This is a genomic window from Wenyingzhuangia sp. IMCC45574 (assembly GCF_054182685.1).
In genome coordinates, this window is record NZ_CM135169.1 from 3,512,360 (window position 1) to 3,570,030 (window position 57,671).

At 32.8% G+C, this 57,671-nt stretch carries 43 protein-coding genes (1 of these 43 cut by a window edge); 14 read left to right on the forward strand and 29 right to left on the reverse strand.

The annotated features are described in order from the left end of the window. Window positions 1–112: 112 nt before the first annotated feature. Window positions 113–3,799 carry a metallophosphoesterase gene (locus ACXHHC_RS15080; protein WP_458227195.1) on the reverse strand — a complete coding sequence of 1,229 codons (3,687 nt, stop codon included), beginning with the start codon at window positions 3,797–3,799 and terminating at the stop codon, window positions 113–115. Window positions 3,800–3,859: 60 nt separating this feature from the next. Between ACXHHC_RS15080 and ACXHHC_RS15085 the strand changes: the two genes are divergently transcribed. Beyond that, window positions 3,860–5,080 (forward strand): Pycsar system effector family protein, encoded by a 1,221-nt coding sequence (locus ACXHHC_RS15085; protein ID WP_458227196.1) that lies wholly within the window; start codon window positions 3,860–3,862, stop codon window positions 5,078–5,080. Between the two features lies 1 nt (window position 5,081). Here ACXHHC_RS15085 and ACXHHC_RS15090 read toward each other — a convergent pair whose 3' ends face one another. From ACXHHC_RS15090 to ACXHHC_RS15140, 11 genes are all read right to left on the reverse strand, one after another. Continuing rightward, window positions 5,082–7,448: a GAF domain-containing protein gene (locus ACXHHC_RS15090; protein WP_458227197.1), complete on the reverse strand. Its 2,367-nt coding sequence runs from the start codon at window positions 7,446–7,448 to the stop codon at window positions 5,082–5,084. A 78-nt stretch (window positions 7,449–7,526) separates the two neighbouring features. Then, window positions 7,527–8,843, reverse strand: coding sequence for a ribosome biogenesis GTPase Der (gene der, locus ACXHHC_RS15095; protein ID WP_458227198.1), 1,317 nt, complete (start codon window positions 8,841–8,843; stop codon window positions 7,527–7,529). 56 nt (window positions 8,844–8,899) lie between these two features. Continuing rightward, window positions 8,900–9,487: a Crp/Fnr family transcriptional regulator gene (locus tag ACXHHC_RS15100; RefSeq protein ID WP_458227199.1), complete on the reverse strand. Its 588-nt coding sequence runs from the start codon at window positions 9,485–9,487 to the stop codon at window positions 8,900–8,902. A 98-nt stretch (window positions 9,488–9,585) separates the two neighbouring features. Then, the gene (locus ACXHHC_RS15105) at window positions 9,586–10,170 is read right to left on the reverse strand and encodes a Crp/Fnr family transcriptional regulator (protein WP_458227200.1); all 585 of its coding nucleotides are present in this window, start codon (window positions 10,168–10,170) and stop codon (window positions 9,586–9,588) included. 107 nt (window positions 10,171–10,277) lie between these two features. Beyond that, complete coding sequence (locus ACXHHC_RS15110) at window positions 10,278–11,540, reverse strand: glutamate-5-semialdehyde dehydrogenase (RefSeq protein ID WP_458227201.1); 1,263 nt, start codon at window positions 11,538–11,540, stop codon at window positions 10,278–10,280. A 5-nt stretch (window positions 11,541–11,545) separates the two neighbouring features. Next, window positions 11,546–12,619 (reverse strand): glutamate 5-kinase, encoded by a 1,074-nt coding sequence (gene proB / locus ACXHHC_RS15115; protein ID WP_458227202.1) that lies wholly within the window; start codon window positions 12,617–12,619, stop codon window positions 11,546–11,548. A 254-nt stretch (window positions 12,620–12,873) separates the two neighbouring features. Continuing rightward, on the reverse strand, window positions 12,874–14,574 hold the full coding sequence (locus tag ACXHHC_RS15120) for an ATP-binding protein (RefSeq protein WP_458227203.1): 1,701 nt from the start codon (window positions 14,572–14,574) through the stop codon (window positions 12,874–12,876). 134 nt (window positions 14,575–14,708) lie between these two features. Then, window positions 14,709–15,551 (reverse strand): metallophosphoesterase, encoded by an 843-nt coding sequence (locus ACXHHC_RS15125; protein ID WP_458227204.1) that lies wholly within the window; start codon window positions 15,549–15,551, stop codon window positions 14,709–14,711. A gap of 82 nt (window positions 15,552–15,633) precedes the next feature. Beyond that, complete coding sequence (locus tag ACXHHC_RS15130) at window positions 15,634–16,500, reverse strand: nuclear transport factor 2 family protein (protein ID WP_458227205.1); 867 nt, start codon at window positions 16,498–16,500, stop codon at window positions 15,634–15,636. A 106-nt stretch (window positions 16,501–16,606) separates the two neighbouring features. Continuing rightward, window positions 16,607–17,485: a helix-turn-helix domain-containing protein gene (locus ACXHHC_RS15135; RefSeq protein WP_458227206.1), complete on the reverse strand. Its 879-nt coding sequence runs from the start codon at window positions 17,483–17,485 to the stop codon at window positions 16,607–16,609. Window positions 17,486–17,499: 14 nt separating this feature from the next. Next, window positions 17,500–18,378, reverse strand: coding sequence for an AraC family transcriptional regulator (locus ACXHHC_RS15140; protein WP_458227207.1), 879 nt, complete (start codon window positions 18,376–18,378; stop codon window positions 17,500–17,502). A gap of 144 nt (window positions 18,379–18,522) precedes the next feature. On the opposite strand from ACXHHC_RS15140, the gene ACXHHC_RS15145 reads away from it, so the two are divergent. The 6 genes from ACXHHC_RS15145 to ACXHHC_RS15170 all read left to right on the forward strand — a co-directional run bounded on the left by ACXHHC_RS15145 (window position 18,523) and on the right by ACXHHC_RS15170 (window position 26,039). Beyond that, a complete protein-coding gene (locus ACXHHC_RS15145; protein ID WP_458227208.1) occupies window positions 18,523–19,530 on the forward strand; it encodes a zinc-binding alcohol dehydrogenase family protein in 1,008 nt (335 codons plus the stop codon). A gap of 29 nt (window positions 19,531–19,559) precedes the next feature. Continuing rightward, window positions 19,560–20,360, forward strand: coding sequence for an SDR family NAD(P)-dependent oxidoreductase (locus tag ACXHHC_RS15150; RefSeq protein WP_458227209.1), 801 nt, complete (start codon window positions 19,560–19,562; stop codon window positions 20,358–20,360). Between the two features lie 208 nt (window positions 20,361–20,568). Further along, a complete protein-coding gene (locus ACXHHC_RS15155) occupies window positions 20,569–21,231 on the forward strand; it encodes a hypothetical protein (protein WP_458227210.1) in 663 nt (220 codons plus the stop codon). 23 nt (window positions 21,232–21,254) lie between these two features. Next, a complete protein-coding gene (locus ACXHHC_RS15160) occupies window positions 21,255–22,424 on the forward strand; it encodes a hypothetical protein (RefSeq protein WP_458227211.1) in 1,170 nt (389 codons plus the stop codon). Window positions 22,425–22,633: 209 nt separating this feature from the next. After that, on the forward strand, window positions 22,634–24,088 hold the full coding sequence (locus ACXHHC_RS15165; protein WP_458226392.1) for an IS1182 family transposase: 1,455 nt from the start codon (window positions 22,634–22,636) through the stop codon (window positions 24,086–24,088). 250 nt (window positions 24,089–24,338) lie between these two features. Further along, window positions 24,339–26,039: a hypothetical protein gene (locus tag ACXHHC_RS15170; RefSeq protein ID WP_458227212.1), complete on the forward strand. Its 1,701-nt coding sequence runs from the start codon at window positions 24,339–24,341 to the stop codon at window positions 26,037–26,039. A 321-nt stretch (window positions 26,040–26,360) separates the two neighbouring features. Here ACXHHC_RS15170 and yidC read toward each other — a convergent pair whose 3' ends face one another. Further along, the gene (yidC, locus tag ACXHHC_RS15175) at window positions 26,361–28,235 is read right to left on the reverse strand and encodes a membrane protein insertase YidC (protein ID WP_458227213.1); all 1,875 of its coding nucleotides are present in this window, start codon (window positions 28,233–28,235) and stop codon (window positions 26,361–26,363) included. Between the two features lie 66 nt (window positions 28,236–28,301). Next, entirely contained in the window at window positions 28,302–29,918 is a 1,617-nt protein-coding gene (locus tag ACXHHC_RS15180) for a CTP synthase (protein ID WP_458227214.1), read from the reverse strand. Window positions 29,919–30,209: 291 nt separating this feature from the next. Here ACXHHC_RS15180 and rpmH point away from each other — a divergent pair, with 291 nt between their 5' ends. Together rpmH and carB are read left to right on the forward strand one after the other, a co-directional pair. Continuing rightward, window positions 30,210–30,368 (forward strand): 50S ribosomal protein L34, encoded by a 159-nt coding sequence (rpmH, locus tag ACXHHC_RS15185; RefSeq protein WP_458227215.1) that lies wholly within the window; start codon window positions 30,210–30,212, stop codon window positions 30,366–30,368. 126 nt (window positions 30,369–30,494) lie between these two features. Further along, window positions 30,495–33,350, forward strand: a complete 2,856-nt coding sequence (gene carB, locus ACXHHC_RS15190) for a carbamoyl-phosphate synthase large subunit (protein WP_458227216.1) — start codon at window positions 30,495–30,497, stop codon at window positions 33,348–33,350. Between the two features lie 136 nt (window positions 33,351–33,486). Here carB and ACXHHC_RS15195 read toward each other — a convergent pair whose 3' ends face one another. The 5 genes from ACXHHC_RS15195 to clpB form a co-directional block, all read right to left on the reverse strand. Next, window positions 33,487–34,959, reverse strand: a complete 1,473-nt coding sequence (locus ACXHHC_RS15195) for a vWA domain-containing protein (RefSeq protein WP_458227217.1) — start codon at window positions 34,957–34,959, stop codon at window positions 33,487–33,489. Window positions 34,960–36,000: 1,041 nt separating this feature from the next. Further along, a complete protein-coding gene (locus tag ACXHHC_RS15200) occupies window positions 36,001–38,250 on the reverse strand; it encodes an FdhF/YdeP family oxidoreductase (RefSeq protein WP_458227218.1) in 2,250 nt (749 codons plus the stop codon). 173 nt (window positions 38,251–38,423) lie between these two features. Next, window positions 38,424–38,813 (reverse strand): VOC family protein, encoded by a 390-nt coding sequence (locus tag ACXHHC_RS15205; RefSeq protein ID WP_458227219.1) that lies wholly within the window; start codon window positions 38,811–38,813, stop codon window positions 38,424–38,426. Window positions 38,814–38,904: 91 nt separating this feature from the next. Then, entirely contained in the window at window positions 38,905–39,543 is a 639-nt protein-coding gene (locus ACXHHC_RS15210) for a peroxiredoxin (protein WP_458227220.1), read from the reverse strand. A gap of 76 nt (window positions 39,544–39,619) precedes the next feature. After that, a complete protein-coding gene (clpB, locus tag ACXHHC_RS15215; protein ID WP_458227221.1) occupies window positions 39,620–42,208 on the reverse strand; it encodes an ATP-dependent chaperone ClpB in 2,589 nt (862 codons plus the stop codon). 224 nt (window positions 42,209–42,432) lie between these two features. On the opposite strand from clpB, the gene ytxJ reads away from it, so the two are divergent. Beyond that, the gene (gene ytxJ / locus ACXHHC_RS15220) at window positions 42,433–42,807 is read left to right on the forward strand and encodes a bacillithiol system redox-active protein YtxJ (RefSeq protein WP_458227222.1); all 375 of its coding nucleotides are present in this window, start codon (window positions 42,433–42,435) and stop codon (window positions 42,805–42,807) included. A 64-nt stretch (window positions 42,808–42,871) separates the two neighbouring features. On the opposite strand, the gene ACXHHC_RS15225 is transcribed toward ytxJ, so the two are convergent. From ACXHHC_RS15225 to ACXHHC_RS15250, 6 genes are all read right to left on the reverse strand, one after another. Continuing rightward, window positions 42,872–44,299: a hypothetical protein gene (locus tag ACXHHC_RS15225; RefSeq protein ID WP_458227223.1), complete on the reverse strand. Its 1,428-nt coding sequence runs from the start codon at window positions 44,297–44,299 to the stop codon at window positions 42,872–42,874. A gap of 4 nt (window positions 44,300–44,303) precedes the next feature. Then, the gene (locus ACXHHC_RS15230) at window positions 44,304–44,723 is read right to left on the reverse strand and encodes a hypothetical protein (RefSeq protein WP_458227224.1); all 420 of its coding nucleotides are present in this window, start codon (window positions 44,721–44,723) and stop codon (window positions 44,304–44,306) included. 5 nt (window positions 44,724–44,728) lie between these two features. Beyond that, window positions 44,729–46,366 (reverse strand): hypothetical protein, encoded by a 1,638-nt coding sequence (locus ACXHHC_RS15235; RefSeq protein WP_458227225.1) that lies wholly within the window; start codon window positions 46,364–46,366, stop codon window positions 44,729–44,731. 84 nt (window positions 46,367–46,450) lie between these two features. Beyond that, window positions 46,451–46,984 (reverse strand): hypothetical protein, encoded by a 534-nt coding sequence (locus ACXHHC_RS15240; RefSeq protein ID WP_458227226.1) that lies wholly within the window; start codon window positions 46,982–46,984, stop codon window positions 46,451–46,453. 3 nt (window positions 46,985–46,987) lie between these two features. Beyond that, on the reverse strand, window positions 46,988–47,656 hold the full coding sequence (locus tag ACXHHC_RS15245; RefSeq protein ID WP_458227227.1) for an Ig-like domain-containing protein: 669 nt from the start codon (window positions 47,654–47,656) through the stop codon (window positions 46,988–46,990). A 37-nt stretch (window positions 47,657–47,693) separates the two neighbouring features. After that, window positions 47,694–48,845: an MFS transporter gene (locus ACXHHC_RS15250; protein ID WP_458227228.1), complete on the reverse strand. Its 1,152-nt coding sequence runs from the start codon at window positions 48,843–48,845 to the stop codon at window positions 47,694–47,696. A gap of 149 nt (window positions 48,846–48,994) precedes the next feature. On the opposite strand from ACXHHC_RS15250, the gene ACXHHC_RS15255 reads away from it, so the two are divergent. Further along, a complete protein-coding gene (locus tag ACXHHC_RS15255) occupies window positions 48,995–51,313 on the forward strand; it encodes a DNA topoisomerase 3 (RefSeq protein ID WP_458227229.1) in 2,319 nt (772 codons plus the stop codon). Window positions 51,314–51,323: 10 nt separating this feature from the next. Here the strand turns inward: ACXHHC_RS15255 and ACXHHC_RS15260 are convergent, their stop codons facing one another. From ACXHHC_RS15260 to ACXHHC_RS15270, 3 genes are read right to left on the reverse strand one after another with little or no spacing between them, the layout of a single operon-like run. Beyond that, window positions 51,324–52,097 (reverse strand): hypothetical protein, encoded by a 774-nt coding sequence (locus tag ACXHHC_RS15260; protein WP_458227230.1) that lies wholly within the window; start codon window positions 52,095–52,097, stop codon window positions 51,324–51,326. A 37-nt stretch (window positions 52,098–52,134) separates the two neighbouring features. Further along, complete coding sequence (locus ACXHHC_RS15265; RefSeq protein WP_458227231.1) at window positions 52,135–52,644, reverse strand: hypothetical protein; 510 nt, start codon at window positions 52,642–52,644, stop codon at window positions 52,135–52,137. After that, window positions 52,631–53,737, reverse strand: a complete 1,107-nt coding sequence (locus tag ACXHHC_RS15270) for a DNA alkylation repair protein (RefSeq protein WP_458227232.1) — start codon at window positions 53,735–53,737, stop codon at window positions 52,631–52,633. The genes ACXHHC_RS15265 and ACXHHC_RS15270 overlap by 14 nt, the downstream gene beginning before the upstream one ends. 62 nt (window positions 53,738–53,799) lie before the next feature. On the opposite strand from ACXHHC_RS15270, the gene ACXHHC_RS15275 reads away from it, so the two are divergent. Continuing rightward, complete coding sequence (locus ACXHHC_RS15275; RefSeq protein WP_458227233.1) at window positions 53,800–55,020, forward strand: glycosyltransferase family 4 protein; 1,221 nt, start codon at window positions 53,800–53,802, stop codon at window positions 55,018–55,020. Here ACXHHC_RS15275 and ACXHHC_RS15280 read toward each other — a convergent pair. After that, window positions 55,017–55,973 carry a lipid A-modifier LpxR family protein gene (locus ACXHHC_RS15280; RefSeq protein WP_458227234.1) on the reverse strand — a complete coding sequence of 319 codons (957 nt, stop codon included), beginning with the start codon at window positions 55,971–55,973 and terminating at the stop codon, window positions 55,017–55,019. The genes ACXHHC_RS15275 and ACXHHC_RS15280 overlap by 4 nt on opposite strands. 107 nt (window positions 55,974–56,080) lie before the next feature. Between ACXHHC_RS15280 and ppk2 (ACXHHC_RS15285) the strand changes: the two genes are divergently transcribed. Together ppk2 (ACXHHC_RS15285) and ppk2 (ACXHHC_RS15290) are read left to right on the forward strand one after the other, a co-directional pair. Further along, window positions 56,081–56,938: a polyphosphate kinase 2 gene (gene ppk2 / locus ACXHHC_RS15285; protein WP_458227235.1), complete on the forward strand. Its 858-nt coding sequence runs from the start codon at window positions 56,081–56,083 to the stop codon at window positions 56,936–56,938. A gap of 1 nt (window position 56,939) precedes the next feature. Further along, window positions 56,940–57,671, forward strand: the 5' portion of a protein-coding gene (gene ppk2 / locus ACXHHC_RS15290) for a polyphosphate kinase 2 (protein WP_458227236.1). 51 nt of this gene lie beyond the right edge of the window; 732 of the gene's 783 nt are visible here — the first part of the coding sequence; its start codon is at window positions 56,940–56,942; its stop codon lies off the right edge, out of view.

A 57,671-nucleotide genomic window follows, 5' to 3' on the forward strand; every position in this document is an offset into this window, starting at 1 on the left:
ACTGGAATAGTTGTACTTCTTTGTGGTTTATGTTCAGGTATTTAAGGTTTAATTGTTAATGCGTTTGGCTATAATTATCAACTAATCATTGAACATTAACAATTCATTAAAACTACCAATTCACCCCTACACCAAAAGTAAAACGCAAGCCTTCTCTACTGTTAAATAAATTTAGGTTCGCCTTGGTAGCTCCAGGGGCACTCATCCAAAATGTAGTTCCGTAAGCCACATGCCAACGATCCGAAGTTTCGTTAGGAATCCAAACACGACCGTAATCGTAACCTAAAGAAAAACCGTAGGTTAGCGGTAAAATAGGCGTTTTTATTTCGTCTATAGTATATCTAATATTTGTGTTTTGTACAAAACTCTGTTTTCCAGCAAAACGTTCGTTTCTAAATCCTCTTAATCCATTGTTACCCCCAATAAAAGCTGATTGGTACGGCATAAAAGCATTACTTCCAATATTAAACTGAGTTCTAACTTTACTATTAATTACCCATTTGTCATTAGCAGAAATAGGATGTACCATTCCCATTCCTGTTTTTATAAATACCAAAGAGGTTTCTTCAGAAATATTATAATCCCAACCCGAGTTTAGTTCAAAATGAAAACCAAGAGTAGGTAGTGCATTGCTATTGTGTTTTTTATAGTCTATTTTGGTGTTAATTCCCGTAAAGAACTGTGAGTCAAAGCGAATGTTTTGTGTGTCTATGTAACGACTGTTTGTAGGTTCTATTTCATAAACTTTTAAAGGTGCGCTTACTGCTATAGAAGCTCCTTTGTGGTTGTTCCATTTCATTCCCAATTCTAAATGCTTAATCTCGGTTTTTACACGGTTGTAGTTTAGCCCTTTAGTATTGTCTATATTGGTAGTGTTATTTCCAAAACCAAAGAAGTTTTGACTAAAGTTAGAACTTGTTAATCTTGTTTTTATAAAACCATTCCAATCGCTTAAATAAGTCGCTATTTCACTGTTATGAGAAAAGTCAAACCCATTTGTAGCGGTGTAATATTTAGCACTAAAATTATGTTTGTTGGTAAAAGGTTGTCTGTTGTAACCAAAATTGGTTCTGTTTAGTGCAACTCCCAGTGCAAAACCATCATCGGGGTTAAAACCAAGTAGCGGAATTACTGTTTGGTTGTGGTCTTTTACTTTTCTGTATTGATAAATGTTGTTGTTGTATTTGTCGGACAGGTGTTGCTTTAAGCGACCTTTGTAGTTGTTTTTCTTACTGATAAAATCGTGTACTCGGACTCTTTTTGCAGATTTTTCTACATGATAAGTGTCTTTGTTTTGTCCTCCAATTAATCTAATTTTAGGACTTTTAGAGTGGGTGTTTACAACATAAAAATAATCGTCATCGTCTAGTCCGTAAATCCAAATTTCTTTGGTATTCTTATTGTTGAATTCACGTGTAAAGTATATGTCTTCTTTTTGCCCTTTTTTAATATTATATACTTTTACAGTGGTTTTATCTTTGGTTGCAGAAATTAAGAAATAATCATCTTTGTCTGTTCCTTTTACAATGGCAAATTTTTCTAATTCTTTTCTGTATTCATTCGCAATATCACTTGCATGGTCTCTTCTGTGTTTCAATACCGTTTTAATGCGTTCTAATTTTTCATCTTGCAGAGTCGATTGCAATTTCCCAAAAGCTTTTTCAATAACCTCATCTGTTAATTTTTCTTTTATAAAAGTAGCCTGCTCGTTCCACAAGTCATAATTTTTTTCTTGTAATAAAGACACGTCAATAGGGTAGGGCTCATCATTAAATTTAAACAAGTTACGAGGTTCTTTGTCGTAGGTTTGCATTAATTTAATGGGGTCAATCATGGTGGTTAAAGACTTTAAGATAAATCCATCGTAGTTAGAAAAAGCCTGATCTCTGTCTCTAGGGATTGGTTTAAAAGTTTTACGCTTTCCATCTTTAAAAACAGCCCATCTCCACTGGTCTACATGTCTATCCCAGTCTCCCAAAATCATATCAAACAGACGAGCAGTAACGTAATTTCTTTCGTCCAGTTTGTTTTTTTTGCTTTCTCGTAATGCTGCAAATAAATCGTCTGTGCTTATAATATCATCAGGAGATCCAAAAGAAACCACATCGGTATGGTGTTTTTCTGGTCGCTCTTCTATCATGTACAAAGCATCTCCAAATTCATCATCAAAAGGAATCAAGGTATTTTGCTTTGGTACATAAAATAACCTTGGATTGGTGTGTAAAACTCCCACAGGGTCTGACAAATCAGCCACAACAAAAGGAGTGTACGGGTGTGCAGAAGTATAGAAATCGTACAATAGGTTTTCTGTGTATGTTCCTTTTAGTTTTTTAGTAATATAATCCTTTTTAAAAGCTACGGTTTGTAAAAAACGAATGGCACTTTTCTTTAAGGCTCTCATTACATATTGTTTTCCGTTTTTATCTTTTAAACGCAACGATTTGGATTGATGTCCACCTCCCTTTTTTACCAATGTTAAACCTCCGTACAAGGTGTCCAACAAGACAGTTGGTGCTAAAATTTCTTTGCTGTAAATTTCTCTGTAGTGTTCTCCCCATAAAGTTTTGTAGAACTTGTTTTTCTGGGTTAAACTCTTAGGATATATCTGAGATGTTACGACAGACGGAATATTGCTTGTAGCGTATTTATTCGTGTTTTTTTCCTTTAACGGAGCAAAAACAGTTGTTTTAAAAATTGTTTTGTTGTTGCTTTTAAAATTGGCAACCACCCCTTTGTTTTTATGGATTGTTAATTTTACATAGCCATTACCACCGTAAGTAAATCCATCTTCGTTACCTAAATAAGTAGGCGATGTTTTAGAACCAGCACCACTAACAATTTGCGGAATTCCGTTTTTTGATAGGTATTGAAGGTTGTGATCGTGACCAGAAACAAAAATTAAATGTGAATGCTCTTTGGCTAAAGTACTTACGCGTTGCACCAACTCATTGTAATGACTAGCTTGTGTGTCTTGTGTGTTTAATCCGCTAGTTTTTCGTAGTAGATGAAAAAAAGTACCCAACCCTGGCAAAGGAACTTTACTAGAAAAAGGGAATAAATGGTGTTTAACAGAGGCTGCACCACCATGGGTTCCTTTGGTAATTACCGGGTGATGCATTGCAATTAGCGTTACTTTGTCTTGACTCTTGTTGATCAACCCTTCTAATTCTACAAAGAATTTTTCTCTTGTTTTGATTTCATCACATTTGTCGTTCATTTTTGGATGTTTGTCCCAGTCTGTAATAAACCATTCAGAATCAATTACAATTACTTCTATTTTATCTGTAAGATGTACCACCTCTAAAGGGCAACCATTTTCTGGCAAAAAGGTGTTTTTACCTAGAGCTTTCTCAACTAGTTTTTCTTGTTTTTTTAATCCATCCAAACCATAGTACCAATCGTGGTTTCCCGGAATAAAAATAGTTTGCCCTTTAAATCCTTTTACTGCATTTAATTGGGCATTAAGTTTAAGAATCCCGTCTTGCTGCTTTTTCCCTTTTTTAGGATGTATACCTTTTGGGTATACATTGTCTCCTAAAAATAAAACGGTTGCGTTTTTATCTTCTTTTAGGAGTTCTTCTTGTAGATTTTGTAAGGTTGTATTTCCTTTAGGACTATTACCAGCATCACCTATTAAGTAAATAGCGTGTGTTTTTTTAGTTGTAATGTCTTGTTTTTCTTGCCAATTCTTGTAATTTTTAGAGAACTGTTGCTTGTAAGTAGCACAGCCTACCAAGAATAAAAAAGGTATAAAGAAAAACGATTTTTTTTTATAAATTAACTTCATTGTAATTTTCATAAAATAGACAATTAAAAATAAGTTTATTATTTAATAAATTTGATCAAATCACCAAAAAATATGAAATCTCCCATTGTTGAGTCTGCAGAGTTGTATGTTGTAAATTATTTAAAACATAATCTGCCAACTGGTACCCTTTACCATGGAATATCTCATACACAAGATGTCGTAGATGCAGCCAAAACCTTAATTAAAGAAGAGAAAATTTCAGAGGAAGAAGCAGAATGTGTCATACTTGCTGCTTGGTTTCACGATATAGGTTATACACAGGGAGGAAAAGGACACGAGGAGGTGAGTGTACAAGAGGCGATTAGTTTTTTAAAAGATTATGGTTATGCACAAGAAAAAATAGAGTGTGTAGTAGGTTGTATTAGAGCAACAGAAATGCCACAAGATCCTCAGAACAAGATGGAGAAAATTATGTGCGATGCCGATTTGTTTCATGTAGCCACTACTTCCTTTGAACCGAGTAGTAAGTTATTACGAGCAGAGTGGGAGTTGTTAGAGGGAAAAACATTAACAGATGTAGAATGGTACCAATGCAATTCTGAATTTTTAAGGGCTCATAAATTTTTTACAGATTTTGCATTTAGACACTGGAGCGGAATGAAAGCATCTAACTTGGCTTCTAATGAAAAGAAATTAAAGAATGCAATACAGAAAGAAGACGAAGCTTTGCTAAAAAGGCAAAAGAAAAGTAGTAAAAAGCCTAAGGAAGCCACTAAAAAAGAAGATTCGGGTAAAACGATAGAGACCATGTATCGCGTTACCTTAAAGAATCATATAAAGTTAAGTGATATTGCAGATACCAAGGCTAATATTTTGTTGAGTGTAAATGCAATTATTTTGTCTTTGGCACTGTCTAACTTATTTCCAAAATTAGACAAGGCAGATAATTATTATTTAATTCTGCCAACTATTATCTTTTTAATTACAGCCGTAGTATCCATTATTTTTGCGGTGTTATCTACAAGGCCCAAAGTAACCTCGGGAACATTTACACAGCAAGATATAGACGATAAAAAAGTAAATTTATTATTCTTTGGAAACTTTCATAAAATGCCGCTAGAGGCTTTTGATAAAGGGATGTTTACTTTAATGGAAGACAAAGAATATTTGTACAAATCTTTAAACAAAGACTTGTACTTCTTAGGGTTGGTATTGGCAAAAAAGTACAAGTTGCTTAGATTAACCTATACTGTGTTTATGATAGGTATTATTATCTCTGTGGTGTCTTTTGGATTGGCTTTTTACAACATGAGTTTAACATTAGGAATGTAAACTAGTCCATTAACTTTGTAAGTTCTAATAGCTTTTGAAAAGATAGATCGTCTTTATTTTTCTTATCAAAGTTGATGTTTACCCTTAAAGCTTTTAGTCCGGATACTCCTTGTAAATCTTCTATGTCTACATGCTCAATTTCGCCTACAAAATAGTTTAGTTTTGTTAGGTAGTCTATGTAGGTTAAATACTCTTGCAAATCGTGTTCGTGCGTATATACGATGGCTATTTTACCTGCCTGAGTTAAACGTTCTTGCGTTCCTTTTAAATAAGACTTGTCAATTCTTTTTTTGATGATTTCGTAACGCATATTATACGCACCATCCACATCAAATTTTTTCTCGTCCATTCTAAATTTAATATCCAAAGGAAGCGAGTGCACTAAAATTAACGACGTTACTTGCAGGCTTATTTCAGGATGGTCTACATCTATATTTCTGGCAATGTATTCCATTTCGCACTGTTGTTGCAATTGCCACAAACGTAAATTCTGAATGTATAGAGAGTGGTATTTTTTAGCATTGGTAATACTTTCTCCTATGTACATATTGTAGTCTAAACCATCTGTTTTAAAACGTTCGTAATAGTGAGGGTAAAAGCGTTGTACTTCGTTTTGAGCCTCGTCTAAATGCTTTGCCAAACTAGAATTAAGATGCGTAATAAAATCTTCATAGGCTTTACGCTTTTGATATACAATACCCAATCTATCGTCTATTTCACTTTCGTAAGCCTTAATCTTTTCTCTAAGCGATGGTTGGGTTAATTTTAGATGATTTAATATAGGATATACTTCTTCTTTTAAGATATCGGTTATTTGTAGCTCATCTGTGGTTTTAATTCCGTCCTTAATAGAGTCTAACTTTTCTTGTAAACAGTATATCAATTGCAAATAAATAGCAATATTCTCTTTGGCGTAAATGGTTTCGAATAAAGATATTGTTTGACTTAATTGATAGCTTAAATCTTCTTGTATGGCATTGTTTCTGGCGGTAGACGATCCTTTAACGTCGCACTGTCCATAAATAGGATAAACGTTTTTAAAACGAATGTCCTTTAGTTTTTTAAGATCGTTCTCGTTAGATATATAGTCGTCTGCAGCATTGTAGAACTTCCATTTTACACTTGGGTGAATGGTAGTGTAGTTTTCTTGAATGATGGTCTCTAGTAAGTTGTGACGTTCGTCTATAGATCTTTCGACAGTAATGGCTAAAACAGGAATAATGTCTTTTAATTTATTCGCGTTGATAGAGTTTAGTTGGTAAGCGTTAGGCGATCCAACTTCTAAGATGGCTGTAAAATCATCATTTAAACTAATAGGAACCAGTATAATGCTTTTAATACCGTTGTTAATAATGGTATTGTAAAAGTCGTTTTTACCAGCTCTTTCTCCATAATTTTCAATATCTGTAATAGCGGTAATCATAGAAGAACTAAAAACACGTTCTACAATTCCGTCACAAAAATGATCTCCTGGACAGGAACAAAAACCAGAAGAAATTAAGCTCATGTCATTAAAATTAAGAGGACTATTCTTATTTTCTTCATTTTTAGAGTAAACAGAAATTCCCAGTTTTAAATCTTTTATGTTGTATAGCTGTTGAATAAGCATTTCTAGCTGTACAAAGCTATCCATGTCTCTTTTGATGAAAGTATTCTTTATTTTAGAAATTGTTTCATCTTGAGTTACATCAAAAAGATTCATCATACCAAAGCCTTTAAAAGTGTAAGAGTTAGGCGGGAATTTTTCTTTCCAAACCTCTACATTTTCAAAATTATTCATTAACAAATGAATGTCTTCTTCGGTAATTTCAGGAGCTATTTCTGTTTTGGTAATATTTGCAAAATCTGCATTAAACATTGCTCTGTAACTTTTTAGTACTCCGTGTTGATCAGGAATATCAAAAAAGAAAGGACGTTTAAAATCTATGTATGTGTTGTAATATATAGCCAATACGTACACACAAGATAGTATGTACATATTGTTGCTTTCAAAGTTTCTTAAATCAAATAGATAGTCTTCCCCAGCATCTTCTATAATTTTTTTAAACCTTTTAGACAACATAAAAGTAGTCATGTCAAAAGGAATAGAGGCTGCTTTTATTTCGTTGGTTTGTAATAAATCTGGAAAAAGAAGGCTCAATAGTTTTTTAATAGGAACGTTATAAGTTTCTAATAAACTAAAGTCATCAAACCCTTCCCTAAGCGCTGGGTACTGATTAAGTTCTTGGAGTAGTGTAACAGCACTAGCGTGTAAAACACTGCTTTTATCAGCAACTTGTTCTTCTAAATAATCGTATACCTTGTCAAAACTAATATGAATTTTGATAGGCAATTCTTTATGCTCAATGGTGCTTTTTAAAATCTGCATACGGCCAATGTATATCCATTATTGAATATACTAATTTTTGTCGTAATAAGAGATGTAAACTAACAGTGTTTTACAAGTTTACTTTTGTCTAAAATAAATTGTAATTGGCACTCCTTTGAAATCGAAAATTTCACGCATTTTGTTTTCAATAAAACGCTTGTATGGATCTCTTATGTACTGTGGTAAATTCGCGAAAAACGCAAACTGTGGTGTTGGTGTAGGAAGCTGCATACAGTATTTAATTTTAACATATTTACCTTTTACTGCTGGTGGAGGGTAATTTTCTATTACCTGTAGCATGGCTTCGTTTAACTTACTTGTAGCAATTCTATTGCTTCTACTTTTATGAACTTCTACAGCCGTTTCTAACGCTTTTAACAAACGTTGCTTGGTAATTGTAGAAGTAAATACGATAGGAACATCTGTAAAAGGAGCAATTTCCTTTCGTATCATTTCCTCGCATTTTTTCATGGTATTGGTCTCCTTGTCAATTAAATCCCACTTATTGACAAGAATAACAATTCCTTTTCTGTTTTTCTGAGCCAACCAAAATATATTCTGATCTTGTCCTTCAAACCCACGAGAGGCATCTATCATTAGAACAGCAACATCACAATGTTCTATAGCTCTAACCGCTCTCATTACCGAGTAAAACTCAATATCTTCTTTAACTTTTGACTTTTTTCTAATACCTGCAGTATCTACTAATTTAAAGTCAAAACCAAATTTGTTGTAAACAGTATCTATGGTGTCTCTGGTTGTTCCAGCCTGATCGGTAACAATATTTCTATCTTTACCAATTAACGCATTTATAAAAGAAGATTTTCCTGCATTTGGTCTTCCTACAATTGCAAACTTAGGCAGTTCATCTTTAGCTTCTTCTATTTCTTCTTCTTTTGTGTCTGGCATTTCTTTGGTAAGAGCATCTAATAGCTCACCAGTTCCACTACCGTTAATAGAAGATATGCTGTAATAATCGCCAAGCCCTAGGTTGTAGAATTCGTATGCATCAGCTTCTCGCATTGCATTGTCAACTTTATTAATTGTTAAAAAGACAGGCTTTTTACTTTTTCTTAATAAGTTGGCTACACTTTCGTCTAATGGAGATATTCCCGAAGTAACATCTACTACAAATACAATAATATCACACTCGTCTAAAGCTAATATTACTTGCTTTCTAATTTCTTCTTCAAAAACATCATCAGAACCTTCAACATATCCTCCGGTGTCAATTAAAGAGAATTCTTTACCGTTCCAATCACTTTTTCCGTAGTGACGGTCTCTTGTAACACCACTCATATCATCAACAATAGCTTCTCTTCGTTGAATTAATCTATTGAATAATGTTGATTTTCCTACATTTGGTCTCCCTACAATGGCTACAATACTGTTCATGAAACGTAAATTTTGTGCAAAGATACGTAAAATGAATGTTTATATAGCTGAAACGATTAAACAGTAGCCTCTTTAAATTTTTTCTTAACTCTACTTAAAGATTCTGGCTTAACACCAAGATAGCTTGCAATGTGGTATAATGGTATTCTTTCTATAACTTCTGGGTGCTTCTCTATTAAATTAGCATACAGTTCTTCTATAGTAAGTGTCTTTTTTACCTCTTCTCTTTCTAGAAGATTTGCATAACTGCTTAAATATAGGTTTAAAGTGGCCTTTGTAAACACAGGGCACTCTCTAAAGATTGTTTCGTAAGACTCTTTAGTAATCTCAATTATTTGTGTTGGCTCTATAGCTTGTAAGCTAGTTTTAGAAGGTAAACTGTTTAGTATTTGGTGAAATTCACCTATCCACCAATCCTCAAAAGCAAAAAAACGATTGTATTCAACATTTTTACTATCCTCAATAAACACTCTAACACATCCTTTTAAGATATATCCTCCAGGGGTATTTGTGTCTCCTTTTTTGTATAAGAATTCTCTTTTGTTTAAGGTTTTTAGTGAGATGTTGTTTGATATAATATCAATTTCGTCTTGTGGAAGGTTTACATTTCTTTTTTTATAATAATCAATAATTTTATCAAGCATTACCTTTAGTTTTAGGGGTTATTTGTAATACTTTTTCATAGAAAACGGTGCAAATCTAGTAAATGTCACCGAATAATTTTTTGAGTTTTAAAAACTTTTTATTTTTTCGATTGATTTAGCTGTTTTCTAATTCTACTTAAAGACTCTGGTTTGATGTTTAAATAAGAGGCAATTTGAAATAAGGGGATTTCCTTGTCAATTCCTGGAAACGAGTTAAGTAATGACAGGTAATTCTCCACTGCTGATAAACTTCTTTTTTGTTTTTCTTTCTTAGCGATAGAGTATTTATCGGCTGCAGAAATTTCTAGAATAACACTGGTTGTTATGGGACATTTTTCTAAGAGGATGTCGCAATTTTTTTTCGTGAAGATTAAAAGTTCAGTATCTTTAATTGCTTGCACACTGTACAAAGCAGGCTTTTCGTGTATTAGCTCATATAAATCAACCACCCACCAATCTTTAAAAGCAAAACGTCTAATGTAGTCTGATGCTTTAGAGTCTGTGTAGTATTCTCTTAAAACGCCCGACAGTATATATGCTCCATTTTTTGGTATTTTACCTTCTTCGTATAAAAAATCTCCTTTTTTTAGAGTAAGAGGTTGTACTAGATCTGCTAAAACTTCTATTTCTTGGCTAGGTATATCTTTCGTTCTTGTAAGAAAGTCAATTATTCTATGGGGCATTTTGCTTTACGTGGTTTGGTTGAAATAAAAAAGTAGTTGCATCAAGAGATACAACTACTCAAATATAGTGTTTTTTTACGTGTTTATTTTTATAAACATATGTTTATTTAGCTACGCGTTTGTCCATTTCCTTTTACAACCCATTTATAAGATGTAATTTCTTCTAAAGCCATTGGTCCTCTTGCATGTAGCTTTTGAGTACTAATCCCAATTTCTGCACCAAGACCAAACTGAGCACCATCTGTATAGGCAGTTGATGCATTTGCGTAAACAGCAGCAGCATCTACGGTATTAAGGTATTTGGCAATTGTTTCTCCGTTTTCTGAAACAATAGCTTCACTGTGTTTAGAGCTGTATTCTGCAATATGATTTAAAGCGGTGTCCAAATTCTCTACTGTTTTTATGGCCATTTTATTAGCTAAAAATTCGGTTCCAAAATGTGAGTCGTCTGCTTTAAAAAGCAACTCTTTTGGATAGTCTGTAAGTTTGGCATATGCAGTGTTATCTGCAAAAATTACAGTCTCTTTTGCAGCTAAATCTGTTGTTAGTTGATTTAAGTTTTCTAGTTGAGATTGATGAATTAACAAACAATCTAAGGCGTTACAAACACTTACTCTTCTGGTTTTAGAGTTTGTAATAATAGCCTTTCCTTTTTCTAAATCTCCATCTTTGTCTAAATAAACATGTACAATTCCGGCACCAGTTTCAATAACAGGTACTTTGGCATTGTCTCTAACATAATTAATTAAACCTTGACTACCTCTAGGTATAATAATATCTACATAGTTTACTGCGTTTAACATTTCGGTAGTCGCACTTCTATCTGCTGGTAAAAGAGTTACTACATTTTCGTTAATTTGGTGTTTCTTTAACACTTCTTGAATAATTCCTACAATAGCAATGTTAGAGAATTCAGCATCTGATCCTCCTTTTAAAATACATGCATTCTTTGTTTTAAAACAAAGAGAGAAAACATCAAAAGAAACGTTTGGACGTGCTTCGTAAATAACTCCAATAACTCCTAAAGGAACTCTTATTTTAGAAATATCTAGTCCGTTTTCTAAGACTTTGTTTTCTATAATTTGTCCAACAGGACTTGTAAGGTTTGCTACATTTTTAATGTCTCCAGCAATGCCTTTAATTCTTTCAGCATTTAAAAGCAAACGATCGTATTTAGGATCGTTTACATCCATTCTGTCTAAATCTTTTTGATTGGCTGTTAAAATTTCGTCTGTTTTAGCTATTGCTAAATCTGCAATTTCTAGTAAAACAGTATTAATAGTTTTAATATCTAATTCTACTAAAGATCTACTAGCTTTAGTAGCGTTTTTAAATGTTTGTTCCAGTGTAAATTCCATGGTTGTTTCCAAAATTATTACTTTATAGTTAAGTAATTATAGTGCACTAATGCTTGTTGGTTTTGTTGATGTAATAGGCGTTTGGCTTTCTCTGCACTGTAAGAAGCTTTCCCGTATCCTATTTCGTTACCGTCTAAATCTAATAAAGCGATGATGTCTCCTTTTTTAAAGTCGCCCTCTATTTTCTCTATTCCTATAGGCAGCAAACTATTTGCTTTTGTGTCAGAAAGAGCATCCTGAGCTCCTTTGTTTATAAAAACTTTCCCTTTAGAAAAATCTTCAGAGTTGGTAATCCACTTTTTTACAGCAGATTTGTTTTTATCGAATTTGGCTTTAAAAAAAGTTCCTGCTTCTCTATTTAATAATTTAGCGGCAATACTGGGGACGGTTCCATTACCTATAGAAACATTTACTCCCAATTCAGATATTTTTAAAGCGGTGTTAACTTTTGTGAGCATTCCACCTCGTCCAAATTCCGATTTTTCAACACTAATTGCTTCTTCTAAATTGATTTCTTCCAAATTAAAATCTCTAATTAATTTCGCATTTGGATTGCTAGGGTGGTCTGTAAAAATACCATCTACATTGCTTAGAATCAAGAGTTCATCTGCTTGTGTCATTGTTGCCACTAAACCAGATAATTCATCGTTGTCTGTAAACATTAATTCTGTAATAGATACCACATCGTTCTCGTTAATAATTGGAGTAATGTTACACTTTAACAGCGATTCTATACAGTTATTGATGTTTAAATAATGCTCTCTTGTACCTATAATAGATTCTTTGGTTATTAATACCTGAGCACAAATTAATTGATAGTCAGCAAAAAACTGCTTGTATAAATTCATTAACGCAATTTGCCCTACAGAAGATAATACTTGCCTTTTGCTTATGACGTCTAGATTATTAGAAATTTTTACTTGAGATCTACCTGCAGCTACTGCTCCAGAAGAAACTAAGATAACCTGATGTCCTTGTTCTTTAAGTGTTGCAACTTGTGCAACAATATGCGCTATGCGTTCTTCATTAGGAGCACCTGATGAAAGTGTAAGAACATTAGAACCTATTTTTATGACAATCTTTTTAGACATCTTAATCTTTTATTTTACTCAAATTTCTTTAAAAGAAAACTAAGTGCAAAAGTCGTCTTTTTTTAAAGACTTTACAAATTACAGACAATTCAAGAAAATCAAAGATTTTAGAAAGAAATAAGCCGCCTAAAAAAGGGAATTATTTTTTTACTGTTATAAAGTAGATGTCGTTTTTAAAACAGCAATTAATTTATAACCAGCGGGTTGTTTTTACTCGGTTAGACTGTAACGGTTTTTGTTTACAGTGTAGTTGCCTAGTTGGTTTGTAATGGAATGTAGATAATTACGCTGGTTCCTGATAATTGTTTTATTTCAAAAGTTCCATTCAGTAGTAAAATTCTTTCATTTAAACCTTTAATTCCAAAAGAAGTAATAGGGATGTTTTTTTTGTTAAATCCAATACCATCATCCGAGACTGTAAGAAAAACGTTTTTATTTCTAATAATTAAATCGATATTTATAAAAGTCCCTTTAGAATATTTAATAGCGTTAGTGGTAAGTTCTGATGTGGCCTTAAATATAAGTTTAGCCATGGATTGTGGAAGTTTTGAGTTTTTATCAATAGAGCTATAGAAGTTGATTTTTATTGAACTTAGCTCATCCATTTTTGCGCAATACTCTTCAATCGCTAGCTCTATGTTATCGGGATTTATATTGGGAACGTATAGTGAGTTTAATAGGAATTTGTAATCCTTTTTAAAAGCTTCTAATATTTCGTTTATTTTCTGATGGTTTAGTTCTTTTTGAAGAAGGTTAAGTCTTAGAGCTTCTATATATCCTCCAAATGAATCATGCACATCACTCATAATTGTGTTTTGCTGATCTTCTTGTAGCTTTGATAGATTTTCTTGAAAACTATTCTTTAAAAAGGTGTTTTCTTGTTTTAAGTTAACGGATAGAAATTCTCCATCTATAGATTGTTTAGAGATGTAAAAAATAATAACAAATACATTGATGAAAATTCCTAAGTAAACAGATTGATAGATAAAGTAAACAATGTTTGGATTGTCGAAAAGATTTTTAAAGCCTCCTAGGTTTGCATATATTCCAAGGACCGGAAGTAAGAAAGCTATAAAAATGTATTTAGGAATTATCTTGTAGTATGTTAAAAGACATTGTACCAATAAAGATGTTAAAGAACAATAGTTTAGGGCTATATGTGCAAAGTGTTCAATATTAAAATTTGTGTTAAAAAGTAAGTTGGTAGCGAATAAAGAACAGCCAATTAAACAAAAGAGGGAAATACCACTGTATATGTATTTACAAAAATTTGTTTTAGAGTTGTATTTGTAATAGTTTCTAAAAAATTCAGAAAGAGACATTACAGAGATTAGTATGGCAATGTTGTCTATATTGTATTTCTGTAAAAGGGCGTTATTGATAAACCATTGTCCTAATATTCCATTGTCTATAAGGTATTCTGTAACCAAAGACATAAGGTGTATTATGTACCATATTATTACATATTCTCTCCTGTATAAAAAGATAATACATGCGGTACTAAGAAGTACTATAATTCCAATAACATAAGCTCCAATAATAAAATAGTCCTTTTCTATTTTCTTTTTAAATTCCTGAATGCTAAAGCTTGTTATTAAAAATTCAGTTCTATAGCTATTAGAATCTTTAACCTTTAAGAACAATTTACAGGGAGAATTTTCCTTAGCAATATGAATTAAAGGAAACCTGTATTCTTTTTTTCTGTGTTCTTCTTTTGTAGGTGTAGCGTACTTTTTTAGAGTGTAAATTTCAAGATTGTCAAAGAGAGGGTTTTCAATACTAATAAAGTAATCTGTATTTAATTTAGGAATGTACATTACAATCCAATTGGCCTCTTTAGCTTTAAAATCTTTATAAATTGTGTTAGAGAAATGCTGGTTGAATTTTCCTTCTTTTTCAAATTTGATAATTTCAGAAATAGACAGACTATCGCTATAAATAGGCAAGCTATACATAGGGAATTCATTTTTCACTTGACTAAAAAGAAAGGTGTTAGTGAAAAGTATTATTGTTAAAATGAATCTCATAGCAATTAGAGTCTGTTTTCTAGTGTGTTTGTCTACAAACGTTGTTAAAATAATGAAATAAATTAAGCTTTTGCCAATTCAAAAACAGTTATTTCTGGTCTTACGTTGAATCTAACTGGATAAAGGTTACCCAAGGCTCTATTTATATAAAGCGTTCTTCCGTCATTTAAATCTATTTTTCCTGCACCGTATTTTTTGTTTTTTACAGGCAGCATAGGAGCGGGGAGAAAGGGAGGTTTTACTTGTCCTCCATGTGTATGGCCAGAGAGTATCCATCCCTTATAGTCATTCCATACATCAAGATCACATACATCTGGATTGTGACAAAGAGCTAAATTGGCTTTGTTGTGATGTATTTTGCTCGTTACTTTTTTAGGAAAGAAATTAGTGCCCCAAAAATCATCTATTCCAATAACAGTTAAGCCATGGTATTCTCTTTGTTGGTTTCTTAAAACCTCTATGCCTGCTTGTTCTAAGATTTGGGTAATAGAGTTTGCAACTTTTTGCTCTTTAAAACCAGATCCATAATCATGGTTTCCTAATACTCCAACAGTTCCTAAAGTTCCTTTTACGGTGTGCTTTAAAACTTCTTTTAGTTGCTCAAATTGTTTTTCGTTTTCGTAGCTTACGTAGTCTCCTGTGTAAACAACAAAGTCTGGATTTAATTTCTGAGCTTTTTTAAAAGAGTCAATAATGTAATTCCAGTCAAATCTATTTCCTACATGGATGTCGCTTATCTGAATTAGTTTTCTTCCAATCAGTTCGTTAGGTAGGTTTTTAACAGGCATTTTAACTTTTACAAACTCCAGCCAATAAGGTTCTAATCTCCATGCATAAATTCCTGTAAGTATAGAAGCACCTATTGTTCCTAAAATTCCCTTCTTTATAAAACTCCTTCTTTTCATTCTATTAATAGCTTAATAGGGGCAAAAATAAAAAAGGTTACCCTTATATAAGAGTAACCTTAAAAAAAGAATTGATAAATGTTTAGAACTTACTGTTGTTATGAGCCATTTCTGTAGGGATCTCGGATATTACGTCCCAGTGCTCTACAATTTTTCCGTTTTCAATTCTAAATAAATCGTAGAAAGCTTGTTTTTTTCCAGACCAATCTCCTTCGCTCATGGTCAATACAAAGTTTCCTTCTCCTAAAATTTTATGCACTTTGGTGTAATGAAACATGTTGTTTTGAGAAACTAAATATTCAATAGCTTTTCCTAATCCAGCTATTCCGTCTTCAATAGCAGTATTGTGTTGATGGTATTTTTTAGTGCTTATATAGTCTGTTATTTTATTTGGTTTTTTTCCAAATAAAATATCGTCTATAAAGTTTTTTACCAATGCTTTGTTAGCTTCAGTCTTGTCTAAATCTATTACCTCTGTAGGTCCATCAAATTGAGAACGTCCACTAGCTGTTTTTGCTACTATAGGAGTAATATTGTCCCAGTGTTCGGCAATTTTTCCATGCGCTAATCTATACACATCAAAGCTTACAATTTCTTTGGCACCAAAGGCTTGTGCGTTATCGTAGGTATTGTGTGTTACTACAAAATCTCCATCTTGGAATATTCGGTGTGTTTTAGCTGTTGTTCCTGCTTGCTTTAAAGCTGGTAGAAATCCAATAACGGTTTCTCTTCCTGTAGGTACGTGTGGATTGTGTTGAATGTAGTTTTCGGTAAAGTATTCTTTAATACCTTCTGGGTTATAATCTCCAAAGAAAGCTTTTTCTCCTTTTAATACAATTTCTTTTAAATTTACGGGGTCCATTTTTTCTGATGTTTTTTTAGTGCTTGTGCAACTTCCTAATAAGACAGTTGTACCGATTAATAATGCTGTTATTTTTGAATTTTTCATAATGAAATAAATTAGGTTCGTTTTCTTGTTGCAAAGGTAGAACCCAAGTGTTTCTGAAAAGCTATAGAAAAAAGCATTAAGACTGTAAAAAACGGAAAGTAAGGGGTTAGATGGTTTGCTTTCGGAAATTCTCTGGGGTGGTCTTAGTTTGTCTTTTAAAGAATTTATAAAGATTTGTGGGCTCTTCAAAACCAGAAGTGTAGCCAATCTCTTTAACAGATAAATTGGTGTTTATTAATAATCTTTTTATTTGAGTCAGTACCACTTCGTCTATAAACTGTTTGGCAGATTTGTGAATAATTTCGTGAGTTATATTGTTGAGCGTTTTGGTGCTTACACCCAGTTTATCTGCATAGTCGTTTACTTTTTTAGTGGTAAAACATTCAGCTTCTACAAGTTTTTGAAAATCTAGAAATTTAGACAAGTACTTTTTTTGACTGGTTAGGTTGTCGTCTTTAGATTTTACTCTAAACAGTACACGGAAAACAATATGTAGAAAACTTCTAATGATACCAATAGAATGCTCATCTTTTATAGTAATAAACTCTTTTTCTATTTCTTGGGTTAAAGTGTAGATTTTTGAAAATTGAGTTTCGTCCAGTTGAATTTTGGGAGAAGTAATTAGCTCATTAAATATTTGTAAGCTTCTTGCAACTTCTTGTTTCTCAAAAAAATGAATTAAAAAATCGTTGGTAAATAAGAGAACATAGCCTTCAGTCTCCTTATTAAGTTCGTGAAATTTATGTATTTGATCTTTTCTAATACTTAAAACAGTTCCTTTTTTATAGTCGTATTCTTTAAAATCAATACTATGTGTTCCGGTTCCGCTAGTAATAAAAAGTAACAAGTAAAAGTTAATTTGATGATTGTCTAGAGGAGAGTGGTCCATATTTTTTTTACCAATCAAATTTCTCAGTTTCAATAAATCAAATTGATCTTTGCTGTTGCCACTGTTAAATGGTATTTGCTGTATGTTTTCTTTCATAGTAACCTTTTACTTTAACAGGTAGTACGTTTTAACAATTGGTATTCTCCATTCAGTTTAAATTCTTTTATAGACATACCCACATATCTTTTAAAGGTTTTAGACAAATGACTTACATCTGTAAAACCTAAATCTTCTGCTATCTCGGTTAATGTATAATCAGAATTTAGCAATCTAATTTCTACAAGTTTAAGTTTGGCTTTAATAATGTATTCTCTTAATGGAATTTGTACCTGTTTTCTAAAAAACTCACCTAAGTAGTTTGGAGATATAGAAAAGGTGTTTGCTAAATGATCAATTTTTAAAAAGTCGGGTTCATTAATATGTTCGTTTATATAGGTTAACATTTTGGTAATTCTATCATCAGAGTTTGTTTGGGCTATTTCAAAGAAATTTCCTTTTTTAATATTTCGAATTAGAATTTCTAAAATACTTGTCATTAGACTTCTAATTAAAGATGTAGCGTTTTCGCCGTTATTTTTAGATTCCTGAAAAATCATATGACTTAACATTTCTATATGCTTCCTGTCTGCATCGTTTTTAATAATATCACCAGGTAGTTGATTGTAGTTAGAGAGTATATAAGATGCTTCTTTAAACCACTCATTTCTATCTATAGATTGTTTTTGGGCACTTTTAAAAAAAGAGTCTGTAAATTTTAAAAAGACAAAGGTTGTAGCGCTGTCAATTTTAAATTGATGACATTTTAATGGAGGAAGTAAGAAAATATCTCCTTTGCCATATTCATGTTCATTGTAGTTAATGCATTGTGTTCCTTTACCTTCTTTTATCAGTACTAGTTCAAAGAAATTGTTCTTAACAGGACGTTGTTTCCATTCAGAAAGATTAATTTCTTGTATTTCAAAAGGTTTATAAGTGTCTAAAACGCGCATTTTCTATAAAATTATCCTGTAAAAATACTCAAAAAAGGGAAAAAGGATTAAAATAACCTTTAAAAGTACCAAAATGCCCGCTATAGTTACCATGCCAAAGCGTTCTTTAGCTAGTAGCTTTGTGGTAAAATAAATAATAAGATTATGAAAGCCATAGGATTTAAAGAGAGTTTTACCATAGATAAAAAAGAAGCATTACAAGATATAGAGTTAGCAGTTCCAAAGCCAATTGGAAAAGATATTTTGGTAGAAGTTAAAGCGATTTCTGTAAATCCTGTTGATTTTAAAGTGAGGCAACTAATGCCTCCAGAAAATGGAGATTGGAAAGTATTAGGCTGGGATGCAACAGGAATTGTGAAAGAAGTAGGAGACGAGGTAAGTCTTTTTAATGTAGGAGATGAAGTTTTTTATGCAGGCGATTTAACCAGACAAGGGAGTAATACAGAATATCAATTGGTTGATGAGCGAATTGTAGGAGTAAAGCCAAAGTCACTTTCTTTTGGTGATGCTGCAGCGTTACCACTAACCTCGTTAACTGCTTGGGAATTGGTGTTTGATAGAATGGAAGTAGCTAAAGAAGATCCTTCTAAAAGTGTTTTAGTGATAGGTGCTGCCGGGGGAGTGGGTTCTATTATGGTGCAATTGTTAAAGAAACTAACAAAATTGAATATTATAGGAACAGCTTCTAGGAAAGAAACTACAGAGTGGTTAAAGGAATTAGGAGCGGATTATGTAATTAATCATAGAAATAAATTAGGAGATGAGTTTAAAAAGTATAATTTGTCTGCACCTGATTATATTATAAGCTTAAATGCAACAGAGCACCATTTTGATGAGATTGTAAAAATTATCAAACCACAAGGGAAATTTGGTTTGATAGATGATCCTACTAGTTTCAATATCATGCCTTTTAAAGCCAAGTCTGTGTCTACTCATTTTGAGTTTATGTTTACTAGATCTATGTTTCAAACAGAAGATAGTATCAAACAACATGAGATTTTAAATAAAGTTGCAGCATTAATAGATGGGGGAATAATTAAAACAACAGTTGGAAATCATTTTGGGAAAATTAATGCAGAAAATTTACGAAAAGCCCACGCTTTGTTGGAATCTGGTAAAGCAAAAGGGAAAATAGTATTAGAAGAATTTTAATAGAGGAATCATTACATAAAATAGAAATCATGAAAAAAAATATATTAATAACAGGTAGCACAGACGGAATAGGGAAATTAGTTGCTTTACGATTTGCTAAAGAAGGACATACTATATATATACATGGGAGAAGCCAGTCAAAAGTTGACGGAGTAATTGCAGAACTGGTAGCATCTTCTGGAAATGATAGTGTACAAGGCTTTGTTGCTGATTTTTCAGATTTAGAATCGGTAAAAGTTATGGCAACTAAAATTTTAGCAGAAGTGCCTAAAATAGATGTTCTAATAAACAATGCAGGGGTTTTTAAAAGTCCTGTAAATTACAACAAAGATGGTATAGATATAAGGTTGGTGGTGAATTTTCTAGCACCTTACCAGTTAACCACTGCTTTACTTCCTTTGTTAAAGAATTCTGAAGCAGCTAGAATTGTGAATTTAAGTTCAGCAGCACAGGCTCCTGTTAGTTTGGAAGCCTTAAAAGGTCAGGAAGAACTCTCGGTTAGTACAGCATATGCTCAAAGTAAATTGGCGTTAACTATGTGGAGCTTTTACTTGGCAAAAAAAGAGGAATCAGTAGCGGTGGTTGCGGTTAATCCAGGTTCTTTGTTAAATACAAAAATGGCAAATGAAGCTTACGGTCAATATTGGTCCTCTGCAGATAAAGGGGCTAATATCTTATATGATTTAGCTGTAAAATGGAATACAGCAGATATAAATGGAAAGTATTTTGATAATGATAATGGCGGTTTTGGGAGAGCTTACCCAGATGCGTATGATGAAAATAAGATAAATGAATTGAACAAAGTAGCTTTGAATTTATTGAAAAATTAATAATTGGACCCTTTATTTTTCTAACTCAAATACAAAAAAACATTGGTTTATGCTATAAACAAATGTTTTTTTGTATTTTAATACTAAAGTATGGTTAGAAAAAGTTTTCTTTTTCTTAGTTTCGTTGTTGTAAATTACTTTTGTGATAAAGCAAGTAAATACTTCTTTAAAGTATTGGTATATATGAACTTAAACTAAAATGAATAATATGAAAAAAACAATTATTTTATTGATTTGTCTGTGTACGAGTCTAGGGTATTCGCAAGAGAAAGAAGAAAAAGAAAAAAAACATGCTATTGCAGTAGGTGTAGGATCTGGAATTAATGTGGATTACTCCTACAAATTTAACAACTACTTTTCTTTAACTGCTAACTACGGTTTATTGAAAACTACTGTCGAAGACTATGAATTTGAGTTAGATGGAGAAGACTTATCTATAGATGGAGAAGTAGATTTTTCTCATGTAGATTTAAAATTAAACATTGCTCCGTTTGGAAAAGCATTTAGGTTTGTAGTAGGAGCAGGGTATTTTACCAGTGGTACTGTAGATGTAGATATGTCTTTTACAAGAGAGGTAACTATAGGAGATGTGGTTTTCACTTCTGATGAAGTAGGGCAAATTAGTATTGGAGCAGAATGGGAAGGTATAATGCCTTACTTAGGAATTGGTTTTGGTAGAGCGGTACCAAAGACTGGTTTTGGTTTTGGTTTAGAATTAGGAGCATATTACGCTGCTGATGGACCAACAATGTCTTTAACTGCAACAGAAATTATTGAGCAAACAAGCAACCAACAGAGTTTATTACAAGATAGTTTTAAAGAAAATAAGTTTTTACCTCATGCTTCTTTAAGATTTGCGTACTCATTTTAAATAGAACTTAAAATTATAACATTATGAAAACAATAAAATACATAGTAATTGCAATACTACTTTTAGGTCAAGTAGGTTGTATTGATAAAAAATTTGAAGATGAGTTTAAAATAACGATTTCTCCAGATGCGGTAGTTAATAAAGTAAACGTTAAAGTGATTGATTTGTTTACATTTTTACCTGTAGATGCTACTGCAATTGTATCAGGAGATAATGCAAAATATGTGTACAGTGAAGCTGGAAAAAGAACTGAAGTAACAGGTGGATATGAATTAGAAGTTATAGAAGGTGCAGTGTCTTTTGGTGTTGAAAGAAAAGCAAACGCAAGTGAAGAGAATCCTGTTAAGGTTACATTAACCATTTCTGCTACAGGATATGCTGATAATGTAATAGAGGTTACTTTTGATGGTGCTGATGAAGCTCAATCTTACCCTGTTGCATTAATACCAAGTACATTGCCAGCTTTTTCTGGTGTGGCAAGAGCAGGTAAAACAAACGATCTTTTTGGAGCTACAGATATAGAGTGTTCAGTAGCAGATGATGTGGTTGTATTTAATTTCACAAATAATTCATTAAATGCATTATTAAACTATTATATCTACGATGAAAATGATGTGTTTTTAGGAGGTGGGGCTATAGGTGCACCTGTAGGTACTTTCTCTATTACAGCAGGAACTGTTAGAAATAATGGTTTCTATGGTGCTTTAAAGCCCTTATTAAATTCAAATCTTAAATTAAGTATAGTAAGAGTTGATTTCTCTACAAATCCTATTAGTGCAGTCTCTATTTTAGATAAACAATCCGTTTCGGTATGTACAATTGTTGGAGGTAGTGACCCTATTGGAGGAGATGTATCTTCTAATGAGGCAACTACGAATTATAATTTAAACTTAAAAATTGAATGTAATTCTGTAGATGTAGCTTTAGATGGTAACGAAGTTGAATATAGAGCTGTAGGAGATGCTAATTTCAGATATTTTCAGACAATTAAAGATGGTTATATTAATGGAAAAGGGCCTGTTTTAGAGGATAATATTATATACCAATTTAGAGTGCTTTATGATAATGCATATAGAACTACAGCTGCTTCTGGTGCTAGTGCAATTAAAGGTTCAGATGTGAATAACAAAGGGATTAATTTAGATCAAGATGGTTTGTGTGAAGAAATTAATAAAGTTTATAACGGTAATTAAGAAGACGAAAGTCTAGCGAGTATTAAGAATGATTTAATAGAAATATTAAATTCTTTTTGAATAAGAAATAATATTTAAAATGCTGAGAGTGTAAACTCTCAGCATTTTTTTATTTAGTAAGGTTATTTTGAGGCTACTGAAAAAGTATATTTATAAAAAAGAGGAATAGAATTATTAAATTCTATTCTTCTTTTTTTGTATTTTTCTTTATGCTGAATCAACAACAAACTTTAGGTCTAAGTGAATATAGTTCACTTTACGATTTGATAGTTCCCCAAGATAATTTATTAAGAAAAATCAATGACTTAATAGATTTTAGTTTTATTTATGAAGAACTTTTAGATAAATACTCCATAGATCAAGGTAGGACAGCTGAATGCCCTGTAAAACTTTTCAAGTACCTATTATTAAAAGTGATTTACACTTTATCAGATGTTGATGTGGTAGATCGTTCTCGTTATGACATGTCTTTTAAGTATTTTTTAGAAATGCTACCTGAGCAGGGAGTAATCAATCCAAGTACCTTAACAAAATTCCGTAGGCAACGTCTTAAAGACACCAATTTACTAGATTTATTAATTAACAAAACCGTAAGTATTGCTGTCGAAAAAGGAATCATCCGTTCGGGTTCTATCATTGTTGATGCTACGCATACTTTATCCAAATCTAATCCATCTTCAGCTATTGATATCTTGCGAGAAAGATCAAAACAACTTCGAAAAGCTGTTTATACCTACAAGGAAGATTGGAAACATAAAATGCCTACTAAAAACGATTGTAATGATTTAGAAAAAGAAATGACCTATAGTAAAAAGTTAGAAACTTTACTTGAAGCTTCCCCAACAATTAGCGAAGTACCTTTTGTAAAAGAAAAATTGAACCTATTAAAAGAATCTATCGATGATATAGAACAACACCAACAAGAAGTTGTATCTAAAGATATGGATGCTAAAATAGGACACAAGTCATCAGATAGTTCCTTTTTTGGATTTAAAAGTCATCTGGCCATGACACAAGAAAGAATTATCACAGGAGCCGTTGTTACTTCAGGCGAAAAAGGAGATGGACCTATTTTGCCAGAACTTATAGCGCAAAGTCAAAAAAATGGAATAGCTGTAGATACAGTTATTGGGGATGCAGCTTATTCAGGCAAGAAAAATTTAGAATTAGCCAAAGAAAAAAACATTCAAATAGTAGCAAAGTTAAATCCTGCGATTAGTCAAGGATTCAGAAAAAAAGAAAATGAATTTGATTATAATAAAGATGCAGATATGTTTGTTTGTCCTGCTGGACATCTAGCAACAAAAAAAGCAATTCAAGGCAAGAAGAATACTCAGAAAAATCAAGTAATCACCTATTATTTTAATGTCGAAAAATGTAAAAACTGCCCTTTAAGAAAAGGATGTTATAAAGAAGGAGCTAAGTCAAAAACATATTCGATATCCATAAAATCAAAAATACACCAAGAGCAAATTGATTTTGAAAAAACAGACTATTTTAAAGAAAAATCAAAGCATCGCTATAAGATAGAAGCTAAAAATGGTGAACTAAAAAATGTTCATGGTTATGGAAGAGCTACCTCGTATGGTATTGAAAATATGCAAATGCAAGGTGCTTTGACCATTTTTGCTGTAAATCTTAAAAGAATTTTGAAATTAAGCTAAGAACGAATAGTTCTAAAACTAAAGCCTATAAAAAGGCTATAAACAACCTCTTCAAACTCTTTTAAAGTCTCAAAAATTAACCCAAAAAAGTATTGAAATAAAAAAAGAGATTCAACATTTACATGTCAAATCTCTTTTTGAAAAACCTTTTTTACAAAATAAGCATACTTTGTCAGTAGCCTCGTTATTTTAGGGGGATTTTTTGTATTTTCATGTCTTAAGAATAGTATTATTTTAATTACCCCTTACTATGAAAAAAAGTATATTATTCTTTGTCTTTTTGTTGATGAATATAGTTTCTTGTATTCACAATGGAGATGACAAAGTCTACAAATTACCCATTGTTCTAAACTCAGTTTCCAATAAAGTCAATTTACTGATTTTAGACCTCAATCAACCAGAAAGTACAATTCCTGTAGCAACAATAACTTTTAAAGGCGAGTATGCTGATAAAATTTCTACAAGCGAAGGTAGGAAAGATGGTTTTACTGCTGTTGATGGAGTGTTTAGTTTTGGAATTCAATCCAGATTCGTTTCAATTGATTTAGATAATCCTACGGTTATTGAGTACACCGTTGAGGCAACAGGTTATGAAACTAGAACTCAAGAAATCACTTTAGATGGAACAAATCAATCGGGCATATATATTGTACCAATGGTAAAAAATGGAGAAGAAATACCTGGTGTAGTAGCAGAAGAAGAAAATAAAACTTTAGAAGCAGGTGCTTTGTCTGAAGAGGTTGAGGTAGTGACCAAAACAGAAAAAAATGAGACTATTTTAACCATAGAGGAGAATACCAATTTTGTTGATGATAGTGGAGAGAAAGTTACTGGAACAGAAATCCTTATCAATACACAGGCTTTTCAAAGAGAGTTTGATTACAGTGGAAAAGTATTTGAAAATCCTAACAGTACTGTCTTTAACTTCTTACCCCAAGGTAATATTAGCGAATTAGGAGTTCTTACGAATGATGAATCAGGAATTAGTAGAGTCGCTAGAGCTCCATCAGTGGTTGGAAGAAAATCTGAGGATGGGTATTTAATTCCTTTGGCTCCAATTTTCCATTTTAACTTTAAAACAAATTCTGGAGAAAAAATAGATGAGCTGACGGAAGAAGTAGTTCTAAAAACCTATTTAACAGTTACCAATGAAATAAACCCAGAAACAGGAGTACTTTTAAAAGAAGGAGACTTAGTAGATGTATACGTTAAAAAAGGCAATAAGTATCAGAAAGTTGCTAGTCCAAGTATACAATTTGATGGGAAGTATTATATTGAGTTCTTAACGAATAAGACTGGGTATTATGAATTTGGATTTACCGTTACAGGTGATAGTACATGTAGTTCATTTGAAAATATAATATTAAGAAATAACGGAAAGCCAACAACTTATGTGTTGATGGCAACTACACAAAATGGAACAATAGTTGGAGGAGTATCACAAAATTTATCAGGAGATACTAAATTAAATGGTAAATCTTTAAATAGATTTAAAGCGTTAAGATCTCTGTACAATTCAGGGTTAAAACTTGTTGTTTTGGGGTATAATAATTTAACTCAGCAATTTGAAACAGTGTACAATCAAGATATTTCTTTTTGCGATATAGAGAATCAGGTTGTGGATATTTCTACGTCAGAATGTTCTAAATATTATGACCTAGATTTAAGAATTACTTGTCCAAACATAGAAATTGTTTTAGACGATGTACCAGTCTACTATAAAAACGAGGGGAGTACTAATTATGAGTTGTTCCAATATGTTAAGGAAGGCTTTGTAAAAGGTTATGCTCCTTGTTTAGAGGATGCTACTAAGTATGTGTTTAAGATGGTATATGATGGTGAGAATAGAATTTCTCCATCAGTTTCTGGAGCAAAATTGGAAGAGTTGTCTTTGGGTTTTGATGAAGAAGAGATATGTACTACTATTGAAGAAAGATTTGGAGCTAGGTAGTAGCTGGTAAATTACATACGATATGATAAAAAGGATGCTAGTTAGATGGCATCCTTTTTTTTGTTTACTATTAGGACTGTTGCTTTCTGTGGATGTTCTATCGAAGGGGGGAATATTTGCTAAAATAGTTTAAAGTTGATTCCTACTTTTTAATTAAGTGTTTTGTTAAAAGCTGTAATTAGTAATGCTTGTTAAAATAAGTACAAATAGCTCTAGTATAAAACGTCTGTAGTAGATTTTATGGGGGAATAAAAAAACGTAGCAATTAAAGAATTACTACGTTTTTTTTAGGTGATTTTTATTGTAAATATAATACTTAAATTATTTTTTACGTTTTTGTTGCGCTTGCTGAGCTTGTGCTTGTTTCATTGCTTCATCCAAACGTTGCTTAAACTTACTTTCTTTTTTAGGCTTCTTTCTGTTTTCGTGAATTTTTGCTAAAATCTTTTTCTCATCAATCACGTAGTTTTTAATAACAAACATAATAGACAAGGTAAGTAAGTTAGAAATAAAATAGTATAAACTTAATCCAGAAGCGTAATTGTTAAAGAAGAATAACATCATTACTGGAGAAAAATACATCATCATTTTCATCATCTTTTGCATGTCTGGCATACCTTCTTGCGTTGGTTGTTGCATGTTCATTTGTTGACTTTGGTTCATTCTCATGTAAAAGAAAATAGCAACTGAAGCTAATACAGGGAATAAACTAAAGTGATTTCCGTAGAAGCTAGATAATAAAGGAATATTTGTAGACCATTCAAAAACACTATCGTAAGAAGCTAAATCATCTGCCCATAAGAAAGACTCTTGTCTTAAGTCTATCTCCGATGGGAAAAAGCGGAATAAAGCAAAGAAAACAGGCATTTGTAACAAAGCAGGGATACATCCGGCCATCATGTTTACACCAGATTTTCTTTGTAGTGCCATTACTTCAGACTGACGTTTCATTTGATTTTCTTTTCCAGGGAATTTTGCATTAATAGCATCCATTTCTGGTTTTAAAACCTTCATTTTAGCACTAGAAACATAAGATTTATAAACCAACGGAGACATTAACAAACGAACGACTAAAGTCATTAAAATAATTACTAAACCATAATTAGTAATTACGCTACTTAAAGCGTGAAAAATAGGAATGAAAACTACTTTGTTAATCCATCCAAAAATTCCCCATCCTAAGTTCATTACGTTTTCAATTCCTTTGTCATATGACTTTAATTGATCGTATACATTAGGTCCTACATAGATGTTCATATTGTAATTTAATGAACCGTTGCTTAGTTTTAATGGAGCCTTAGCAGAGAATTTTTTTGTAGCAATGGTATCTTTTAATACATCTTTAACTAAAGATTCAGAGGCTAATTCAGCCTTTTCAAAAGCAGTATCTGTAAGTAAAATTGTAGAAAAGAAGTGTTGCTTAAAAGCAATCCAGTTTACATCGTCTTCTGTTTCATCATCATTTGCTCCAACAGATAAGTCATCAAATTTATTCTCTTCCTTTTCGTAGTGTAGAGCAGTCATCTGATTTTCGTACTTGATACTTTTCTCTTGACTTCTAGCAGTAAAATCTAGGTTTAAGTCAATTTGGTGATTGCTGTTGATTACATTTTCTAATCCCACAGAGCGTACAGAAAAGTCTATCATGTATTCGTCGTCTGACTTTAATAGGTAGTTGTACTCTAGGTATTTTGAGTCTGAAACTTTTAGTTTTAAAGAAACACCATTTTTAAATTTAGAAGATTGAAAAACTAAATCTTGTGTGTTGATGATTTTGTTTTCAAATGTTCCAAATTGAATATTAAAGTTAGTGTTGTTGTCTTTAATTAAATACAAAGGTTGTTTTTCGTGGTCTGTAAAGTTCTTTAATTGAGCTTCTACAATTTGCCCTCCTTTGTTGGCAATTACTAGTTTTAAAACATTGTTTTCTAAAGTAGTTGTGCCAGCTTTGTTTGTGTTAAGAGCAGAAGCATACGCAAAGGCTCCATATTTTTTTACAACTTCTGCATTTAATAAAGAGTCATTAACAACTTCGTTTGTAGCTATGGGAGCTACTTCTGTAGTTGTTTGTTCTGTTTGTGTTTCTTTCTTTGGAGCTTCGTCTTTTTGATTCATTGTAAACCAAAAGATAGCAGCACCCATAAGAGCGAAACCGATGATTTGACTAATTCCTAATTTGTTGTTTTTTTGTTCCATTTTTTTAAAAAATAATAAGTCTGTCATTTATGGAGATGACAGACTTAGTGTAATGATTATGTTTTATTATTTTGATTGTAAATACTCTAAACTTGCATTGACAAAGTCAACAAATAAAGGTTGAGGATTTAAAACCGTACTCTTATATTCTGGATGGTATTGAGCCGCAACAAACCAAGGGTGAGAAGGAATTTCTACTACTTCTACCAACCCTGTTTTAGGGTTGACTCCGGTAGCTTTCATTCCAGCAGCTTCTATTTGTTCTTTAAATTCACTGTTAAACTCGTAACGGTGTCTGTGTCTTTCAGAAATCAATTCACTTTCGTAAGCTTTATAAGCTTTAGAATCTGTGTCTAGTTTACAATCCCAAGCTCCTAAACGCATGGTTCCACCTAAATTTGTAATTTCTTTTTGGTCTTCCATTAAGTTAATTACTGGGTACGGAGTGTCTGGAGACATTTCTGTTGAATTTGCTCCTTCTAGACCTAAAACATTTCGTGCAAATTCAATTACAGCCATTTGCATCCCTAAACAAATTCCCATAAAAGGAATATTGTTTTCACGAGCATACTTAATTGCCTCAATTTTTCCTTCGGTACCACGATGTCCAAAACCTGGAGCAACCATAATTCCGCTTAAACCGTTAAATTTTTTGGCAATGCTATCTGGAGTTAAGTCTTCAGAATGAATCCATTCTACTTTAACTTTAATTCTTTGAGACGATCCTGCGTGAATAAAAGCTTCAGCAATAGATTTATAAGCATCTTGTAGTTCTACATACTTACCAATTACTCCAATTTTTACTTTGTGCAATGGGTTTTTGTGCTTCTCTACAAACTTGTTCCATTCAATTAACTTTGGCTCAGAAGATCCTTCCATAGCTAATTTCTTTAAAACAACTCTGTCTAAACCTTCATGAAGCATTAAGTTAGGAACATCATATATAGTCTCTGCATCTAAAGAAGAAATAACATCTTCTTTTTGGACATTACAAAACAGAGCTAGTTTACGTTTTATATCATCAGAAATAAAATGTTCAGAACGACAAACTAATATATCTGGGTTTAAACCATTCTGCATCATCATTTTAACAGAATGTTGCGTAGGTTTAGTTTTTAATTCCCCGGCAGCAGCTAAATAAGGTATTAGAGTAAGGTGAATAACAACAGAGTTGTGTTCTCCTAATTCCCATGTTAACTGACGAACAGATTCTACATAAGGTAAAGATTCTATATCACCTACAGTACCACCAAGTTCTGTAATTACAATATCGTAGTTTCCAGATTTACCAAGAATTTGAATTCTACGTTTGATTTCGTTGGTAATATGTGGAATTACCTGCACCGTCTTACCTAAGAATTCTCCTTTTCTTTCTTGATTGATTACAGATTGGTATACTCTACCTGTTGTAACGTTATTGGCTTGTGATGTGGTTACATCTAAGAATCTTTCATAGTGACCTAAATCTAAATCAGTCTCAGCACCATCATCGGTAACATAACATTCTCCGTGTTCATACGGATTTAAAGTTCCTGGATCTATATTAATGTAGGGATCGAATTTTTGAATTGTAACACGGTACCCTCTCTCTTGTAAAAGTTTCGCTAAAGATGCAGCAATTATTCCTTTACCTAGCGACGAAGTAACACCACCTGTTACAAATACATATTTCGTGTTGGTCATTATAATTTTGTTTGTGCAAAAGTACAAACTTCTATAGAAATAGAACAATGATTTATATTTACATTTTTTTAGAATCCTTAACTGCTTGATTCTCTATTTTTAGAAATACTTTTTCTGATAATTTTTACTTTTTTTTGAGCGCTAGCCGCTATGTAATGTAGATTCTAAAACTTTAGGTAAAAAACATTTGTAGGTATTAAAATAACGCTTATATTTGCACACGCTTTAGGAAACCCATGCGGGGTTAAAAAGTAGTAAGACAATAAACAAACGACGTTAAGATATAATACAATGAAAAGAACGTATCAACCATCAAATAGAAAAAGAAGAAACAAGCACGGTTTCAGAGAAAGAATGGCTTCTGCAAATGGACGTAGAGTTTTAGCTAGCAGAAGAGCTAAAGGTAGAAAGAGTTTAACAGTTTCTTCGTCTCCAAGACATAAGAAATAATGTTCTTTTCATTATAAAATATAGGGTGTTACTTTTATTAGTAACACCTTTTTTTTGAAGTTTTTATTTACACAGCATTTTAATCTTACATAAACAGATTGTTATATTTGTATCAAATTTAATCGTATGCCTAAAAATCCAAACATAAATTCAGTTTTAATTATCGGTTCTGGTCCTATTGTAATTGGTCAAGCTTGTGAGTTTGATTATTCAGGATCTCAATCGATTCGTTCGTTAAAAGAGGAAGGGATTGAAGTTACTTTAATCAATTCGAATCCTGCAACTATTATGACAGATCCCTCTTTAGCGGATAACGTGTATTTAAAGCCGTTAACCACTAACTCTATTAGAGAGATTTTAGCAGCTCATCCTGGTATTGATGCTGTTTTACCTACCATGGGAGGGCAAACTGCATTAAACCTTTGTATTGAAGCTGATGAAAAGGGTATTTGGGAAGATCATGGAGTTGAAATGATTGGAGTAGATATTGATGCAATCAATATTACTGAAGACAGAGAACAATTCCGTGAGTTAATGGGAAAAATTGGGGTAGCAATGGCTCCTCAAGCAACGGCAACTTCTTTCTTATCTGGAAAGAAAATTGCTCAAGAGTTTGGTTTTCCATTATGTATCCGTTCTTCGTTTACTTTAGGAGGAGCGGGAGCTGCAATTGTATACGATGAAGATGATTTTGACGATTTATTACGTAGAGGATTAGAGATTTCTCCTATCCACGAAGTAATGATTGATAAAGCCATGATGGGATGGAAAGAATACGAATTAGAGTTGTTACGTGATAAAAACGACAACGTAGTAATTGTGTGTTCTATCGAAAATATGGATCCTATGGGAATTCATACAGGAGATTCTATTACGGTTGCACCTGCAATGACTTTAAGTGATTCTACTTTCCAGAAAATGCGTGATATGGCAATTCATATGATGCGTTCTATTGGAGATTTTGAAGGAGGATGTAACGTACAGTTTGCGGTTTCTCCAGATGATAAAGAAGAGATTATTGCAATTGAGATCAACCCTCGTGTATCTCGTTCTTCTGCATTGGCATCTAAAGCAACAGGATATCCTATTGCAAAGATTGCTACAAAATTGGCTTTAGGATATAGTTTAGATGAATTAAATAACCAGATTACTGGGAATACATCGGCTTTATTTGAGCCTACATTGGATTATGTGATTGTAAAAATTCCTCGTTTTAACTTTGATAAATTCGAAGGTTCTGACAGAACTTTAGGTTTACAGATGAAAGCAGTAGGAGAGGTAATGGGAATTGGACGTTCTTTCCAAGAAGCATTGCATAAAGCAACACAATCTTTAGAGATTAAACGTAACGGTTTAGGAGCAGATGGTAAAGAGGAAACTCATTACGATACTATTATTTCTAAATTAACACATGCATCTTGGGATAGAGTATTCTCTATTTACGATGCTATAAAAGCAGGAATTTCTTTACGTAAAATTTACGATATCACTAAGATTGATATGTGGTATTTAAAGCAGTACGAAGAGTTATTTGCTTTAGAAAGAGAAATTTCTCAATACACTTTAGATACTATTTCTAAAGATTTATTACTAGAGGCTAAACAAAAAGGATATGGAGACAGACAGATTGCTCACATGTTACAGTGTTTAGAGTCTCAGGTATATAAAAAACGTGAAGAGTTTAATATTAACAGAGTTTACAAATTAGTAGATACATGTGCTGCCGAATTTGAAGCGAACACTCCTTATTATTATTCTACTTTCGAAAATACAATGACTCTTGCAGATGGTTCTCCATATGCAGACAATGAGTCTAAGGTTACAGATAAGAAAAAAGTAGTTGTTTTAGGTTCTGGACCTAATAGAATTGGACAAGGAATTGAATTTGATTACTGTTGTGTACATGGTGTACTAGCTGCTAAAGAGGCAGGTTACGAAACCATTATGATTAACTGTAACCCAGAAACAGTTTCTACAGATTTTGATACTGCAGATAAATTATACTTTGAGCCTGTATTCTGGGAGCATATCTATGATATCATTCAGCATGAAAAGCCAGAGGGTGTAATTGTTCAGTTAGGTGGACAAACAGCGTTAAAATTAGCAGAAAAGTTAGAGGCTTATGGTGTTAAGATTATGGGAACTAGCTTTGAGGCTTTAGATCTAGCCGAAGATAGAGGACGTTTTTCTGATATGTTAACTTCTTTAGATATTCCTTTCCCTCAGTTTGGAACTGCTACCAATGCAGACGAAGCTTTGGAAATTGCAGATAACTTAGATTTCCCAATTTTAGTTCGTCCTTCATATGTATTAGGAGGTCAGGGAATGAAAATTGTAATCAATAAAGAGGAATTAGAAGCACATGTAGTAGATTTATTACGTTCTATTCCTGGAAATAAATTGTTATTAGACCATTATTTAGAAGGAGCGATAGAAGCTGAAGCAGATGCAATCTGTGATGCAGATGGAAATGTATACATTATTGGTATTATGGAACACATAGAGCCATGTGGTGTACACTCTGGAGATTCTAACGCAACCTTACCTCCTTTTAATTTAGGAGAGTTTGTAATGGATCAAATTAAAGAGCATACTAAGAAAATTGCCGTTGCTTTAAAAACTGTTGGATTGATTAACATTCAGTTTGCAATTAAAGACGATACAGTTTACATTATCGAAGCGAATCCTAGAGCTTCTCGTACAGTTCCTTTTATAGCGAAAGCTTACGGAGAGCCTTATGTAAACTACGCAACTAAGGTTATGTTAGGGGCAAACAAAGTAACAGACTTTACGTTTAACCCAGAATTGGATGGATTTGCGATTAAGCAGCCAGTATTCTCTTTCAATAAATTCCCGAATGTAGATAAAACATTAGGGCCAGAAATGAAGTCTACAGGTGAGGCAATCTTGTTTATTGATAGTCTAAAAGACGATGCTTTCTACGAGTTGTACTCAAGAAGAAAAATGTATTTGAACAAGTAATTCAAACAAACATATAAATTAAAGCCTACGAATTATTTCGTAGGCTTTTTTGATTATAATCAGATGGTTATAGACTTTGTTTTATTGATACTAACCTTTATATATAGATGGTCATAACCAAAAAAGGTTACTTTTTTTATGGATTCCAGTTTGTTACAAGATTGATGAATTCTTGTTTTAATCCGTTTGGGTCGTAAGATTTAGAACTGTTGGCTAAATTCAATACCATTGTTTTGTTAGCGTTTCCTTTGTGTTCTGATTGTTTTAGGATCAATCCAAAGGCAGTAATTGCAGATGCAAATTTTATGTTATCATTAGCATTTTCTATTTCTTTAATTTCTGATTGAACTTTATGTTGTATTAGAATGCTATTTTCTTCATTTGGTTTTTTGTATCTAAAGTCAAAATCTGCAAACTTTTCATCTGTGTTGTTAGGTGTTAAAACAAGTTCGTATAATGCAGTTATGGTCTGTCCAGAGCCTATTTCTCCTGCATCTTTTTTATCGTTTTCAAAGTCATCATTATTTAATGCTCTGTTTTCATAACCTATTAACCTATAAGATGCTACTTTGTTTGGGTTGAACTTAATTTGTATTTTGGAGTCTTTGGCAACAGTGTAGAATTTGGTCAAGTCGTAATTAAATATTTTTTCAATTTCTTCGGCACTATCAATATACTCATAGTTACCATTACCATTGTTGGTAATCCTTTCCATCATATGATCGTTTAAATTGCCCTGACCTACTCCTAAAACAGTAAGGTAAATGCCAGATTCTCTTTTTTCTTCAATTAATTGAATCAATTCTTCTGTATTTGATATTCCCACATTAAAGTCACCATCAGAACCCAGAATAATTCTATTATTACCTCCTTGAACAAAATATTTTTCTGCTATTTCGTAGGCTGTATTAATTCCTGCAGCACCAGCTGTAGAACCTCCTGCTCCTAACTGATCAATCGCTGCTTTTATTTTGTTTTTTTCACTTGCCAATGTAGACGGAAGTAGTAAACCAGCTTTTCCGGCATAGGTTACTATAGCAATTCTATCACTATCTCTAAGGTTGTCTACCATAGTTTTAAACCCTGTTTTTAAAATTCCAAGTTTGTTAGTGTTGTTCATTGACCCAGATACATCAATTAAAAAAACATAATTAGAATTGGGTAGGTCTTCTAGAGGAATTGTTAAGCCTTTCATTCCAAGTCTCATAATGTGATGATCTCTATTCCAGGGACAGGAAGCGATGTCTGAATTTAAGCCAACATTTTCATTTCCTGTAGGTTCGTTGTAATTAAAAGTGAAATAATTAATAAATTCTTCAACCCTAATGGATTCTTTAGGTGGGTTATATCCAGATTTTAAATATCTTCTTGCATTAGCATATGAACCACCATCTGCATCAACCGAAAATGTAGAAATTGCTTGTTGATTTACTAGGATAAAAGGGTTTTCAGGTAATTCTTTATAATTCTCAGAGTTATTAGGTTCTTCTTGAAAATTATCTAAGCTTTCTTTGGTTGTAAAACTAGAATTAATATCTGTATTGTCGGTTTCATAACAAGAAGTGAAGAGCGCAAACAGAGTTGAAATAAATAAGTACTTAATTTTCATAGGTTTTATTATTAGGTTACTTATTATAAAGATGATAAGTGTTAAAAAAGGTTGCTTTCTGTTTGTAACGAAATAACAAAACCTATGAAATGGATAAGTTGTCTAATTCTAGTTATTTAATGTTTCTTTAGAAAAAGATATTATTTGTTTGAATAAGGCTTTAAAAACAAAAAGAAATATAGTACCTATAACAGTGCTAATTACCAATAGCGTTGTGTTCTTTTCAAACTCTCCGTAAAGTATGTACGATGCTAAAGAAAAGCCTAAAAAAAACAAAGTATAAGATGCAAATACATACAATCGTTCTTTTAAATAGTTCGGAAGAAATTTAAAGCTTCCAGAGAAAAAAATAATAAATAAAACGGTTGTTATACTACCTGATAATAACGTTAAATTCCTTGATACTAGAAATAGGATGGGGTAATGGTAAAGGGTGTTCATAGCTTTTTTAAGCTAAAATTAAAAATATATAAATTAACTTTAGTTGTGTTAAATATTTCTTTTTTAATGTTTTATGTCATAAAAAAGAAAGCCCTCATTGGACTATGAGGGCTTTTCGTGGGGTAAAATAAAACTAAAAGTGCGGTAAACTAAACCTACTACAAAGATAGGTGGTTCTATTGTTTTTTTGCGAAATCACGCACTGTGTCTTTTATCAGGTTTGAAAAAAAAAGAAGGAAATTACAATTAATTTTTTAGCGGAATTGCATAAAATGAAAAATCCCTTATTAAGACAATAAGGGATTTTTACGGGGGTATAATAAAACTAAAAGTGCGGTAAACTAAACCTTCTGCAAAGATAGGTTGTTCTATTGTTTTTTTGCGAAATCACACACTGTGTCTTTTATCAGGTTTGTGAAAAAATAGAAAAAATTAATTGAATTTTAGGAGAATTAGATAAAAATGAAAAATCCCTTATTAAGACAATAAGGGATTTTTACGGGGGTATAAAACTAAAAGTGCGGTAAACTAAACCTAATACAAATATACGTATTTTTACTTAGTTTTTAGCTAAGTATACAACCTGCGTTTTTACGCAGGTTATTTTTTTATTTTAACTTTTATAGATTTAGAAGATGGCGTGTGACTTAGGTTGGCTATAAGGTTTATTGGGACTAAAGGATTTGATTCTGGGTAGTAGGTGGCCACACATCCTTTAGGGATGTTGTAAGGTACTACAGAAAATCCATCTACTTTTCTAAGTATATTATCATAGTTGTTGTAGAGTGTTATTTTTTGTCCTTTTTTCAATCCATTTAACAGGATATCTTGTGGGTTCATAAAAACAACCATACGTCCGTTGTATATTCCTCTATACCTATCGTCTAAACCATAGATAGTTGTGTTAAATTGATCATGACTACGAGTAGTCATCATTACAAATTCGTCTTCTGCTACTTTAATTTCGTTTAATTTATTAACGGTAAAGTTTGCTTTTTTATTAGGGGTGGTAAAGTTTCCTGTTCTAGAACCATTAGGCAATTCAAAACCAATAGGTTGTTCTACACGTTTGTTGTAGTCCTCAAAACCAGCAATGGTTTTTTCAATTAAATCACGAATGTTATTGTAGTCTTGTGTTAAGAAATCCCAATCTAGTTTGTCTTGGTCTAAAGTAGCTTTTGCTATGTTGGCAACAATAACTGGTTCACTCTCTACAAATTCAGAGGGAGGTGTTAGCATCCCTTTACTAGTGTGTACTACTCCCATAGAGTTTTCTACCGTTACAAATTGTTCTTTTCCGTTCTTAACAAATTTATCGGTTCTACCCATAGAAGGTAAAATTAAAGCTGTCTTACCAGGGGTTAAGTGAGAACGATTTAATTTAGTTGAAATATGAAAAGTTAAGTTACAGTTTTGTAAGGCTTTTGTTGTGTATTCTGTGTCTGGAGCAGCAGATAAGAAATTACCGCCCATTCCCATAAATACTTTAGCTTCTCCTTTATACATAGCTTCAATGGCTTCTACAACAGAATACCCGTGTTCTTTTGGAGGCGTAAATCCAAAGTTCTCGCTAATTTTGTCTAACAATTCTTTAGAAGGCTTTTCAGCAATCCCCATGGTTCTATCTCCTTGTACGTTACTATGTCCACGTACAGGACAGGTTCCAGCACCATCCTTAGCTATACTTCCTTTCATTAGTAAAAGGTTCACTACTTCCTGAATGTTGTCTACACCATTTACGTGTTGTGTTAATCCCATTCCCCAACAAGTAATAATTCTATCTCTGTTGGCAATTAAATCAACTAAAGTGTCAATGTCTTCTTCTTTTAAACCTGTTTTAGCAATTAACTCATCTGTGTTATGAGTTAATATTTCTTCTTTAAAAGCTTGGAATCCTTCTGTTTTATTATTGATGAAGTCTGAATCTAAAATCTCAGGTTTACTTTCTGCTATTTGGAACAACTTAAACATTACTGCTTTTAATAAAGCTACATCCTCGTTAATTTTAACTTGTAAGTATAAGTCTGCAATGTCTACTCCTGTAAACGCTTTTATAGGATTTTGTGGATTTTTAAAGTTAATTAAACCTGCTTCTTTTAAAGGGTTTATGGCTACCACCTTTGCTCCATTCTTTTTGGCCTTTTCTAATGCTGCTAACATTCTAGGGTGATTGGTAGCAGGGTTTTGACCAAAAATTAAAATTAATTCTGATTTGTAGAAGTCGTTTAAAGTAACCGAACCTTTACCAATTCCTACTGTTTTAGACAAAGCCACTCCACTAGACTCATGACACATGTTTGAACAGTCTGGTAAGTTATTGGTCCCATACATTCTTACGAATAACTGATACAAAAAAGCGGCTTCATTACTCGTTCTTCCCGATGTGTAAAAAGCTGCTTGGTTTGGATTGTCTAAACTATTTAATTCTTTTCCAATTATTTTATTGGTTTCATCCCAAGAGATAGGGGAGTAGTGGGTGTCTCCTTCTCTTAATATCATAGGATGGGTTAATCTACCTTGTTGCCCCAACCAGTAATCGCTTTTGCTCTTTAATTCTTCTACAGAATATTTAGCAAAAAACTCAGGATTTGCATGCTGCTCCATGGCTTCTTCTGCAATGGCCTTTACTCCATTTTCACAAAATTCACCCAATTTAGATCTATGGTCTGGGTCTGGCCAAGCACATCCGGGACAGTCTACACCTTTCTTCTGATTTAATTTTTGTAAAACTTTAAATGAATTCTTAAAAGACATTCTACTTAAAATTTGCTGTAAAGAAATAAATACAGCTTTTACACCAGCAGCATAATTTGCTTGCTGTTTAATCTTTAAGTTATTATTGTTTTCCATTAGTTGTTTACCATATAGTTTTTGGGGCTATATGTTTTTTGTATAGTTGTTCTTGTAAAAGGTACAATTCTAAAATTATTTATTGATACTTGCTGATACCTTTTTGATAAGTTTTTGAACTATATTAATTATTGGTTTGTTTATTGGTGTTTTTAGGGTAATTTAGTTTGTTTTTAGCTTTCGTAAAGCTCTAAAGGTACATCGTCTGGATCTGCAAAAAAGGTGAATTTTTTACCAGAAGTAGGATCAATCCTTATGGGTTCTACCAACACTCCTTTGTGTTCTAAGTCTTTTACACTCTCTTCTATGTTGGTTACTTCAAAAGCCAAATGTCTTAGCCCAGCGGCTTCGGGTCTGGAAGGTCTTTTTGGTGGATTGGGAAAAGAAAACAATTCAATTATATATTCCCCATTTAAAGCTAAGTCCAATTTGTAAGAATCTCTTTCTTCTCTGTATATTTCTTGAAGGATGGTTAATTCCAAAACATCCGTATAAAACTTTTTAGATTTTTGATAGTCTTGGCAAATGATGGCAATATGATGTGTTTTTTTTAGACCCAGCATTGTTTGTTTTCTTTGTAGTTGTGTTTCCCGAAAATAAAAAATCTCCTTGAAAAACATCAAGGAGATTTTTAGAATTTAAAGAACTAGGTTCTTAAATATTTGGTTGGGGAGTTGTTCTTAAATAAGGTTTAATTTCTTTATGACCTTTAGGGAACAATTCTGGAATATCTTCCGTTTTAATAGCAGGCACAACTACAACATCGTCTCCATGTTGCCAGTTGGCTGGAGTGGCTACTTTATGGTAAGCAGTTAACTGTAAAGAATCAACCACTCTTAACAATTCATCAAAGTTTCTACCTGTAGAAGCAGGGTATGTAATCATTAACTTGATGGTCTTATCTGGTGCAATTACAAATACAGAACGAACCGTTAAAGTACTGTCTGCATTTGGGTGAATCATATCGTATAAATCAGATACATTTCTGTCTTCGTCAGCAATAATAGGGAAGTTAACAGTTGTGTTTTGAGTTTCGTTGATGTCTTTAATCCATCCGTGGTGAGATGTTACACCATCTACACTTAAGGCAGCAACCTTTACATTTCTTTTGCTAAACTCATCCGAATATTTAGCAGCAGTTCCTAGTTCGGTAGTACAAACAGGAGTATAATCTGCAGGGTGCGAGAATAAAATTCCCCAACTGTCTCCTAACCATTCATGAAAGTTGATTTCTCCTTGGGATGTTTGTGCTGTAAAGTCTGGTGCTGTATCACCTAATCTTAAGGTACTCATAGTTTTTTATTTAATTTGTTAAATATTTGTTTGTTACTAAAAATACAATTCTAATCGCTAGAATGGTATTTAATTTTTATTGATTTCTAAAAAACAATTGGTCGTCAATGGCATCTAAAATTACATGGCTCTTATTGCTAATTTTTCCTGCTAGAATTTCTTTAGAAAGTAAGTTTAACACTTCTTTTTGTATCACACGTTTTACAGGTCTTGCTCCAAATTCAGGATCAAATCCTTTTTGTGCAAGGGCTGTTTTAGCATGTTCTGTAGCTTCTAGTGTAATTTCTTTGTTGTTTAATAAATTCGTTAATCCTTTTAGATGTAATGATACAATCTGACCAATTTCTTTTAAGTTTAACGGAGTAAACATTACAATCTCGTCAATTCTATTCACAAATTCTGGGCGTACAATTTGTTTTAAGTTTTGTAATACATCTCCTTTGGCTTGTTCAGCTACTTGTTCTCGGTTGTTCTCATTTGCTTTTTCAAAACGTTCCTGAATTATTTCTGCTCCCATATTAGAAGTCATAATAATAATGGTGTTTTTAAAATCTGCCAAACGACCTTTGTTGTCTGTTAACCTACCTTCATCTAATACTTGTAATAAGATGTTGAATGTATCTGGGTGTGCTTTTTCAATCTCGTCTAATAAGACCACAGAATAAGGTTTACGTCTTACAGCTTCTGTTAACTGACCACCTTCATCGTACCCAACATATCCTGGAGGTGCACCTACCAATCTGCTTACCGAATGACGTTCTTGGTATTCGCTCATGTCTATTCGAGTCAATGCATTTTCATCATCAAATAAATATTCTGCCAAGGCTTTTGCAAGTTCTGTTTTACCAACTCCTGTTGTACCTAAGAATAAAAAACTACCCAATGGTTTTCTAACATCTTGCAATCCAGCTCTAGATCTTCTTACGGCATCGGAAACTGCTTCTATGGCTTCTTCTTGACCAACCACTCTTAAGTGCAACTCCTCTTCTAAACGCAGTAGTTTTTCACGTTCGCTTTGTAGCATTTTTTGCACTGGTACTCCTGTCCATTTAGCCACTACTTCTGCAATATCATCTTCGGTAACTTCTTCTTTTACCAAAGAGTTTTCTTGGTTTTTAGCCAGCTCTTTTTGCGCAGCATCCAAACGTTCTTGCGCTTCTTTAATTTTTCCATAACGTAATTCTGCTACCAAACCATAGTTTCCATCTCTTTCTGCCTGTTCCGCTTCCTGTTTGTACTGATCTATTTCATCTTTAATAGCCTGTACTTGATCCACTACATCTTTTTCAGATTTCCACTGTGTATAAATGCTGTCTCTTTGATCTTTTATATTGGCCAACTCTTTACGTAAAAGACTTAATTTCTTTTCGTCCTTTTCTCTTTTGATGGCTTCTATTTCAATCTCTAATTGCATAATCTTTCTATCCAAAACATCTAACTCTTCTGGTTTTGAGTTGATTTCCATACGCATTTTAGCAGCAGCCTCATCCATTAAATCGATGGCTTTGTCTGGTAAAAAACGAGAGGTAATATAACGCTGACTCAATTCAACTGCTGCAATAATAGCTGCATCTTTTATCTGAATTTTATGATGAGCTTCGTATTTTTCCTTGATCCCTCTTAAGATAGAAATGGCACTTTCTGTATCTGGCTCATCTACCACTACTTTTTGGAAACGTCTTTCTAAGGCTTTGTCTTTTTCAAAGTATTTTTGATACTCATCTAACGTTGTAGCACCAATCGCTCTTAGTTCTCCTCTTGCCAAAGCTGGTTTTAAAATATTTGCTGCATCCATGGCTCCTTCACCACCACCAGCACCAACTAGGGTATGAATCTCATCAATAAACAAAACAATATCTCCTTCTGCAGAAGTTACTTCTTTAACTACAGATTTTAAACGTTCTTCAAACTCTCCTTTGTATTTAGCTCCAGCAATTAAAGCTCCCATGTCTAAAGAGAAAACTTGTTTGTCTTTTAGATTTTCGGGAACATCTCCTTTTATAATACGGTGTGCCAACCCTTCTGCAATAGCTGTTTTACCAACTCCGGGTTCACCAATTAGCATAGGGTTGTTTTTGGTTCTACGTGATAAGATTTGTAAAATTCTACGAATCTCTTCGTCACGACCAATTACAGGGTCTAATTTACCCGTGCTAGCCAATTTGTTTAAATCCTTGGCATATTTATTTAATGAATTATAGGTGTCTTCTGCACTTTGGGAAGTTACATTTTGCCCTTTACGAATTTCCTCAATAGCGGCTTTTAATCCTTTTTCTGTTACCCCTTGGTCCTTTAATAATTGACTAGTGGTATCCTTACTTTTTAAAATAGCGATTAGCAAGTGCTCTATAGACACATATTCATCGTCCATTTTTTTAGCAATGTTACTAGCTTCTGTTAGTGTTTTTGCAGCCGTTTGTGAAAGACTAATTTGTCCACCAGAAACTTTAGGAAAACTTTGTAAGGTTTTATCTAAAATTTGTGGAAGTAAGTCTACATTAACTTGTAGTTTCTTTAATATAAAAGGAGTAACGTTTTCATCAACCTCTAAAATGGCTTTTAGTAAGTGCGTGTTTTCTATTTGTTGATGCCCAAACCCTTGAGCAATCTGTTGAGATTGCTGAACAACCTCCTGTGATTTTATAGTATAATTGTTAAAATTCATGTTCTTAGGTTTTGTTATTAATACTTCTTTAAATAGCTATTCGTGTTTAGTAGTTATCAATTCTTATTCCCATTCTAAATAGCTGAAAAAATGTCTGAATAAAAGACAAAATGTCTTGTGTTTACTATGGTTGTCTGACCTTTTTTCTGATTGTTGTAAGTCTTTGCTTCTGTTTCGACTGATAGGTTGTTATATTTGCAATTATTAAAACAACGATAAACAATATGGGACTTTTCAATAAAATTTTAGGAGGTAATAAAACAGAAGAAAAACAAGAAGCAAAAGAATCTAAATGGAATGCTTTAGTAAGCGTTGGTCAGTTAGACGAAATTGTTGAAACCTCTAAAGCTAAAAAAGCAGTAATCTTTAAACACAGTACTCGTTGTAGTATTAGTTCTAGTGTTTTAAATAAGTTTGAGAAACAAATAGGAGAGGAGTATCAATTGTATTATTTAGATTTAATTGCATACAGAGAGGTGTCGAATGCAATTGCAGAAAAGTTTGGAGTGGTACATCAATCTCCGCAAGCTTTAATCCTTGAAGATGGAAAAGTAACACAACACGATTCTCATTATGGGATTTTAGAGTTGAATTTTTAAGGTGTAGGTTTGTTAAAAAGGTATTTAAACTCTGGAGGAATGTAGTTCTCCAGAGTTTTTTATTTTATTGTTTATACTTAAGTTGTGTTTCTTTAACAATACTATCATCATTATTAGAAGTTGCTCTAATAAAAATAAGATCTCCTTCTTCTAAACTTCCAATATCTGCAATAAAAGTAATAGAAATTTTTCCGTTAGCATCAGATTTAGCGTCGGATTCTCCTGTAAATCTACCAACTTCTACTTCTGTTTTGTCTACATCTAATTTAAAGGCTTTCCATTTTAAAAACTCACCACTACTAACTTTAGCGTTCGGATTGTTTTTTCTTAGGTAGGTGTTAATTTTAGTAGTTAAATTGTTACTATCGTTTAGTAATATTGCTTCTGGTTCAAGAATAATTTGTTCTGCAAAAGATGTTTTAGGACTAATCGTTTTTAAAATAGGAAAAGTCTGATTACCATTAGTAACTTCTGCAGAAATTAAATAGTTTTTTTGTTCATTAGGAATTGTAAAACGAACAATTGCTTGTTGGTCGGTAAATCTATAAGTCTTATCTGTAGAATTAAGAAAAGTAATATTAGCATCACTATTGGCAAAAGAAACAGAATTAAAAATACTAGTTTCAGATACTATTTTAGCATTTAAAATGGTAAAGTCATCTGAAATTGCAATTGTATTTATGTCTATAGGTACTTCGTTGTCATCTACAAATTCAAAATTGAATAAGGGCGAAATTACAGTAGTTTCAATTTGGTCGTTAATTTCATAATTGTTTATACTGGCTTTTAAAATAATGGTTTTAGCATCTAAAGGCAGTTTTAATGTAGCTTCTGCAATACCTGTATTGTCTGCTTTAACTACTACTGTGGTTGGTTGGTTAGCAACAGTAGTTGGCGTATTAAAAGTGTTTATAAATGTTCCGTCTGATGCTGAAAAAGTGATGTTTCCATCATTTAAATTAAGAGTTGGGTTTATGTTGGCTTTTAAAGTTACAACAGTGGTTCCGTCAACTACAATAGCGTTGTTTATAGGGCCTAAAATTTCAAGAGAAACAATATCAGAAATTTCAATAGGTTTTAATGCTATTTTTTGTTCGGCTTTAAAGTCGTTGATACTAGCTTTAACAAACAATAAATCGTCCTTTGTGCTTACTAAAGGAAGCTGTAGAAAAGCTTCTGCAATTGTGTCTGATGCACCTATATTTACAGCAATACTTAGTTTGTTGGTTTCTGTAGAGGGGAGGTTTAAAAAAGATCCTAAGTTAGAGGTAAAGGTTACTTCATTATGAGTATCGTCTTTTTTTCCCTTAATGATTGCTTTTAATTTAAGATTGCTAATACCATCACTGTAAATTGAGGCATCTTCTTTAATTTCTTCACCAGAAGAATCGTAAACCGTTAATTCGATTATCTCGGATTCGGATAATGAGTCGTCTATAGAATCACAACTAAAAACGATAAACATTAGAAGTAGGAAATAAATATTTTTCATAATCTTAATTGTCTAGTGTTTCATAATAAACAATACTACTTTCCGTAAGTTCAAAATCGCTGTCAATTTCAAGTGCTTGTACATATAAATTAACATGACATTCTAAGTTAGATGCTTTAAGATTAGGTATGTTAATTATGGTATGGTTGCTATTTATGTTTTGAATAACGGAACTCCCAAAACCTTCAAAATTATAGATTTTTATATCGCCTCTGTCACAGGGACATCCTGTGAAGAATTTTAGCCTATATGAATTTAAATTAGGGAACAAATCATTATCTGGATCTGGAAGCAATAAAACTTCTAATTGAATAGCTTCTGAATTCTGGAGGTAGCTTCCGTCCGGAAGCTGACGAAAATTAATTTTTGGAGGATTTCCAACAGTTTCGGTATAGTTTCTTTTGGCAAGAGTTAGTGTGTACATAGCAATCAAGTTTTGTCTTTTGAGAATTTAGGTAGAAGATCTTTTAATTTAACATTTATAGTAATAGAAAACATTGGTTCAATATTTAGTTTTTTAGATGAAACCAAAGGGTTTTTATCTTTTTGCATAAAAAATATTCCGTCTATATTGAACCTGAGAATTCTAGGAACTCTATATCCAAAACCTAAAATAGGGCTAGTTACTCCCATTAAGTGATTAAATTTTTCTGGAGTATCCGAAAGGCTTTGAACAATACCTAAATTTAAAGAGAATCTGTTCAGAAAGTATTTTTTAAACCCACTACCAACTGCTTGAGAATCAGGTGCGGCTCTATTTGTAGGAGTGAAATATATGTTCGTGGTCTGAGAAAGGAAGATAGTTTTAGAATTAAATCCATAGCCTAATCCAATATCTGCAGATAGATAGGCATTGTTATCTGTAGCAAAAATATTAGGGTTGCTTTGGTTGTTATAGGTGTAAACCTTGTAAGTATCTTTAATTTTATAGTTTAGGTTAATTTTGTCTGTTTCTACAGTAGCTGTGCTGTTTAGGTAATTTGTGATTTCTTTATTAAGATAATATTTATATTCATCTATGCCCTTGATTGTACTCTTAGAAATTTTTTCATTTTTGATAGCTGCCTTATAGCTATTCTTTAGTTTTTTGGTGTCTGATTGATTTTTACTAATTAAAATCTGTTTAATTCGATTTATAGAGTTGGAAATAATAACATCATTACTTTTAATTGGGATGTCTTTATGGTCTTTAAAAGTTTGGATTAGAGGAATAAGTTTTTTTTTGTTTGCTGTTAAAGTCTTTAAATCTGTTGAGTAATCGTTGATTGTTTTATAAAAAGGAAGATCTTTAATTTTTGTGTTAGGAATATCAGTAATGGGCTCTCCATCGGCATCTAACAAAAAGAATTCCTCACCGAGTATCTGTTTAATTGTGTCTTTTAAAGACACTTCTTTATTTATGTTGGAGTCTTTAACATAGGCATCTATGGCATTAGCGACTTTTTTTTGTAGTTTTTTTGTTTGATTTGTACTCTTCTTATTTTGGGTAATGCTTACAAACTCAAAAATATAGCTTTCGTAGGCTTTCAAAGGTTTAATTTGGAATGTTGATATGTGATTTTTATCATCATCCCCTTTTAAAGTTATTATGTCAAGGCTTTCATTTTTAAACCAACTTTTAGATTGATATGTTAGAAGCTTTTTAATATCTTTTCTGACAACATTTAATCGTTCCTTTTGATTACAAGATTTAATTTCAGCAATTTCCTTTTTAAATTGCTTGCATAGATCTTTGATTTTTTTGTAATCTTTTATGGGGGCTTTTAATTCTGTTAAGAGTCCTTCTCTTATTGAATCTATTTTTTGGTTAATTGTGTCCTGGTTTAGTTGTTCAAGATTTTTAATAATATTGTCAGTAATCTTGTATTTGCTAGGGTAGTATTGGAGTTTTTTGACTCTTAGATTACTATCTATAGGCGTAAAGCTTTTAATTTTGATATACTGATTAAAAGGAAGAATATGTTTAAATCCATCTTTAAAGGAAAAATCATATTCAGTGATTGGAGTTTGCCCAAAAGAGTAAAATATTCCAATAAGTAGGAATAGTATTGTAGTAGTCTTTTTCATAGTTAGCATTTAGAAGATAATTAAATGTACAAAAAACAAAAAGATAAAAACTGATAAAATACAGTAAATAAGGTTTTTAGATGTTTATTTGGCTCTTTCTAGGTTTACTTTAAATATTAGAGCTAAGCCTTGCTGGTGTCTTTCGTTTACAATTTTTGGGATGTAGTTGGTATTGTTGGTGCTTACATGGTAGCTAACCTGAAAGAAATAGTTACCATCGTATTTGTTTAGTTTTCCTTTTAATGTCATTAGCTGGGTAATTCCGTTGATGTTTACCGAACCATTTAAGTTTAAATCGGGTGCAAATGATTTTAGTAAGTGAGTGTTTAAAAAAGAAAATGTAGGAATGCTAAAATGGTCTATGTTGGGGATAGGGAGTATTTCGTTAAAAGATGTTAGGTTAAGCTTGTAACGATAGCCCTTTATAAGGGTAGAAGAAGTAATAGAATTTTCAATTTGTTTTAAGTCCGTAATATTTTTTCGGGTACTTATTTTTTCAGGCAGAAAAAAATTACCTGCTTTAGGAGTTTCATAGTTGATAAGTATACATCCTTCTGTGTTTTCTTGGCTAAACAAGAAAATAGGGAGAAAAAAGAGAAGGATGCATACTTTGATCATTTTTTAGTTTTCTAATTTACCGTCGGTAACCCATTGTTGAAATAAAGCTAGCTCAGTAGGAGATAATTTAGGTCCTCCTTGAGGCATCAATTCGTTGTCTCCAGTAGCATTTCTGTTAATTCTGTTGATTATATTATCTATACGGTTGCTCGCGGTTGTATAGACATTATATAATCTGTTAGGGCCAGATGTATGACAGCTACCACATTTATTCTCAATTAAAGGTTTGATATCTTTGGTAAAGGTAACTTTTCCTGGTGTTGCAGGTGCTGTTCCTTTACCAGAAAGTGTAATTTCGACTAAGGTTTCATTATTAGCTTTAACAAGTAAGTTGTCTGTATAATTAATTGCTTCTGTGGGTTTAAAAGTAACTGTAATTTCCTTAGAGTTTCCTGCTGTAATGTCAAAAGAAAGAGAACTTGTTTCAAATTGAAATTTGGTAGTACTTAAGGTAATGTCTTTTACGTCTTGATTTCCATCATTTTCTATGGTTACCTTCAATTCAGAGGTTGTAAGAATTTCAGTGTCAGGGAAGTTTAATGTAGTTTTAGATCCCGATAAAGAAGTAATTGGATCAGGAGTGTCCATGTCATCACTAGAACTCTCAGATCCGCAAGAAAATAATAAGGCAATTGCTGCCATAGATGTTAAAAAGATCGATGCTTTTTTCATAATAATATTAGTTGTTTTTTGTGTTAATGAATATAAGTTATTTTTTACTTAAAGTCAAAATACTGATGATTGGGCCTAAGGCTAGCAGTAAGAATATCAGTGGTGTATCTATGTTTAAGGTTAGCGAGTTAAATAGGTAGATACTAAGAATCGTAATTCCAAAGCCGATACTGGTGGAAAGTGTTAAAGCGGTTCCGTTGTAGTTTGGGATACTATTTTTGTTGATTAAGGTAGATAGTAAGGGAGAGTCTGCTACTACAGAGAATCCCCATACAATTAGAAAGAACAAGAACAAACCTGGGGAAAAATAAAAACTAATAGGGCTTATAATACAACAGGTAAAAGAAGTGTATAAGGCCCATTTAGAAACAGTAAGACTTCCTTTTTTTAAGGCGATTTTTCCCGCTATTATACATCCTATAGCTCCAGAACTTATGGTTATAAAAGACCAAAGAGACGTGTTTAAGTCTATTTCTTTTTGGTGCACGTAGCTACTAATTAATAAGGGAACAAAAGCCCAAAAAGTATACAGTTCCCACATATGGCCAAAATAACCAATGCTAGCTTGGGTAAATTTTTTGTTTTTAAAAAGTTGGGGAATGATGGTAAAATCAATCTTTTGAATTTTTTCTTTCGCAGGAGTTGTTAGAAATAACATTAAAACACCTCCTATAAACGCAAGACTAGAGCTTGTTAAAATAACAGTTGTCCAAGGAAGGTTTATGTGGAAGCTTGCTACAAAATGGGGGAATGCAGTTCCTAACACCAACGCACCTACCAGAACCCCCAAGGCTTTACTTACTGTGTTTGGGAAAAAGTATGCCGCAATTTTCATCCCTACAGGATAGACTCCGGCAAGAAAAACACCCGTTAAAAATCGAAATATAAAAATAGTTTCAAAATTTAAATGAGGAATTGTGATGGCGGCATTAGAAAAAGCAGCTAAAAAAATACTTAAACTAAAAATTAAATTGGCTTTAAAACGATCTGCAAGATTAAAAATAGCATAACACAAACTTCCTATAATAAAACCTATTTGAGTAGCTATAGTTAGGTTAGCCAGTAAGTTAGGGCTGTTTAAATGATGAGCTAATGCAATTTCTTTTAAGACTGCATTGCTGCTAAACCATAGAGAGGTACCAAAAAATTGGCTTAGAACAATTAAGGTTAGTACTATTGTTTTATTCATAGAATACATAGTTATTAAAAGAAAGTCGGATTTCTGTGGATATCTTTCTTAAAAACAAGAAAAAGTTTCTATTATATTTGTTTTCCTGAGCTTTTACCAGAGGTGCTGCTCTTCTTTAATTATTTAAATCTTTTAATCGTTCCATTTTAATGAAAGTTTGTATTGCCGAAAAACCGAGTGTTGCCAAGGAAATTGCTGCTGTTTTAGGTGCCAATGTTCGTTGTGATGGTTATTACGAAGGGAATGGTTATCAGGTAACCTGGACTTTTGGTCATTTGTGTGGTTTGTTTGCTCCGCACGAGTACAAGCCGCATTGGAAAAGTTGGAATTTAGATACGTTGCCAATGCTTCCAGAACGATTTGAAGTAAAAGTGATGGAAGATAAAGGAGTGCAAAAGCAATTTAATACCATCAAATTTTTGTTTAACAAAGCCGATGTGGTCATAAATTGTGGCGATGCTGGACAAGAGGGAGAATTAATTCAGCGTTGGGTTATTAACCAATCTGGTTATACGGGTAAGGTAGAGCGTTTGTGGATTTCTTCTTTAACAACAGAAGCAATTAAAGAGGGATTCGAAAAATTAATTCCGGCAGAAAAATACGACAACTTGTATTATGCAGGAAGTTCTAGAGCAATTGGAGATTGGCTGTTAGGAATGAATGCAACACGTTTGTATACCTTAAAATACGGAAGAGACAAACAAGTGCTTTCTGTAGGACGTGTGCAGACTCCAACTTTGGCAATGGTGGTTCGTCGTTTTTTAGAGATTCAGAATTTTAAACCTCAGCCTTATTGGGAAATTCAGACACTTTATAGAGATACTGTTTTTAACAACGAACAGGGTCGTTATTTAAAGAAAGAAGATGGAGAGCAAACCATGCAATTAATTAAGGATAAACCTTTAGAAATTGTATCGGTTCAGAAAAAGAAAGGAAAAGAATACGCACCAAAACTGTTCGATTTAACAGGACTCCAAGTGTATTGTAATAATAAGTTTGGTTTTACTGCAGACGAAACCCTAAAGCTTACACAAGGGTTATACGAGCAAAAAGTGGTTACTTATCCAAGGGTCGATACTACTTTTTTACCCAATGATATTTATCCAAAAGTAAGAGGGATTTTATCTAACTTAAAAAAATATGCTTCTTTAACGGCTCCAGTTTTAGCTGAGTCTAAAATTAAAAAATCCAACAAGGTTTTTAACGATAAGAAGGTAACAGATCACCACGCTATTATTCCAACGGGGGTAGAAACTCCATTGCATGCCAATGCTCAAAAAGTATACGATATTATTACTCGTAGATTTATTGCTGTTTTTTATCCAGACAGTGATGTGTCTAATACCACTGTTTTGGCAGAGGTAGAAAAAGTAGGATTTAAAACTACGGGAAAAGAAATATTATCAGAAGGGTGGAGAGTTGTTTTTAAAACTCCTGAACAAAATCAGGCAGCAGCAAAAAAGAACGATGATGAAAAAGTAATGCCAACTTTTGAGAAAGGGGAGTCTGGATTGCACGAACCTTCTTTTCTGGAGAAAGAGACCAAACCTCCAAAGCAGTATACAGAGGCAACTTTGCTAAGAGCAATGGAAACAGCAGGAAAGCAGGTGGAAGATGAAGAGTTGCGAGATTTAATGAAGGAAAATGGAATAGGAAGACCTTCTACTAGAGCAAGTATTATAGAAACTTTGTTTAAACGTAATTATATAGAACGTAATAAGAAACAAATTTTACCAACGTCTACCGGAATTCAGTTAATTACAACTATTCAGAACAAGCTTCTAAAATCTGCTAGGTTAACAGGAGAGTGGGAAAAGCAGTTAAAAGATATTGAAAAAGGGGAGTATCATGCCGGAACTTTTATTAGAAATATGAAGAAGATGGTAGATGATCTGGTGGTAGAAGTGCGACTCTCTAATTACAAACCTATAAAAGTAGATGTGGTAACTAAGACAGTTACAGCATCTAAAAAGAAAGAAACCAAAGGAGTGGTGGGAAGTACTTGTCCTAAGTGTAAAGAAGGACATTTGTTAAAAGGTAGCAAAGCCTATGGTTGTAATAAATACAGCCAAGGATGTGATTTTTTAATGTCTTTTGATTTTATGGGAAAGAAAATTTCTGAAAATCAATTTGTAAGATTGTTAGCCAAAGGAAGTACCGTAAGTTTAAAAGGTTTTAAAACCGATACTGGAAAAGTAGATGGAGCGGTGGTGTTTAACGATGCTTTTCAATTGGACTTAAAAGTTAAGGAAGGAACTCCAAAAGCGAAAGAAGTGGAAGCAACTGTTCCCAATGTTTTAACTTGTCCTAAATGTAACAAAGGAACAATTCTTAAAGGGTCAACAGCTTATGGTTGTTCAGAGTTTAAATCGGGTTGCGATTTTAAAATGGACTTTGCTACCATCAAACAAAAAGCAGCAAACCAACCCTTAACAAAAGAGTTGGTTTGGAAAATATTGTCTTCTTAAAAGTAATAATCTAGTTAATCCTTACCAAAGTATCTGTAATAATTGCTTGGTTTGCAGGGTTTACTCTTGTTAAGATAAAGTTCCCAAAATCATCAAATTTACCAGCTCCACTTAAGGAACCTGCTTTCATTTGGTAATTTTCTCCAGACTGTTTTTGCAAGGTACCTATCAATTCGTCTTTTTTGTACACATTGTAGTTGTTTTTTTCTTTTTCAACCAGTTTGTATAGTTGACCTCTTAATTCTAAAACAATAGCATTAGAAGTTCTAGGAGCTGCTATAGGTTTAGGTTCTGTAATTACTTTTGGTGTGCTTACAGGTGTAGGTGTTACTTTAGGTGCTTTGGCTATCTTTTTAGAGGGTACGTATTTGTGATTTACAATTTTAGGATCTTTTAATGCTTGGCCAATGGCTTCAAAATAACTCTTGTCAAATTCTTTAATCCTACTTTTTCCCTCTACACTTGTATATATTTCTTGTCCATAACAATCGTTAAATACAAGTTTCATTTTGTTAGATAAAAGTCCTTTTTTAGCAATGTCTAAATGTAAAACATCACAAGGATCTATATCTTTTGGGATGTTTTCTCCATTGATATAAGCTTTAAAATTGTATTTAATTAAGCTAGATTTTAGAATCTTATTTAAATTGTATTCACCAGGTTCCGTTTGGAAATTAAATTGTTTAGGAATTAAAACGGCTGAATATTGATCTAGTTTACTCTGAGCTTGATTTGTAAGGATTCCTATAAAAAACAGGAAAAATACGATGCTTATTTTTTTCATGTATGGCAGCTATGTGTGGGTAACGAATATACTAAATTTAGGAGTTTTCGTTCACCATTTTACGAACGATTCTTTGAATTCCAGGAGAAAGACTTTCTAAATATTGTTCTTGACAGATGAATTCTAGCTCTCCGCTAAGTTCGGGGTACTTTTCGCAAACCTTGTGTAGAATTCTAAAAGAGACATATCTTACAGCGGGTGCTTTGGCAATGTTTTCCCATAATGTCATGCAACAATCAAACAAACGTCCTTCTTGTTCGTCATCTAGTGTTATTTTTTCTAAGATCTTTAGAATTTCTCTTTGATGTCCGTCCTTTTTTTTTGGAAGTTCTTCTATAAAATCATTTACAAAAGGAACAATTCTAGCATCGTTCTTTTTGGTGCAATGAGATAAAATCCATGTAGCTCTAAAAGCTTGCGGTTCCTGATTGGACAGTGCCAACTGAATGGCAGCGTTGTGCACTTCTTGTTGTTCTTGAAACAATTGGATTAGAAAATCCTTATCTAGTCTTTTGTCTAGAATGTTATCGAGGTTAATTGGGTTCATTTAATTCAAAAGAAATTAAGTCGAATTCTTTACCGTTTGCAATAATAGCTATTTTGTGGGTTCCAAAATAGTATTTTCGAGTAGTGATGGGTTTAAAATGTTGTTTTTTACCAATTTTATGAGTGCTAAATTCAGGATATTCCTTTTGACTAATTTGAAATATTTTTTTTGACAAACTCCCATTGTTTTTTAGGTAGTAAATGGCATACTCTAAGCGAATTAGCATTGGTTTTTTATAATTGTTTACCAAGTCAAAAGAAAAGTGTAATTCTTCTCCAAGCTGTATGTTTTCTGAATTTAGCTGAAGATTCTGAATGTCAATTTGAGACGTGTTTCCAAAACCAAATACAGTCATAATTCTAGGCTCAGCTTTTTTTAATAAACTGCGGTTGGCGTGTTTTAAAATCCAATCTGTAGCTTCTGTTTCACCGTAGTGTTTCTCTGTAAAGTCTACTACTATATTAGGATTGTCTTTAGAAATATCGTTTAAATTATTGGCTACACTTTTTCTTACATACGGGCTTTCGTCATTTAAAAGGTTTTCCAAAATAGGAAGAATACTAGATGGATCTTTTTTAAACACGGGCAAAGCCATGGCCCAAGGCAGTCTGGGTCTACAACCCTCGCTGGCCAATCTTCTAAGGTGTAAATTGGGATGAAAAGTCCATTCCGTAATTTTAGCCATTACGTACTTATGGTGCGATATAATAAAAGGTCTAATAGCAAACTCACAGCTTATAAAAGGTGTAATGGTTTCAAAACTAGCTACACTCTCGACTAAATAATCTTGTCCAAAAGTTTCTACATAATCAGGCAAAAACAGGTATTCATAGCCACCAGAAATTCTGTTTTTTTCTAGAGAAGGAATCAAATCTTTAATTTGTTGAATGGCTTTTTTAAAATCGGGATCTAAAAAATGATGTAATACCAAAGCAATATGATGCATGCGTTCTTTTAGTTCGTAGTTTTCCCATGCAGGAATAAAAATAGCTTCTAAAAAAGCAGTTTTATTTACTGTAGGATCTATTTCTTTAAAAGCCTTTAAGAAAGCATTAAAAAATGAAGTATTATATGCGTTTTTTAGTGGTTTCATATCTTGCATAAATTTAAGAAAGCAAAGTGAAAAAGCTATTCTAGTTTACATATTTTTGTAAGATGCAATCACTTTTAGTTATAGGGTATGTTTGGCCAGAGCCTTCTGCAACTGCTGCAGGAAGTAGAATGTTACAGCTCATCCATCAATTTAAAGAATTAGAGTATGCGGTAACTTTTGCCTGTCCGGCAGTAAAGCCCGCTACTGCTTTTAATTTACAGACTATTGGTGTTAAGGAAGAGCTAATAGCGCTAAACAGTGTTTCTTTTGATGATTTTATAAAAGAAATGAATCCAACCGTTGTGATGTTTGACCGTTTTTTAATGGAGGAACAGTTTGGTTGGCGAGTTACAGAGAATGCTCCCAATGCTTTACGATTGTTAGATTCTGAGGATTTACACTTTTTAAGAAAAGCAAGAGAAAAAGCGGTTAAAAAAGGAGAGCGTTTGCCAGAAAATATGTTGCTTACCGATGAGGCTAAAAGAGAAATTGCCAGTATGTATCGTTGCGATGCTACACTTACCATTTCGGAATTCGAAATGGAATACTTGCAAAAGACGTATCAGATTCCTAGCGATTTGTTGTGGTATGTTCCTTTTTTAATAGAGGTGAAACAAGAGTCTAAACCAGATTTTACAGACAGAGAAGATTTTATTTTTATCGGGAATTTTATCCACCCTCCTAATTGGGATGCAGTATTGCAGTTAAAGACAGAAATATGGCCTTTACTTAGAAAAAAACTACCCAATGCAAGGCTTCATGTTTATGGAGGATATCCGTCAGAAAAAGTATACCAGTTGCATAATAAGCAGCAGGGGTTCTTAGTGCATGGGAGAGCCAATGATGTTGCTGAGGTAATGCAAAAAGTCAAAGTTTGCTTAGCTCCGTTACGATTTGGTGCAGGATTAAAAGGAAAGTTGATAGATGCAATGCAAAACAATACTCCTTTTGTTACGTCTAGCGTAGGGGCAGAGGGAATGTTTGGTGTCATTGATTTTTCTGCTTCTATAGCAGATTTAACAGAAGAGTTTGTAGAGAAATCGGTAGCGATTTATACAGATTCAGCATTGTGGAACGCACATGCCGTAAAAGGGAAAGAGGTACTTTCTAGTCGATTTTCGAAAGAGTTATTTCAGGAAAAATTCAACCAAAAATTATCTTTTTTGTTACAGAATATAAAAAGCCATAGAGATTGTAATTTTATAGGAGCTATGCTGCAGCATCATTCTTTAAAAAGTGCTAAATATCTATCTAAATGGATAGAAGAAAAAAACAAGCATTAGAATTTATAAGTAAGATAAATACTTCCGTAGCGAATTAAATTGGTGTTTAGGTGTTTAAGATTTGCGGTATGGAAAATTCTATGGTAGCTAATGTTCCATTTTTTAAGGTTCCAGTACACGCCTATGTCATTGTACCATACCCAAGGTTTGATGTTAAATTCTTTCTGGGTTAAAAAGTTGGTGTTTCCTAATTCTCCAGTTACCGTATAGTCTTTAAACTGATATGTCATGTAGCTTTTAAGACCTATATAGATTTCTTTACTCCAAGATTGATTTTTGTTTTGAATGGACGTTTGGTAAAAAGAAGAGTTGTCTAAAGAATTCAACCTATTTTCACTTTCTAAATTTATTTTAAACCCTAACCCAGAAGATATATTAGAAAAAATAGAATGAAGCGTTGTGTTGTTTAGAAAAGTAACCTGCACCTTGCTTTCCTCTTTTGCATATAGGGTTCTAACATAAGAAGCCTTAATTCCAAAAGCTTTTTTTTCTTGAATTTGAGTATCCCACCCATTAGAAAAGCGTTTGCCATAGAATTTGTGTACAAAATTCTGTGTTTCTCTTGCTTTTGTTTTTTCACCGGTAAAACCATATTCAAACCCAAAAGAAATAAGGTGCTTGGTGTTGGCAATAAGTTCAGAATAGTTAAGGTACACATACCCTGCATATGGTCGGTCCTGAAAGTTCACCGATTCTATGTTGTAGTGAAAAGGATTGTACATTTTTTGACCTATTTTAATAGCGCGAATTCTTTTATTAAAACTAGCTGGAGTTGTTTTGGCTACACTGTTAAAAAAAACTTCCAAACCATTGGTGTAGTATTTGTCTAAAGAGAAAGAAGCATACAAATCGTTGTCTGTAATAAAGCCAAATTCATGTTGGGTGTTTTGTGCTTTTATAGCATTTGTTATAAAAGACAAGAATAGTATAAAAATTATTTTTAATACTTTCATTAAAGGTTGCTTAATTGTCCCAAAAGTACAACATATTCTGTCAACTAAACTATGTAAAAAGTTATGGAATATGTATATTTACTGTCCACAATACAATATTTATGTGTATGACTGAAAAGGAAATCCTATCATCAGAAGACTTTGCTTCTGTTGCTAATAAAGAAGAATTAATACAAAAATTAACCGAAAAGGGTATTGACGTTTCTGATATTCTAAACAAAATAAAATACGAAAAAGAACTAAAGCTATTACAAATAGAGTTGGTGAAATTGCAACAATGGATAAAGAAGAACAATAAAAGAGTTGCTGTTATTTTCGAGGGTAGAGATGCTGCCGGAAAAGGAGGAGCAATTCGTAGATTTATGGAGCATTTAAATCCGCGTTCTTCTCGTTTGGTTGCTTTAAACAAACCTACAGATATAGAGAGAGGGCAGTGGTATTTTATGCGTTATATTAAAGAACTTCCAAATCCTGGAGAGATTGTGTTTTTTGATAGAAGTTGGTATAACAGAGCTGTGGTAGAACCTGTAATGGGCTTTTGTTCCGATATACAATACAAAGAGTTTATGGCACAAGCACCAGAGTTTGAACACATGCTCTACGAAGATGGGTTGGTAATTATTAAGTTCTGGTTGTCTATTTCTAAAGACGAGCAACTAGTTAGATTTGACTCTAGACAAGAAAACCCTTTAAAAAGATGGAAATTTAGTCCTGTAGATAAAAAGGGACAAGAATTGTGGGATAGATACACCCATTTTAAAGACCAAATGTTTAGTAAAACCCATACGACTTACAGTCCTTGGGTAATTGTTAAAACCAACGATAAACAAGAAGCGCGTTTGGAATCTATTCGTTATGTATTGTCTCAGTTTGATTACGATGGAAAAGAGGAGGCAAAAACAAGTATATTTCCAGATCCAAATGTTGTAATGCATTATTTTAGGTCATCTTATCAAATTGATTAACATGGAGAATCTTACACCTAGCGATATAAAAAACTTAAACAGTAAGAAAGGTTTACAAGCTTTGTTATCTGATAAAGAAGTGAATGTGCCTAAGGCACTAAGGAGCGTAAATTACGTTAAGAACTTAAAGAAACTCCAGAAAGAGTTGATTAAGATGCACGAGGATATTATTGAAAATAACGATCGTGTAATTGTAATTTTCGAAGGAAGAGATGCAGCCGGAAAAGGAGGTGCAATTCGTAGAATTACAGAGCGTATCAACCCTCGTCATTTTAGAATAGTAGCCCTACCTAAACCTACCCAAGAGGAAAGAACTCAATGGTATTTTCAACGTTACATTAACAAATTTCCCAAGGCAGGAGAAATTGTTTTCTTTGATAGAAGTTGGTACAACAGAGCAGTTGTAGAGCCAGTAAATGGTTTTTGCTCGCAAGAAGAGTATCAAATTTTTATGGACAGTGTTAATGACTTTGAACGCATGATTACAGATTCTGGTATAAAGCTAGTTAAAGTATACATGTCTATAGATAAGAATGAACAAGCCAAACGTTTTGCAGAAATAAAAGCAAATCCGTTAAAACAATGGAAAATTACTCCCGTAGACGAAAAAGCTCAGGAATTGTGGGATGAGTATACGTTGTATAAGGATAAAATGTTCGAAAGTACGAACACTGGTCATGCACCATGGAAAATTATTAAGGCCAATAAAAAATCGTTTGCAAGAATCAATGCA

Excerpts from the sequence above, each read along its gene's own strand:
- ACXHHC_RS15090 (WP_458227197.1), bottom strand. The coding sequence starts at position 7,448 with ATGCAGATTTTAAAAAGCACCATTGAGCATAAAGAATTGCCTATCAAA.
- ACXHHC_RS15260 (WP_458227230.1), bottom strand. The coding sequence starts at position 52,097 with ATGAAAAAAATAAGCATCGTATTTTTCCTGTTTTTTATAGGAATCCTT.
- ACXHHC_RS15130 (WP_458227205.1), bottom strand. The coding sequence starts at position 16,500 with ATGAAAAATTCAAAAATAACAGCATTATTAATCGGTACAACTGTCTTA.
- ACXHHC_RS15105 (WP_458227200.1), bottom strand. The coding sequence starts at position 10,170 with ATGCCCCATAGAATAATTGACTTTCTTACAAGAACGAAAGATATACCT.
- ACXHHC_RS15100 (WP_458227199.1), bottom strand. The coding sequence starts at position 9,487 with ATGCTTGATAAAATTATTGATTATTATAAAAAAAGAAATGTAAACCTT.
- ACXHHC_RS15125 (WP_458227204.1), bottom strand. The coding sequence starts at position 15,551 with ATGAAAAGAAGGAGTTTTATAAAGAAGGGAATTTTAGGAACAATAGGT.
- ACXHHC_RS15250 (WP_458227228.1), bottom strand. The coding sequence starts at position 48,845 with ATGAATAAAACAATAGTACTAACCTTAATTGTTCTAAGCCAATTTTTT.
- clpB (WP_458227221.1), bottom strand. The coding sequence starts at position 42,208 with ATGAATTTTAACAATTATACTATAAAATCACAGGAGGTTGTTCAGCAA.
- ACXHHC_RS15140 (WP_458227207.1), bottom strand. The coding sequence starts at position 18,378 with ATGCGCGTTTTAGACACTTATAAACCTTTTGAAATACAAGAAATTAAT.
- ACXHHC_RS15230 (WP_458227224.1), bottom strand. The coding sequence starts at position 44,723 with ATGTACACACTAACTCTTGCCAAAAGAAACTATACCGAAACTGTTGGA.
- ACXHHC_RS15225 (WP_458227223.1), bottom strand. The coding sequence starts at position 44,299 with ATGAAAAATATTTATTTCCTACTTCTAATGTTTATCGTTTTTAGTTGT.
- ACXHHC_RS15280 (WP_458227234.1), bottom strand. The coding sequence starts at position 55,973 with ATGAAAGTATTAAAAATAATTTTTATACTATTCTTGTCTTTTATAACA.
- ACXHHC_RS15160 (WP_458227211.1), top strand. The coding sequence starts at position 21,255 with ATGAAAACAATAAAATACATAGTAATTGCAATACTACTTTTAGGTCAA.
- yidC (WP_458227213.1), bottom strand. The coding sequence starts at position 28,235 with ATGGAACAAAAAAACAACAAATTAGGAATTAGTCAAATCATCGGTTTC.
- carB (WP_458227216.1), top strand. The coding sequence starts at position 30,495 with ATGCCTAAAAATCCAAACATAAATTCAGTTTTAATTATCGGTTCTGGT.
- proB (WP_458227202.1), bottom strand. The coding sequence starts at position 12,619 with ATGTCTAAAAAGATTGTCATAAAAATAGGTTCTAATGTTCTTACACTT.
- ACXHHC_RS15205 (WP_458227219.1), bottom strand. The coding sequence starts at position 38,813 with ATGCTGGGTCTAAAAAAAACACATCATATTGCCATCATTTGCCAAGAC.
- ACXHHC_RS15240 (WP_458227226.1), bottom strand. The coding sequence starts at position 46,984 with ATGATCAAAGTATGCATCCTTCTCTTTTTTCTCCCTATTTTCTTGTTT.
- ACXHHC_RS15195 (WP_458227217.1), bottom strand. The coding sequence starts at position 34,959 with ATGAAAATTAAGTACTTATTTATTTCAACTCTGTTTGCGCTCTTCACT.
- ACXHHC_RS15245 (WP_458227227.1), bottom strand. The coding sequence starts at position 47,656 with ATGAAAAAAGCATCGATCTTTTTAACATCTATGGCAGCAATTGCCTTA.
- ACXHHC_RS15080 (WP_458227195.1), bottom strand. The coding sequence starts at position 3,799 with ATGAAAATTACAATGAAGTTAATTTATAAAAAAAAATCGTTTTTCTTT.
- ACXHHC_RS15170 (WP_458227212.1), top strand. The coding sequence starts at position 24,339 with ATGAAAAAAAGTATATTATTCTTTGTCTTTTTGTTGATGAATATAGTT.
- ACXHHC_RS15155 (WP_458227210.1), top strand. The coding sequence starts at position 20,569 with ATGAAAAAAACAATTATTTTATTGATTTGTCTGTGTACGAGTCTAGGG.
- ACXHHC_RS15135 (WP_458227206.1), bottom strand. The coding sequence starts at position 17,485 with ATGAAAGAAAACATACAGCAAATACCATTTAACAGTGGCAACAGCAAA.
- ACXHHC_RS15200 (WP_458227218.1), bottom strand. The coding sequence starts at position 38,250 with ATGGAAAACAATAATAACTTAAAGATTAAACAGCAAGCAAATTATGCT.
- ACXHHC_RS15265 (WP_458227231.1), bottom strand. The coding sequence starts at position 52,644 with ATGAACCCAATTAACCTCGATAACATTCTAGACAAAAGACTAGATAAG.
- ppk2 (WP_458227235.1), top strand. The coding sequence starts at position 56,081 with ATGACTGAAAAGGAAATCCTATCATCAGAAGACTTTGCTTCTGTTGCT.
- ACXHHC_RS15165 (WP_458226392.1), top strand. The coding sequence starts at position 22,634 with ATGCTGAATCAACAACAAACTTTAGGTCTAAGTGAATATAGTTCACTT.
- rpmH (WP_458227215.1), top strand. The coding sequence starts at position 30,210 with ATGAAAAGAACGTATCAACCATCAAATAGAAAAAGAAGAAACAAGCAC.
- ACXHHC_RS15085 (WP_458227196.1), top strand. The coding sequence starts at position 3,860 with ATGAAATCTCCCATTGTTGAGTCTGCAGAGTTGTATGTTGTAAATTAT.
- ACXHHC_RS15150 (WP_458227209.1), top strand. The coding sequence starts at position 19,560 with ATGAAAAAAAATATATTAATAACAGGTAGCACAGACGGAATAGGGAAA.
- der (WP_458227198.1), bottom strand. The coding sequence starts at position 8,843 with ATGAACAGTATTGTAGCCATTGTAGGGAGACCAAATGTAGGAAAATCA.
- ACXHHC_RS15275 (WP_458227233.1), top strand. The coding sequence starts at position 53,800 with ATGCAATCACTTTTAGTTATAGGGTATGTTTGGCCAGAGCCTTCTGCA.
- ACXHHC_RS15180 (WP_458227214.1), bottom strand. The coding sequence starts at position 29,918 with ATGACCAACACGAAATATGTATTTGTAACAGGTGGTGTTACTTCGTCG.
- ACXHHC_RS15235 (WP_458227225.1), bottom strand. The coding sequence starts at position 46,366 with ATGAAAAAGACTACTACAATACTATTCCTACTTATTGGAATATTTTAC.
- ytxJ (WP_458227222.1), top strand. The coding sequence starts at position 42,433 with ATGGGACTTTTCAATAAAATTTTAGGAGGTAATAAAACAGAAGAAAAA.
- ACXHHC_RS15210 (WP_458227220.1), bottom strand. The coding sequence starts at position 39,543 with ATGAGTACCTTAAGATTAGGTGATACAGCACCAGACTTTACAGCACAA.
- ACXHHC_RS15270 (WP_458227232.1), bottom strand. The coding sequence starts at position 53,737 with ATGAAACCACTAAAAAACGCATATAATACTTCATTTTTTAATGCTTTC.
- ACXHHC_RS15145 (WP_458227208.1), top strand. The coding sequence starts at position 18,523 with ATGAAAGCCATAGGATTTAAAGAGAGTTTTACCATAGATAAAAAAGAA.
- ACXHHC_RS15120 (WP_458227203.1), bottom strand. The coding sequence starts at position 14,574 with ATGTATAGCTTGCCTATTTATAGCGATAGTCTGTCTATTTCTGAAATT.
- ACXHHC_RS15255 (WP_458227229.1), top strand. The coding sequence starts at position 48,995 with ATGAAAGTTTGTATTGCCGAAAAACCGAGTGTTGCCAAGGAAATTGCT.